We start from the raw sequence: 55221 nt of genomic DNA on the forward strand, positions 1-55221 counted from the left end.
AGGAGCACCTGGCGGAGGAGCACCAGGCCACGGTGGATCCGTCCGGCGGCTGACCGGGGAGCGATGAGTTCGCGCGGCGGGGAGAGTCGTATCCGGTGAAGCCGATGCGACTCCTCCGACCGGAAGGCCGACCGATGAGCTCTCTCCACGACACCCTGCGGCGACGCGTCGACGACGGCACCGTGCCGGGGGCGGTGGGCCTGGTGGCCCGTGGCGACGACGTCGAGGTGGTGGCCGTCGGCGCCGTCGACGTCGAGGGCACCGCCCCGATGGCCCGCGACTCGATCTTCCGGATCGCGTCGATCACCAAGCCGATCACGGCGGCGGCGCTGCTGACGCTGGTGGACGAGGGCCGGATCGGGCTCGACGACCCGGTGGCGGAGTGGCTCCCGGAGCTGGCGAAGCCGATGGTGGTCCGCACCCCCACGAGCCCCGTCGACGACGTCGTGGCGGCCGAACGCCCGGTCACCGTCGAGGACTTGCTCAGCTTCCGCACCGGCTGGGGACTCCCCTCCGACTTCGCGCTGCCCGCCGCGCGGTCCCTGTTCACGATCCAGGACCACAGCCGCCCCTTCGGGGACTGGCCGGACCCGGACACCTGGCTGGGCCTGCTCGCCCAGGTGCCGATGCTGCACCAGCCGGGCGAGGCCTGGCTCTACGGCACCTCGTCCGCCCTCCAGGGCATCCTGGCCGCCCGGGTGTCGGGCCGCGCTTTCCCCGACTTCCTGGCGGAGCGGATCTTCGAACCGCTGGGCATGCGGGACACCGGCTTCGAGGTACCGGAGTCGAAACGCGACCGCTTCACCTCGTCCTACGCCCCGGCCGAGGACGGCACCCTGCGCCTCACGGACACCCCGGACGGCGACTACAGCCGCGTCCCGCGCTTCCCCTCGGGCGGCGGGGCCCTGGTCTCCACGGCCGACGACTGGCTGGCGTTCGCCCGCATGCTGCTGGCCGGCGGTCAGGGAATCCTCACCCCCACCTCGGTGAGCCGCATGACCACGAACCACCTCACGGCCGCCCAGCGCGAGGCCGCGACCCTGTTCCTGGAGGGCCAGGGCTGGGGTTACGGCGGCCAGGTCGACGTGGACCCGATCGACCCGTGGAACGTCCCCGGCCGCTACGGCTGGATCGGCGGCACCGGCACCACGGCCCACATCGTCCCGCCGACGGACACGGTCACGATCCTGCTGACCCAGGTGGCGATGACGGGCCCGACGCCGATGCGGCTGATGCGGGAGTTCTGGGAGTGCGCGGCGGGGCGCTGACGCTCCCGAGTCGCCGTCGCGGCCGACCGGCGTGAGCATGGACGGGCGTGATCAGCCGAACGAGAGGAGTCCCCCGTGCACGTCTCACTCCACGGTCGCGGCACCCGTACGATCGCCGCCGGTGCCCTGAGTCTCGCCCTGCTGTCGGCCGGGACGGCGGGCGCCTTCGCCGCGTCCCCGAGCCCGAAGACGAGTTCGAAAGCGAGCCCCAAAGCGAGCCCGAGCGCGATGGGCTCGATCACCGTCAAGGCCGACAAGAACACGGTCAAGGCCGGTGACAAGGTGACCTTCAGCGGCCGTACGAAAGGCCTGAAGGTCGGCACCAAGCTGGTTCTCCAGCACGAGAAGGCCGGAAAGTGGAACGCGCTGAACGGGAGCACCACGGTCAAGAACGGCAGCAGCTACTCGCTCACCGCGAAGCTCAACACCAAGGGCCAGGAACATCTGCGGATCGCGGCCGGTACGACGTACTCCCCGACCGTGACCGTCAAGGTGACGTGACCGGAGCCCGCCGTCAGCCGCGCAGCCCGCGCAGCAGCAGCTCCACCATCGCCTCGAACTCCGCCTCCACGCCCGGCTTCAGCCACTCCCGGGCGTAGGACGGATCGTGGAAGCGGCCGGTGGCCTGGAAGACCGTGCGGGCGGCGACGGCCGGGTCGGAGACCGTGAAGACACCGTCGTCGACGCCCGCCCGGACGATCTCGGTGAGCTGGCCGGTCAGCTCGTCGATGTGCGCGCCGACCACCTCGCCCGCTTCCTCGGCGAGCACCGAGTACGTGGCGAACAGCTCGGGATCGCCGCCCGCCTTCTTCCGCTTGGCCTCGAACAGCCCCGTGAGCCAGTTCCGCAACCGGTCCTCCGGGCCGCGGTCCTCCGTCACGAAGCACGCCAGCGTCAGCGCCGTACGGTCCAGCCAGCGCTTGGTGACCGCCTCGCGCAGCGCGGCCTTCGTCCCGAAGTGCCGGTAGACGGTGCCATGGCTGACGCCGAGCGCGCGGGCCACGTCCACCACGGTCGCCTTCGCGGGGCCGTGGCGGCGCAGCACCTCCTCGGTCGCTTCGAGGATGCGCTCGGCGGTCAGGGTCTCACTCGCTGCCATGGTGAAGACCGTACCCGCAGGCCGGATCCGGATCGGGATCAGTGCTCGCTGTCGAGGTGCACCATCGCCGCGGCCGGGTAGCGCTCGCCGAGCGCCGAGTCCGCCGGTACGGCCGCCTCGATCGCGGCCAGGTCCGCCGCGTCGAGTACGACGTCCAGCGCGCCCAGCGACTCCGTCAGGCGCTCCGGGGTCCGCGCGCCGATCAGCGGCACGATGTCCTCGCCCCGGGACAGCACCCAGGCGGTGGCGAGCTGCGCGACGGTGACGCCCTTCTGCTCGGCGAGCTTCCGCAACTGCTCGACCAGGCCGAGGTTGTGCTGGAGGTTGTCGCCCTGGAAGCGCGGCGAGTACGTCCGGTAGTCGCTCGCGCCGAGCTGCCGGTCGGCGGCGAAGTGCCCGGAGATCAGACCGCGGGACAGCACGCCGTACGCGGTGACGGAGATGCCCAGTTCACGGGTGGCCGGCAGGATACGGTCCTCGATGCCCCGGGTGATCAGCGAGTACTCCAGCTGCACGTCCGCGATGGGCGCTACGGCGGCGGCCCGGCGGATCGTGTCGGCGCCCGCCTCGCTGAGGCCGATGTGCCGGACGTAGCCCGCCTCGACCAGTTCGGCGATCGCGCCGACCGTCTCCTCGATCGGTACGTCGGGGTCGACCCGGGCGATCCGGTACACGTCGATGTGGTCGACGCCGAGGCGTTGCAGCGAGTAGGCGGCGAAGTTCTTCACGGCGGCGGGCCGCCCGTCGTAACCGCTCCAGGCACCGTCCGGACCGCGCAGGGCCCCGAACTTCACGCTGGTGAGCGCCTGTTCGCGGCGGGCGGCGGGGGCGGCGCGCAGGGCCTCGCCAATCAGCATCTCATTGTGGCCCATGGTGTAGAAGTCGCCGGTGTCGAGCAGGGTGACGCCCGCTTCGAGGGCGGCGTGGATGGTCGCGATGGCCTCGGTCCGGTCGGCCTCGGCGTAGGCGGAGGACATGGCCATGCAGCCGAGGCCGAGGGCGGAGACGCGGGGGCCGGTGGTGCCGAGCGAGCGCGTGGGGATCGGGGGGGTCGTGGGGATCGTCATGTGGACCACCTTGGCATGACAGCTGACAGATTTCAATATCTGTCATTCCAAATATGTCACTCCAACCCTCCCCCGTGCGGCCCAGACCTCTTGACGAAAGGTCTGGACCACGCGCACTGTCATGGATACGACACCTCACCGCACCCCCACCGGGAGGCCCGTATGCTCCGTCGCGCCCTGCACCTGCTCGCCACCGCCCTGACGGCGGCCTGTCTCGCCCAACTCCCCGTCGCCGGGGCCGCGTCCGCGGCCGACACCTGCGCGGTCAAGTCCCGCCCGGCCGGCAAGGTCCTCCAGGGCTACTGGGAGAACTGGGACGGCTCGTCCAACGGCGTCCACCCGCCCTTCGGCTGGACCCCGATCACCAACTCCGCGATCGCCACGCATGGTTACAACGTGCTCAACGCGGCCTTCCCGGTCATCCGCTCCGACGGAACGGCCCTCTGGGAGGACGGCATGGACGCCGGAGTGAAGGTGGCCACGCCCGCCGAGATGTGCGCGGCGAAAGCGTCGGGCCAGACGATCCTGATGTCGATCGGCGGCGCGGCGGCGGGCATCGACCTCAGCTCGACCACCGTGGCGAACAAGTTCGTCTCGACGATCGTGCCGATCCTGAAGAAGTACAACTTCGACGGCATCGACATCGACATCGAGACGGGCCTGGTGGGCAGCGGAAACATCGGCCAACTCTCCACGTCCCAGGCCAACTTGATCCGCATCGTCGACGGCATCCTGGCCCAGATGCCGTCCAACTTCGGCCTGACGATGGCCCCGGAGACCGCGTACGTCACCGGCGGCAGCATCACCTACGGCTCGATCTGGGGCGCGTACCTGCCGATCGTCAAGAAGTACGCGGACAACGGCCGCCTGTGGTGGCTCAACATGCAGTACTACAACGGCAGCATGTACGGCTGCTCCGGCGACTCGTACTCGGCGGGCACGGTCGCGGGCTTCACCGCCCAGACCGACTGCCTCAACAAGGGCCTGGTCGTCCAGGGCACGACGATCAAGGTCCCCTACGACAGGCAGGTCCCGGGCCTGCCCGCCCAATCGGGCGCGGGCGGCGGCTACATGACCCCGTCCCTGGTCTCCCAGGCCTGGCGGCACTACGGCACGTCCCTCAAGGGCCTGATGACCTGGTCGATCAACTGGGACGGCTCGAAGAACTGGACGTTCGGCGACAACGTGAAGGCGCTGCAAGGGCGTTGACGTCTAGCGGGCAGTGAACGCCAGCTTCGCGCCCAGTGCCACGAACGACCCCGCGAAACTCCGCCGCAGCCAGGTCATCACCCTCGGCCGTGAGGTGACGTGGCCGCGGACGGAGGCGGCGAGGACGCCGTACGCGGTGAAGACGACGAACGTCGCCAGCATGAAGACGCCGCTGAGCGCCAACATCCGTACAGCGGAGTGGGGTTCGTCGGGGCTCACGAACTGGGGCAGGAACGCGAAGAAGAAGATCGTCAGCTTCGGGTTGAGGATGTTGATCAGCACACCCCGGACGATCACACGGCCGGAGGACAGGGGCGCGCTGTCCTGGTCGACATCGATCGCCGCCCTGTCCTTCACCGTCGCCCACGCCATGTGGAGCAGATAGGCGACACCGGCGTACTTGAGGATCTGGAAGGCGGCGGCACTGGCGTTCAGCAGCGCGGCCAGCCCGATGACGGTGGCCAGCACGTGCGGCACGATCCCGAGCGTGCAGGCGAAGGCCGCGAGGACGCTCGCGCGGCGCCCGCGGGAGAGACCGGCGGCGAGGGTGTAGACGACACCGGTGCCGGGGGTGGCGACCACGACGAGCGTGGTGAGGAGAAAGGCGAGGCTCATGGGTTCAGCGTGGCGGGGCCGCTGTCCCGGCAGCAGGGCCAATGGGACGCCTGTATCGAGGACCAATGGCCAACGCCGGACGAGCACACTCAGCCCGTCCGGCGTTCGAGGACCAGGCCCCTTCAGGGCCGATGGGGGTCTGGGGGTGCTGCCCCAAGGGACAGCACCCCCACTGGCCTAGGCGCCGACGAGACGCCCGGCGAGGTAGCCCTCGATCTGGTCCAGCGACACGCGCTCCTGCTTCATGGAGTCGCGCTCGCGGACCGTCACCGCGTTGTCCTCAAGAGTGTCGAAGTCGACCGTCACGCAGTACGGCGTGCCGATCTCGTCCTGGCGGCGGTAGCGGCGGCCGATGGCACCGGCGTCGTCGAACTCGATGTTCCAGTTCTGCCGCAGCGCCTGGGCGAGGCCCTTGGCCTTCGGGGACAGCTCGGGGTTGCGGGACAGCGGGAGCACCGCGACCTTCACCGGGGCGAGGCGGTGGTCGAGGCGCAGCACCGTGCGCTTCTCCAACTTGCCCTTGGCGTTGGGGGCTTCGTCCTCGACGTACGCGTCGAGCAGGAACGCCAGCATCGCGCGGCCGACACCGGCGGCGGGCTCGATGACGTACGGCGTCCAGCGCTCCTGGGCCTCCTGGTCGAAGAAGAAGAGATCCTGGCCGGAGGCCTTGGAGTGGGCGTTCAGGTCGTAGTCGGTGCGGTTGGCGACGCCCTCCAGCTCACCCCACTCGTTGCCGCCGAACTGGAAGCGGTACTCGATGTCGGCGGTGCGCTTGGAGTAGTGGGAGAGCTTCTCCTTGGGGTGGTCGTACCACCGCATGTTCTCCTCGCGCAGGCCCAGGCCGGTGTACCAGTTCCAGCGCTCCTGCATCCAGTACTCCTGCCACTTCTCGTCCTCGCCCGGCTTGACGAAGAACTCCATCTCCATCTGCTCGAACTCGCGGGTGCGGAAGATGAAGTTGCCGGGCGTGATCTCGTTGCGGAAGGACTTGCCCATCTGCGCGATGCCGAACGGCGGCTTCTTGCGCGAAGTGGTCTGCACCTGGCCGAAGTTGGTGAAGATGCCCTGGGCGGTCTCGGGGCGCAGATAGGCGACGGAGCCGGTGTCCTGCGTCGGGCCCAGGTGGGTGGAGAGCAGGCCCGAGAACTCCTTGGGCTCGGTGAACTGGCCCTTGTTGCCGCAGTTGGGGCAGTTGATGTCGGCGAGGCCGTTCTGGGGGGCGCGGCCGTGCTTGGCCTCGTACGCCTCCTCCAGGTGGTCCGCGCGGAACCGCTTGTGACAGGAGGTGCACTCGGTCAGCGGGTCCGAGAAGGTGGCGACATGGCCCGAGGCGACCCACACCTCGGGGGCCAGGATCACGGACGAGTCGATACCGACCACGTCCTCGCGCGACGTCACCATGTAGCGCCACCACTGGCGCTTCAGGTTCTCCTTGAGCTCGACACCCAGCGGCCCGTAGTCCCAAGCGGCGCGCTGGCCGCCGTAGATCTCACTGCTGGGGAATACGAAGCCACGGCGCTTGCTCAGGCTGACGATGGTGTCGATCTTGTCGGCGGCCACGATGCTCTCTTCATGACGAATGGACGGTAATAAGGGGCGGCGCGAAGCGCCTCGGTGGGGGGTGGTGGTCGGGAGACGGGCGGGCGAATGACTTAGGTTACCGGCGCCTCCTACCCCTGTATCAAATCGGTTCCCTGACCGCAGCTTGTTGACAACGGTTTCCATCTCAGTTGAAAATGACTGTCATGAACGTACGACGACGCCACATATCCGGGATCGCGATAGCCGCGGCCACCGCCCTCGGCCTCGGGACCCTCTCCGCGTGCTCCGACAGCGCGGCGGCCGCCAACACCGACAAGTTCGACGTCGTCGCGTCGTTCTACCCGCTCCAGTACCTCGCCGAGCAGATCGGCGGGAGTCACGTCCACGTCACCAGCCTCACCAAGCCCGGCCAGGAACCGCACGACCTGGAGATCAGCGCGCAGCAGATCGTCGCGCTCCAGGAGTCCGACGCGGTGCTCTACCTCAAGAACCTCCAGCCCGCCGTCGACAAGGCGGTCGACCAGTCCGAGATCAAGACGAAGATCGACGCCGCCGCCATGACCACACTGGAGAAGCACGGCAACGAGGTCGGCGGCCACGCGGCCTCCCACGACACCTCCGAGAACGACGAACTGGCCGGCCTCGACCCGCACATCTGGCTCGACCCGGTGCGCTACGCCCAGGTCGCCGAGGGAGTCGGCAAGACCTTCGAGAAGGCCGACCCGAAGAACGCGGCCGACTACCGGACGCGCACCGCCGCCCTGGTCAAGCAACTGGGCGCGCTCGACAACGAGTTCAAGACCGGCCTCGCCGACACCAAGACCAAGGTGTTCATCACCACCCACGCCGCCTTCGGCTACCTCGCCGAGCGCTACGGCCTCACCGAGGAGGCCATCAACGGCCTCGACCCCGAGTCGGAGCCCAGTGCCGAGCGCGTGAAGGACCTTGAGAAGATGGCGAAGGCCGACGGCGTCACCACCGTGTTCTACGAGACGCTCGTCAGCGACAAGACCGCGAAGACCGTCGCCGCCGACGCGCACCTGAAGACCGACGTCCTCGACCCCATCGAGGGCATCACGAAGAAGTCCCGCGGCACGGACTACTTCTCGGTCCAGCGGGCCAACCTCAAGGCGCTGCGGACCGCGCTGGGAACCAAGTGACCGTTACGGAGGACGTCATGGGCGAGCCCGTCATATCGCTGCGCGGAGTCCGCGCCGAGCTGGGCTCGCGCCCCGTCCTGCGGGGTATCGACCTCACCGTGCACCGCGGTGAGGTCGTCGCGCTGCTCGGCGCCAACGGCTCCGGCAAGTCGACCGCGATCCGCACGATCATCGGCCAAGTCCCGGTCAGCGAGGGCGAGATCGAGCTGTTCGGCACCGACCGGGCCCGCTTCCGGGACTGGCGGCGCGTGGGGTACGTACCGCAGCGCACCACGGCCGCGGGCGGGGTGCCCGCCACGGTCACCGAGATCGTCGCCTCCGGCCGCCTCTCCCGCACCCGCTTCGGCCTGCTGCGCAAGACGGACCACGCGGCCGTACGGCACGCCCTGGAGCTGGTCGGCATGGCGGACCGCGCCAAGGACTCGGTGAACGCGCTCTCGGGCGGCCAGCACCAACGCGTGCTGATCGCCCGCGCGTTGGCCGCCGAACCTGAACTCCTCATCATGGACGAGCCGATGGCGGGCGTCGACCTGGCCAGCCAGCAGGTCCTCGCGGACACCCTGTCCCGCCAAGTCGCCGAGGGCACAACGGTGTTGCTCGTGCTGCACGAACTCGGCCCGCTGGAGCCCCTGATCGACCGCGCGGTCGTCCTGCGCGACGGTTGCGTCCAGCACGACGGCCCGCCCCCGCGCGCCCTCGGCCAGCACGCGCTGCCCGGCCACGACCACGTCCACCCGCACGAGCCGCTTCACACAGGACTGCTGAGCTGATGGACTTCCTGAACTACGCCTTCATGCAGCGGGCCCTGCTCGCCGCCGTCCTGGTCGGCATCACCGCCCCCGCCGTCGGCATCTACCTCGTCATGCGCCGCCAGGCCCTCATGGGCGACGGCATCGGCCACGTCGCCATGACGGGCGTGGGCCTCGGCTTCCTCCTGAACACCTCCCCGGTCTGGATGGCCACCGGAGTCTCCGTCCTCGGCGCGATCCTCATGGAACTGATCCGCTGGTACGGCAAGACCCGCGGCGACATCGCCCTCGCGATGCTCTTCTACGGCGGTATGGCCGGCGGCGTGATGTTCATCAACCTCGCGCCCACGGGCTCCAACGCGAACCTCACGTCGTACCTCTTCGGATCGCTCTCGACGGTCTCCCAGTCCGACGTGACCGCGATCTGTCTGCTCGCGGCCTTCGTGGTGGCGGTCACGCTGGGGCTGCGCAGGCAGCTGTTCGCGGTCAGCCAGGACGAGGAGTTCGCGCGGGTCACCGGGCTGCCGGTGCGCGCGCTGAACCTGCTGACGGCGGTCACGGCGGCCGTCACGGTGACCGTAGCGATGCGGGTCGTGGGGCTGCTGCTGGTGTCGGCGCTGATGGTGGTCCCGGTGGCCGCCGCCCAGCAGCTGAGCCGGAGCTTCGCCGCGACCTTCGTGATCGCGGTGGCGATCGGCGTGAGCGTGACCATCGGCGGCACGGTCACCTCGTACTACCAGAACGTCCCGCCCGGTGCGACGATCGTGCTCCTGACCATCGGCGCGTTCATCGCGCTCACCGCACTCGCGGCCCCGCTGGCCCGCCGCCGGGCCAGGGCGGCGGCCGCCGCGCGACCCGCCGGGGACCCGGTGGAGTGCGTGATTCCAGCCACCCGGGGGGCCGCCGACGAGATCGGCGTCTGACCAAGCACAGTCCGGGCTGGCACAATGGCCCGGCAAAGTGCAGACGTGAGGAGGCAACGGTGACGACGGCCGGCCCGCCCGTGAAGGGACGATCCACCCGCCAGCGTGCCGCCGTGTCGGCGGCGCTCAACGAGGTGGACGAGTTCCGCAGCGCCCAGGAACTGCACGACATGCTCAAGCACAAGGGCGACTCGGTCGGCCTGACCACGGTCTACCGCACCCTCCAGTCCCTCGCCGACGCCGGCGAGGTGGACGTCCTGCGCACCGACGAAGGCGAGTCCGTCTACCGCCGCTGCTCCAGCGGCGATCACCACCACCACCTCGTCTGCCGCGTCTGCGGCAAGGCGGTCGAGGTCGAGGGCCCGGCCGTCGAGAAGTGGGCGGAGGCGATCGCGGCGGAACACGGCTATGTGAACGTGGCGCACACGGTGGAGATCTTCGGCACGTGCGCGGAGTGCGCGGCGGCGGCCGGTTAGGCCCTGGGCCGGGCCTAGACCCGGCTGAGGTGGGCGTCGAGGATCTCCCGCAGCCGGTCCGCGTCGGCGGGGTCCCGCAGGCCGCGCTTGGGCAGCAGGGTGAAGTTGGCGGCGTTCTTCTCGGGGCTGAACATGTAGAAGCCGTCCGCCGTCTCCCGGTAGCGGGGCTGCGCGGTCCAGTTCAGCGACGTGGACGTGCTGTCGGTGGCCACCGTCACCCCGGCGTCCGTCACGGTCACCCGGAACTCGCCCCGGCGCTCCGCGACGCGCTGGATCGTGCGGGCCATGAGCTGGGGTTGGAACACCAGCAGGAGCACGGCGACGACCACGAGGACGGTCATCGGGACCGGCAGCGGGTCGCCCGAGGACAGTTTGGTGGCGATCACCAGAGCACCGAAGCCGAGCGCCAGGCCGACCATCCAGTTCTGTCTTCGCGCGGACCTGCTGACCCGCTTACGCGCTCTCAGCACCGCCACGAAGTCCTCGACCGTCGGCCGGAACTCCAGCTCGACCACTCGCCCTGTCACGTCTTCCCGCCCCATGTCCATGAGGCGGGATCGTAGCCGTAGCGTCTAGCCCTCCTCGGGCCGACCCCGCATCGCCGCTTCCATCGCGAGCAGCTTCTCGTTCGGTACCGCGCCGCCGAACCGCCGGTCCCGCTGGGCGAATTCGACGCAGGCGCGCCACAGGTCACGGCGGTCGAAGTCCGGCCACAGCACGTCCTGGAAGACCATCTCGGCGTAGGCGCTCTGCCAGATCAGGTAGTTGGAGGTGCGCTGCTCCCCGCTGGGCCGGAGGAACAGGTCCACCTCGGGCATGTCCGGGTAGTACATGTACTTGGCGAAGGTCTTCTCGTCGACCTTGGCCGGGTCGAGCCGGCCCGCCTTCACGTCCTCGGCCAACGCCCTTGCCGCGTCGGCGATTTCGGCCCGCCCGCCGTAGTTCATGCAGAAGTACAGCGTGAGCGCGTCGTTGTTCTTGGTCTGCTCCTGGGCGATCTGCAACTCCTTGGCGACCGACCGCCACAGCTTGGGCATCCGGCCCACCCACCGCACCCGGATGCCGAGTTCGTCGAGGGTGTCGCGGGTCTTGCGGATGAAGTCGCGGTTGAAGTTCATCAGGAAGCGCACCTCGTCGGGCGAGCGCTTCCAGTTCTCGGTGGAGAAGGCGTACAGCGAGATCGCGCCGACCCCCATCTCGACGCCGCCCTGCAACACGTCCAACACCCGCTCGGCGCCGACCTTGTGGCCCTCGGTGCGCGGCAGCCCGCGCTCCTTCGCCCACCGCCCGTTCCCGTCCATGACGATCGCCACGTGCTTCGGGATCAGCTCACCCGGCAGCTTCGGCGCGGTGGCCCCCGACGGGTGCGGCTCCGGCGCCCTGTACTCGCGCCGCTGGCGCCCCAGGATCCCGCGTACAACCATGACGTTCCCGTCTCCCTCTACGACCTCTATGACTTACGACGACCTACGACGACCTACGACTTTTCCACGTACCGCAGCGAGCGCAGCCCGCGTTCCAGATGCCAGTGCAGATAGGCGGAGACCAGCCCGCTCCCCTCCCGCACATGGCGCGCCTCGCACGCGTCCGCCGTCTCCCAGTCTCCCGTGAGCAGCGCACCGAGCAGTTCGAGGGCCTGCGGTGAGGGTACGACGCTCCCGGCCGGCCGGCAGTCCGCGCAGACGACGCCGCCGGACGCCACGGAGAAGAACCGGTTGGGTCCCGCCATCCCGCACTTCGCACAGTCCCCGAAGCTCGGGGCGTACCCGTTGACGGCGAGCGACCGCAGCAGGAACGCGTCGAGAATCAGATGCGGCGCGTGCTCCCCGCCGGCGAGCGTGCGCAACCCGCCCACCAGCAGCAGATACTGCTGTACGGCCGGTTCGCCCTCGTGGTCGGCGAACCGCTCCGCCGTCTCCAGCATGGCCGTACCGGCGGTGTACCGCGCGTAATCGGCGACAATCCCGCCACCGTACGGAGCGATCGTCTCACTCTGGGTGCACAACGGCAGCCCGCGGCCGATCAGTTCGCTCCCCCGCGCGAAGAACTGGACGTCCACATGCGAGAAGGGCTCCAGCCTGGCCCCGAACTTCGACTTGGTCCGCCGCACCCCGCGCGCCACCGCGCGTACCCGCCCATGACCCCGCGTGAGCAGCGTGATGATCCGGTCCGCCTCACCCAGCTTCTGGGTGCGCAGCACGATGCCGTCGTCGCGGAACAGGCTCATGTCGCCCATTGTCCCCTACGGCCCAGTGGCCCTGTGCCGTTCCCGGGCACCGGCGGCTCAAGGCACCTCGCCGCGGCTGCGGGCGTTCGCGTACGCGGTCGCCGCGCTCAGCCGCTCGGCCGGGGTCGCGTCGCGCACGGCGGCCGGTTCGACGTCCCACTCCCGTCCGCCGCCGTACGGCCGCAGCTGGACGTAGGGTCCCTCGTGTCCCATCACGATGCCCACTCTCCCGGTCCGGGTGTCCACGGCGACCGATCCGACAGTCGGCTTCATCGCACTCCTCGCACCCGAACAACTCCGGCGACCAACGGCACCGTCCACCATTCCCTCAAGGTGTCCTCCGCCTCCCGAGCAGTGTGCCCACACGTGGCTCCCCTCCCCTCCCGGGTTTCACGCTTCTCGTCTCCGGGGCAGGCCGCTCCGCCTACACTCGGCAGGAGTCTGTCGACGGGGAGTCACCTAGTTCACGGACACAAGTCCCGCCTCATAGGCGAGGATCACCAGCTGGACCCGGTCCCGCGCGTCCAGCTTGGTGAAGAGGCGGGTCAGGTAGGTCTTCACCGTGGCGACGGAGATGCACAGCCCGGCCGCGATCTCCGTGTTGGACAGCCCCGAGCCGACCAGGGTCAGCACCTCGCGTTCCCGCTCGGTGATGCCCTTCAACTCGCGGCGGGCGGTGGCCTGTTCGGGGCGGGACGAGGCGAAGTGCCGGATCAGGCGCCGGGTCACGCTCGGGGCGATCAGGGCGTCCCCGGCGGCCACCACGCGGACCGCGGCGATGATGTCGTCCAGGGCCATGTCCTTGACCAGGAACCCGGACGCGCCGGCGCGCAGCGCGCCGTAGACGTAATCGTCGTCGTCGAAGGTGGTGAGGACGAGGACCCGGGCCGCCGCCGAGTTCTCCGACGGATCGGTGGTGATGCCGCGGGTGGCCTCGATGCCGTCCGTCCCGGGCATGCGGATGTCCATCACCACGACGTCCGGGGCGAGTTCGGCCGTCAGCCGTACCGCCTCGGCGCCGGTGCCCGCCTCCCCGACGACCTCCATGTCGTCGAGGTCGGCCATCACCATCCGCAGTGCCGTACGGATGAGTTGCTGGTCGTCTGCGAGGAGCACGCGGACGGGGCCGCTCATCGGGTCGCCGTCGCCGGTGCGGGCAGGCGGACCGCGACCCGGAAGCCGCCCTCGGGACGCGGGGCGGCCGTGAACTCCCCGTGCAGCAGCGCCACTCGCTCCCGCATACCGGCCAGCCCGAAGCCCGTGCCGGTGCCGTTCTCGTGGCCTCGTCCGTCGTCCGTGACCTCCAGGGCCAGTTCGTCGGCGCGGTAGTCGAGGGTGACCCGGCAGGCGCGGGTGCCCGCGTGCCGTACGACGTTGGTGACGGACTCCTGGACGATGCGGAACGCCGACAGGTCGATGTCGGGCGGGAGTTGACGCGGTTCGCCGTGGCGGTGGACCTCGACCCGTACCCCGGCGGCCGTGGTCGTGGCGGCGAGCCGGTCGATGTCGCCGAGGCCCGCGGCCACGACGGGGGCCTCGCTGTCGGCCGCCCGCAGCGCGACCAGCATGCGGCGCAGCCCGGCCAGCGTCTCCCGGCCCTCGTGCTCCACGGCTCGCATCGCCTCCCGGGCGGCCTCCGGCTGGGTGGTGGTGACCCGGGCCGCCGCGCCCGCCTGGAGGGCGATGATGCCGATGCTGTGGGCCACGGTGTCGTGCATCTCCCGGGCGATCCGCAGGCGTTCGGCGGTGACGGCCTGGGTCGCGGCCTGGGTGGTGAGCCGCTCGGTGTACGCGCGGTTCTGCCGCACGGAGTTGCCGATCAGCCAGGCGACGACGGCCATGAGGGCGAGCGCCGACCAGCTCTGCCAGTCGCCGCGGCCGGTGTCGTGGAGCGCGAGGAGGGGGCGGCCGAGGCCGGTGCGGGTGAGTTGGTAGGCGGGGAGCACGGCGACCGCGAGGGTGAGGGCGAGGAGGCTGCGCCGGGGGTCGGCGGTCGCGGCGAGCCGACCCACGGCGACGGCGAGCGCCGTGTAGTGGAACAGGCCCAGGGTCAGCCCGTTCAGCCCCAGCGTCACGGCGTACGTCCCGGCCAGGAGCAGCCCGAATCCGGACAGCGGACGCGGGCGCAGCAGCAGGCAGCCGGACAGGGCGAGGGCGCCGCCCGACACGATGAGCGCCCAGCCGTAGGCCGTGGGCGGGAACAACTCGACCGGCATGTAGGGCAGTTGGAAGAAGCCCCGGATCGAGAACAGTGTGCCGTAGGTCCAGGGCACGCCCGTCCAGACGCCCGGCGGTACGCGCTTGAGCAGGGGCAGTGGCGGGGAGGCGGGCATACCGCGATCGTAGGAGCGCGGGACCGCCGTGGTCATCGGCCCGGAGACGTACGACCACGGTCGACATCGCGCGCGTCCGGGTCCGGATCCGGGTCGCTGTCGGGGGTCGGTGCCGACGCCTCCCACAGGACGTCGAAGCGGTTGACGCGTTCCTCCACGTGTTCGCGGGTCATCTTCAGGGTCGTCCTGGCGGGCATGATGTGGATGTCGGGCTCGGTCTCGTAGGAGAGTTCGCCGTCGAAGATGATGAAGTCGTTCAGCGAGTTCATCTGGGCGGTGGGTTCCAGCAGGGTCCGGACCGCGATCCGCGCGTCGATCCCGAACTTGCGGTGCCGCTCGCAGAGTTGGCGGAGGCTGCCGGTGACCTCCGACTCCTCGTCGACGAGGAACACCCGCCGGATCTGCACCCGCCGTGACTTGATGGCCGCCTCCTGGGCGGCCAGATAGCGCCGCGCGGGCTCGCTCGACCAGAAGTCGCGGTCCACGGACGTGCTGGTGGCGTAGAGCGTTCGTTTGACGCACCTGGTGAGATCGATCAGCCACTCGTGGTTCTCGCCGGGGCAGTCCGCCGTGCGGTTGCCGAGGTTCTCCATCAGCAGCGCGAGCCGGCCCAACTCCTCCTCGGCGAAGGCCTTCACGATGTCCGCGCCCTGCTCGCCGACCTTGGTGTAGCCGAGCACCAGCCGGGTCACCTCGTCCGAGCGCAGCACGGAGCCGTCGACCTTGCTGTACAGCTCCGTCGCGGCGTTGATCTTCGCGAAGCTCTCGTCGACCGCCGCCCGCATCTCCACATGGTGGGCGGACAGGCTGTCCCGCATGTCCCGGATGCGGCGCTTCTGGCTCTCCTGGACGGCCTCAAGACGCTCGCCGAAGTCCACCAGGAGTTGCACGATCAGCGTCGCGCTGCCGAGGACGATGGACATCGTCCACTGCCACAGGGCGCCGTTGTTCTCGTTCAGGACGTTGGTCACGAAGAAGGCGGCGCCTCCCGCCAGTATCGCGAACAGTGTCTTGAGGAACAGTTTCGATCTGCGCTGGTCCTGGCCCTGTTGCGGTACGGACCGAAGCCCGCCTGCTCCTGTTGTCGTCGCTCCGTTCATGTCGAGCCTCCCCCGTCGGAAATGCGGTACGTGCCGCCCCGTCAGCTTGTGCTCAGTGCCTGGTGCAGCAACGGAATGGCCTGTATGGCCAGTTGGTCCCGGATACGCTGGCGAAGGTTCTCCCACTGGCGGCTGAAGCCCGGTTCCCGCTCCAGTACGTCCCAGAGGTGACCCAGCGTGCGGTCCACGTGCGCGCGCGGCATCCACAGATGCAGCAGGTGATCGACGGCCGGGCGCAGGGCCAGGACCGCCGCGGGCCCGTCCGCCGCTCCGAGCCTGCTGTGCTCCAGCATGTGGACGACGGTCGTCAGAAGCCAGTCGTGCAGTGCGAGGTCTTCGCACAGTCCGGCGACGGCGGCGGCCGGTACGTTCTCCGGCACGCGCAGTTCGACGGTCCGCAGTCCGTCCTCGGCGAGCGTGAAGCGGTCCAGCGAGGGGCCGCCGTTCTCGGGTGCCTGCCGCGCGGCCCAACGCAGGTGTGTGCGGCGGGACTTGAAGGGTGCCTTGTGGTCGAGGAGCGGATGCCGCACGAGCTGCGCGAGCAGTTCCTCGGCGATCATCCCGAGGTCCAGTTCGCCGCGTCCGGCACCCCGGAGCACACCGTCGGCGGTGGCCTGTACGGGCAGTTTCCCGAACGGTTCGACCACTCCGGGCCGCACCAGGTAGTGCCCCCAGGGACGGCGGACGTCGGGGCCCTCGGCGGGGGCGCCGAAGTAGGCGGTGGCCTGTAGGACGCGGCCCTCGGTGAGCGCCGCGCGGGCGGTGACCGTACCGACGGCCCGGACCTTGGCGCCGTTCGCGGTGGGCAGCCGGCAGTCCACTCCGGTCAGGACCTCGGGCGAGAGGGCGTACAGGTTGGGCCGCTCGGAGACCCGGACGTGTTCGTCGGCGCGCAGCCGCAGCAGTTGGGCGGCGGCCCGGCCGTCGAGGGACTGGAAGGACGGCAGCAGACAGGTGCGCACCTCGCCGCAGGCGAGGACCGGACGCGTCGGCCCGCCGAGTGCCGTCATGTCACGTCCCTTCGGGTGAGGGAGAGTTGGTGGGCTCCTCGTAGAAGACGTAGGTCGCGCGCTGTGCGACCGCCGCCGGTACCGCGATGCCCTCGCTCCTGGACCGCTCGGCGACCTGTTCGAGCGCGCCGGAGTCGACGTCGACCTGGTCGAGGATGAGCCGTACGGCGTCCTCCACGGCGAGGAACCGGTTCGGCATCAGCGTGCAGGTGCGGTAGGCGCTGAACGCGACCCGGGAGTCGCTGAGTTTGAGCAGCGGCGGCAGCTGGTCCCAGTCGCGCGGGAAGTCCCCGCCGGTCCAGGGGCGCGGGGTCAGCACGGGCTCGCCCAGGTGCCGTAGCAGACCCAGGCGGGCCAACTGCCATACGGCGGCCAGGAACGGGCAGGACCACAGGCGGCCCTGGTCCGTCTTGGACCACAGTTCGACGTCCATGAAGACCGAGTGGTTGCGGGCCGCGGTCTCCTGCGGCGGCTGCCAGGCGGTGATCTCGGCGAGGGCGCTGCGGGTGGGGGCGGTGCGCCGGCCGTTGGCGAGCCAGCCGGTCTCGCCGACGGGCGGCCGGGAGCCGTGGCTGCCCGGCGGCGGCGACTCCACCAGGCGGTGCATCACGGACTCGGCCGGTTCGATCCGGTCGGCGACCGCGCACCCCGACTCGCGGGCTAGATAGTCGATGACCAGCCCGGCCTTCGCGGCCTCTTCGAGGACCAGCGGGATGAGTTCGGCGGGGGTGGAGAAGCGGGTGAAGTAGTCGTCGATCAGGAAACAGGTGCTGACGCGGGGGCGTTTGCCGCCGATCCGGCGGGCCGCGGAGGCGCGGGCGGCGTCCACCCAGATCCGTACCTCGGCGAAGTGCTCGCGCAGCCGCTCGGGGCCCGCCTCGAAGTCCTCCATGTAGAGGTGGCCCAGCTCCAGTGAGAGATGGGCCAGGGGCACGGACTGGGTACGCGGGTCCGCGGTGGTCTCCCGGAACACGGCCTCGGTCACACCTGCTCCCAGTACTTGTCGTCGGTGAGCCGCCCGGCCAGGTCGCTCAGCGCCTGCCAGGTCTCCATGGTGGCGATCTGGCTGTCCAGCACGTCCTCGTCGGTGATCAGCTGCTCGCGCCATTGCAGGACCGGTTCCAGCGGGATGGAGCCGAGGACCTGGCTGTAGCCGATGCCGTGGTGCGAGGCCAGCTGCTTCAGTTCGAGGTCGCACTGCTCCATCCACGCCGACTGGGTGGGTGTGGCCTGCGACCACAGCGCCGACTCGGGATCGGGTACGGCGGCCCGGACGAAGCGGATGGCGCCGCGCAGCGTGTCCTCGTCGTGCCCGCGGGCGACCCCGCCGGCGACGATGCCGCGCTTGCCGAAGACCAGGTTCGCCGCGGCCTCCACATGCTGGCGGGTCCAGCGGTGGAAGACCAGCCAGCGGGCCTCGACACCGCTCAACTCCCGCTGTGCGGTGGCCGCGAGCACCATGTCGACGGCGTAGCTGCGGCCGGCGCTGAGGTCGACGACGATCAGGTCGAACTCGCCGTTGAGGCGCAGCAGCAGGTCCACGCAGCGGCGCAGGTTGTCCCCGGTGGTGGCGAACTCGCCGCCGCTGAGGTCACCGGGCATCAGGATCAACCGGCCTGCTCCGGGCGGCTGGTTGCGCAGCACCCGGTGTTCGGTGTCGGCCCAGACGTCGATCCTGACCGGTTCGCCGATCTCGCCTATCAGATACGAGTGCAGCCCGCGGTCCTCGGCGGCCTGGCGGGCGTCGGGCACGTCGAAGACCGCCGAGGCGGTGGGCGAGCCGAAGTCGAAGTCCAGGTAGCAGACGTCGTCGCCGGTCAGCGCCCGCTGGTAGGCGAGGTTGGCGCTGGTCACGGAGCGGCCGGTGCCGCCCTTGTCGGAGGCCGCGAAGATCAGCACGGTTCACACTCCCTGGACCGCGGCGGCGCGGGCCCGGGCGAGTGCGTCGAGCTGGCCGAGCACTTCGAGCGTCAACGCGTAGGCGGTGCCCGGCTGTTCGTCGATCAGCTCGCGGGCGCGGCGTAACTTGACCTCGATTCCCCTGAGTTGCATACCGCGCTTCCCGTCGGAGTTCGGCGCGGGAGCCATCTGCTCGTTGCCCAGGAGATGGGTGGACTCGGAGAGCAACGCCTTTGCCAGTTCGGAGAGTTCGAGGCTGCGGATCGGGGGCTGCGCGTACAGGCTGTGGACCTGGACCATCACCTCGGTGACCCGCTCGGTGATGCTCCAGGACACCGGCCCCTCGGTGAGGGAGGTCCCCGGGTAGGCGGCGTGCACGTTGTCCCAGAGTCCGGAGCCCTCGCCCTCGCCCATACGGCGCCGCCACACATGGCCGAAGATGTCCTCGGCCAGCCTCAACAGCCGGTCGTGCGCGGAGAGGTTGCGGGAGAGCGTGCACAACTGGACGGTCCGCTTGAGGAGTTGGGCCGAGAAGTCGCTCATCGTCCAGTTCATCGGCGGGCCGATGGTGCCACCGCCCTGCAACGGCAGGGTCACTCCCGGGCTGTGCAGCTGGATCATGGGGTCGTCGCGGGTCATCCGGCTGGTGATACGGCCGCGTTCGGCGAGGCGCTCCATGACGGTGACCGTGCGGGTCAGGTCGTCGTCGGTGGCCCGGCGGCGCATCAGGTCGTGCACGAGGATGGCCGCGACGGAGAGGGAGAAGTACTCGGACTCCAGCCGCTGTCCCGTCGTACGCCAGGGAATGTCCTCCAGCGGCCAGCGCTCGCGGTCGAAGCGGGCGATGCGGGACCAGTACTGCTGGGTGATCTCCCAGCGCAGCCGCAGCGCCTCGGCGAGTTTCTGCTGTTCGGCGTTGAGGAGGCCGAGGGTGAGGGTGCGGTCGGAGAACAGGTCCTGGATGCCGTCGAGGGCGACCACGGTGAAGTACAGGTACGGCACCGGGTTGGCGACGCCGACGGGCTGGGCCCCGATGTCCTCGTCGGTCTCCACCTCGGGCGCGTCCCGCACCAGGCTCCAGGCCCAGCCGCACTCGAAGAGCTGGCTCTCGTCCTTGAGGGCCTCCTGCACGTCGACGCCGAGGATGAAGCTCTCGATGACGGCGGCGCGCAGCGGCCTGAACCGCTTCTGGAAGTTCTCCAGCACCTGGCGCTGCGACAGCCGCCCCTGGCCGAGGAGTTCGCAGAGTGTCTGGCCCTGGGAGGACTCGGTGTCGTAGATGTTGACCGTGAACGAGCGCAGCAGGCTCACCATGGCGGCGGTGAGCCGGTTGCTGGTGGCGACCTTCAGCTCCCTGATCGTCTCCAGCATGTCGGAGCGGCGGGTCTTGGACTCGTAGACCTTGAGGAAGCCGAGCAGTGCCAGGCAGAGCGTGATGGACATGGAGAACGAGTCGGTGACGCCGAGTTGGCGCTGTTCCTCGGTGAGGTCCTTCTCCGTGTCCCGGGACTGGAAGTAGTAACCGCCCGCGAACGTGGGCCGCTTGTCGTCCCTGTGGGTGTGCATGAACTCGGCAGCGGCCGTCACGAGGTTGGCCGGGATGTCCTGCCGTCCGCCCGCCTTCTTCAGCGACTGCTGGACGTCGGTCTGGGTGGTGTCGGGGTCGTCCAGCCGGAACGACGGCAGCTCGGTCGCCGGGTACAGCAGACAGAGCAGGCGCTCGGCGTCGGCGACGCTGCTCTCCCCGCCCCATTTGCCCCACGCCCACGCGCCGTCCTCGAAGGAGTGGCGGGCGACCGCCTGCCAGATGTCCAGCAGATGCTGGCGCGGCTTGATCTGCATTCCATGCCCCTCACACAGACCGCACTGCCATCAGTCGAGGAATGTCCCTCTTCTGTTGTGAAGACTCACCGATCATTTTCGACCGGCCCGATCGGACCGATCAGTCGACCGATCCGATCAGCCGACCGGAACATCCGCGTCCGAATTCCCGCGCCAGCCGTAGGAGAGGATCATTCCGGAATATCCGTCACGTACCCGGTCCTTGGCTTCGAGCCGGTGCACCTCAAAGTCATCCGCGAATGGTTCGAGGCTCGCACGCACCTCCGATTCTCCCACGTCGCACGCCGGAAAGAACTTCTTTCCCGTGTAATAACCCTTTGAATGTTCCATGAAAGCTGCGGCGAAGGGTGCCCTTGGGGCCAGTGCGCGCATGAAGCAGGCGACGCCCAGGGTGAACTCCTTGTAGGAGGTGGTCATCGACTCGGCGACGAAGAACATCGTCCCCGCGGACCGCGGGGGCCCGAACCGCCCAAGATCGAAGATGTTGCCCTGCTCGACCTTGACGACCTTGCGGAACTGCTGACGTGGGTCGATGGAGAAAGCCTCGTACGCCTCGTGCTCGCCCAAGACGTTCCAGAACTGGTCCCAGTTCGGGCGGTAGTTGTCGAGCTGGCCCCGGAGGTACTTCACGTTCGCGGGTGAGCGCTCGACGAGCGTGACCTCGTCGCACCACGGCATCAGGGCGAGCGCGGGGTAGAGATTGGCACCCGCGCCCACGTCGATACCCGAAACCGGGCCGAAGTCCTGGTTCCAGAAATGACCGCCGAAATGATCCCGGATGATGTGCAGGATCTCCGCGTCCTCCGGCTGCAAGTAGCGGTAGTTGTGCTCGACGTAGGCCGTCGAGTCGAATGCTTCCCAGGAGACGTCCGCATTCATCACCTGGGTGCCCCCCAAAGATCTCGCGCTCATTTACTCACGGTACCAACATCCGAGGTACGACGGATACTTCTCGTCAATGTTGCGGCGATATCGCGCCACCACATGTCGGCCACCGGGGGCGCACAGGGGGCGCATCGTCGCGAATGTATTCTTGCGACCAGAATCGGCCTTGAACTGCCGGATTACCCCGCCCAAGATGTTCGGAAACCAGTCGAAGATGCCGGAAATATAGAGAGATCAAACCCGCGCCACTCGTACGAGTGGCGCGGACCCCGTGACCCGCTCTCCCCAGGAGGCAGCATGACGGCTTTTCCGGAGGAACGTTCCTCTTCCCTGGGCCGCCGCGCTGACCAGGCGTTCCTGGCCGACCGCGGCGACCGGCACCTGACCCTCAGAGGCATCACCGAGGCCGATCTCCCCGAACTCCTCCGCGTCGACAGGGAGGCCTTCCCCGAGGAGCCGTACCCCGTCTTCGTGGTCCGCCAGCTCTACGACATCCACGGCGACCGCGTCCTCGTCCTCGACGACGGCGAGGAGCTGCTCGGCTACATCCTGTTCGTCAACACCTCGGACGGCTATGTGAGTTGGATCATGAGCCTGGCCGTCACACCGCACCAGCAGGGCCACGGGCTGGGCCGGCGCCTGATGGTCGAGGCCCTGCGCCGACTGCGCGCGGAACGCGTCCACCAGGTGCGCCTGACGGTGGAACCGACCAACGCGGCGGCCATCATGCTGTACCGCTCACTCGGGTTCTCCTCCGAAGAGGGCGTACAGCGCGACTACTTCGGGCCGGACGAACACCGCCTCCTCATGACCCTCGCCCTGTGACCGCGGCGCCGCACCGACGAGGCGCCGCGCTCACGTAGCCCCGGTCCGGGACCAGAACCAGCTCCTGACGGTTCACGGTGGGCATGGTAGGGACGGAGAGATCGTCGACACACCGGCGCCGCTTCCGCGCAGGCGTCCACCGGCACCGGCGTCTCCGCGCGGCCGGCCGCCCTCGAAGAGCAACACACCGCCCGTGTCGGCGTGTTCGCGCACCACCTCGGTACGCGGAAGACCGTCGTGCACCGCGCCGACGAACTCTTCCCGATGTACTCGGTGTTCAAGACCCTCGCCGCGGCGGCCGTCCTGCGCGACCTGGACCGGCACGGCGAGGTCCTCGACAAGGTCGTGCACTGCACGGAGGCCGATCTCGTCGACGGTTCGGACCGGACGCGGGCGCACCTCGCCGACGGCATGACGGTCGAGCAGCTCGCCGACGTGGCGATCCGCTACAGCGACAACACCGCCGGCAATCTGCTCCTGCGCGAACTCGGCGGCCCCACCGCCATCACCCGCTTCGCCCGTTCCCTCGGCGACCCGGTCACCCGCCTCGACCGCCGGGAGACCGAACTCAACTCGGCCGAGCCGGACCGGATCACCGACACCACCAGTCCGCGCGCGATCGCCGGACTGTACGGCGGGCTGGCCCTCGGCGACGCCCTGCGCCGCCCCGACCGCGACCGGCTCACCGTCTGGCTGCTCAACAACACGGCGAGCGCCGCCCGTTTCCGCGCCGGACTCCCCGCGACCTGGACGATCGCCGACGCGCCGTACGACAACCAACTGGTGGCCGAGACCGCCGAGTTGGTGGCAGCGGCGGTCGGCTAGCGCGGGAAGTACTGCCGCGGTGTCACCCCCACCACCCGGTGGAACGCCGCCGTGAAGGAGCTGGCCGACGCGTATCCCACCCGCCGCGCCACGGACTCCACCGACAGCCCCTCGACCAGGTACGGCAACGCGGCCTGCATCCGCAGCCGTTCCCGCCACTGGCCGAAGGCGAGGCCGGTCTCCGCTACGAAGAGCCGCGCCAACGTCCTTGCGCTGGCGCCGACTTGACCGCCGTACGCGGCGAGGGCCCGTCCGTCCGCCGGGCGGGCCCGCAGCGCCTCGGCCACCGCGCGCGCCCGTGGATCGCGCGGTTCGGGCACGGCCACACTGGTCACCGGCACCGGACGCAACTCGTCGAGCAGCACCAGCTCGGCGCGTGAACGGGCCTCCGGATCCAGGTCGGTTCGGTCCAGGTGTACGACGAGCGCGTGGAGAAGAGGGGTGACCGCGACGACCGTCGGGTCCCGCCAGCCGATGTGCGGACAGCTCCCCGGGTTGACGAACACGCCTCGCATGACGGCGTCGCCCTCGGACTCCGTGGCGTGCGGAACGTGCGCGGGGATCCACAGGGCCAGCGACGGCGGCAGCAGCCACGTCCCGTGCTCGCTGCGGATGCGCAGCAATCCCCGTTCGGAACACAGGAGTTGATGGTCGGGATGCCAGTGCTCGGCGAAGGCGGTGCCACGCGGCATGACGAACTGGCCGACGAGGATGGCCGCACCGAACGGGCGCCTCCGCTCCTGTCCGTTCCGCGACATGACACGGCAGCCTAGCCCGTGGCGGACAACCATCCGCCCCGCCTAGCGTCGACGCATGCCGATGAACCGAGCCCACCGCAAGCTGTGCAGCTCCGAGGGTTGGGCGCAGACGACACAGGAACGCATCCTGCCCTGGGCCCTGGAACACGTCGAACTCGGCGCGGACGTACTGGAGATCGGGCCCGGCTACGGCGCGAACCTCCGCGTTCTCGTCGAGCGGGTCGCCCACCTCACCGCCGCCGAGATCGACGCCGACAGCGCCCGCCTGCTCCAGTCCAAGTGGGGCGACCGGGCCACCGTGCTCCACGCGGACGGCGCCGAACTGCCGTTGCCCGACGGGTCGTTCGACTCCGTCGTCTGCTTCACGATGCTGCACCACGTGCCCACCGCCGCCCACCAGGACCGTATCTTCGCCGAGGCGTTCCGCGTGCTGCGCCCCGGCGGTACCTTCGCGGGCAGCGACAGTCAACCGGGCTTCCGTTTCCGGGTGTTGCACTTCCGGGACACCATGAACACCCTCGATCCGGCGACCCTTCCGGCCCGGCTGGAGCGGGCCGGATTCACGGACGTGGCGGTGGACCTGGAACCGGAGAGCCGCCGCCTACGCTTCCGGGCCCGCCGCACCTGACGGCGCCCCGAACCGCCGTACGTACCGCCGCTGCCACGGTGTCTCCACCGCGTGCCGGTCGTAGTGGGCACGGACGTAGGAGACCGCCTCCCCCGGCGGTACCCCGTCCAGGACCGCCAGACAGGCGAGCGCCGTGCCGGTGCGGCCCCGGCCGCCGCCGCAGGCCAGCTCGACGCGCTCGGTGAGCGAGCGGTGCCAGGCCTCGGCGAGGACCGCGCGCGCCTCGCCACGGTCGGCGGGCAGCCGGAAGTCAGGCCAGCGCAACCACCGTGCCTGCCAAGGGACTTCGGGCGGCGGCTTGCCGAGCAGATAGACGCCGTACGTCGGGACCGGGCCGTCGGCCGGGAGCGGCCGGCGCAGGCCTCGCCCCCGGATCAAACGGCCGGACGGCAGCCGTAGGACACCCGCGTCCCTCTCGTCCCACGCCGCTGTCATCCCACTCACCTCTCACGCGTCCGGTGCCTCGCGCACCGCCTTCTCCAGCAGGGCGCTCGCCGCCCAGCGCATCACGTCCCGCGCCTCCTCGGGGTCGAGTCCGCAGGCGTCGCGGCTCGCGATCAGCGCCTCCGCGCCGTACACGAGGGTGACGGCCATGGTCAGGCGGCGGTGGAGTTCGGGCGGGAGGGTGTCGGCGAGGGGTTCGAGGGCGGTGCGGGTGTAGCCGAGGCGGGTCTGGTTGCGGGTGGGAATCTCCGGCTCGCCGCCCTCGTGCCCGTGGCCGTGCTCGTGCTCGTGCTGGGTGGACCAGCGTTCGAGGCTGGCCCGCACCAGCGCCCGCCACATGGCCTCGTCGCCGAGCTGGAACTCGGCGACGCGGGAGATCAGCGTGTCGAGGCGCTCGGCCGGGTCGGCGGGCAGGTCGGCGGTGAAGTCGGGGGTGCGGACCAGGAGTTGGGTCTCCTGGAGCAGTTCCTGGGGGCTGGAGAAGTAGCGATACGCCGTGGCCAGGGACACGTCGGCCGCCTCCGCCGCCTCCGCGATCGTGACCGTTCGGCCCTCGCGGATCAGGGCGACCGCGGCCTCGGTCAGGGCGCGGCGGGTGCGCAACTTCTGTCTGCTGCGGCCTTCCGACATGCGAATACCTTCTTGTCGTGAGAAACTTTTCTCATTACAGTATATCCGTCTCACCAAACGGGGGTCGCGGCCCGACCGGCACGCGGCACGACGAGAGGAGGAGCTCCATGGGCTCCATCACACCGGCGGAAATGGAAGTACTGATCGGCACGCACATGCTCGCCGAGGAGCACGGGGACCCGGCGGCGGCGGTGTCCGTCTACACCGAGGACATCGAGCACGACGCCGTCGGCTGGCCGGGCGGCACCGCGGTCGGCATCGCCGCCGCGCAGGCGCGCTACGAGGAGTTGGTGCAGGACATCCGCACCGAGAAGTCCGAGCGCACCCACACCTACTACTCGGAGAACGCGGCGACCGTCGAGGACCTGATCACCTGCACGGTCCCCGGCTCACTGCTGGGCGTGCCCGGCAACAACCGCCGGATCACCTTCCGGATGCTGCACGTCTTCGAGTTCACGGACGGCAGGATCTCCCGTGAGAACGTGTGGCTGGACGGCGCGTCGATCGTGGCCCAACTCACCGCTCCCTGACCGCGGTTCAGCCCACTCCGCGGGACTCCTGTGCCGCGCGCGCCTCGATGCCGCGGAAGTGGTCGGCCATCGCGCGCTGCGCGCCCTCGACATCGTGGGCGCGCAGCGCCGTGACGATGTCGCGGTGGCGGGCGACGGTGACGGCGGGTGCCGGGTCGTCGGTCCAGCCGCGGGCTCCGGCGACCCGGTGGAACACCGTCCAGAAGGCGCCGAGGAGTTGCGGGACGAGTTCGTTGCCGAGCGAGGCGTAGAGCAACTCGTGGAACTCACGGTCGAGTTCGGGGAAGGGCCGGCGGGCCCGGCCCGCCTCCTCCATCCGGTTCACCACCGCTTCCAGGCGGTCCAGTTCCGGTTCGGTGAGGATGGCGGAGACCCGATGAATCAGGCCCTCCTCCAGCACCTCGCGCACCTGGAGGATCTCGGCCAGCGCGTCCGCGTCGTCCTCGTGGCGGGCGAGGGTGCGGAAGGTGAGGCCGTCGGCGAGCGGGGTCAGCGAGGCCCGGCCGACGTAGGTGCCGTAGCCGTGCCGGATCTCCACGATGTCGAGGGCCTGGAGCGCCTTGAGGGCCTCGCGGACGGAGTTTCTGCTGATCCCGAGGTCTTCCATCAGCTCGGCCTCGGTGGGCAGCGGCGCACCGGGCTGGAGCTTGCGGTCGAGGATCAGCTGGACGACCTCGCGCTGTATCCGACTGTTCCTCGGCTCCCCGGACATGCGCCGCATCGTAGCCCCACCGGACGTCCCACGTCCCATGTCTGACCCCGGCCCATCCTGACGAGGGGTCAACTCGCGCCATTTCAAACCGCCATTGGTCCGACCTCTGACGGCTACGCCATTCGTGTGTGATGCCTTGACCACCCCCACGGGCGCTCTTATGGTCGCGCTGACCGCAGGACGTAGGACGTCGTACCTCCTGGAGGAACCGTGCGCGACGACGTGAACCGGAACGTGCCCGCGCTGCACCGCCGGGCGTTCCTGAAGTACTCCGGCGCGCTGGGCGCGGCGGCGGCGATCTCCTCGTCCCTGACGGCCTGTTCTTCGGGGCCGCAGTCGACGAACGACACCGGCGGCGGGGGCACCGGCAAGAACCGCACCCTGACCGCGGTGATCGGCTACGGCAACGACGGCAGCTGGGACCCGACGCAGACGGCGTCCGCGTTCGCGATGGCCGGCAACAACCACATCTACGAGGGTCTGATCGACACCGACCCGATCACCCGCGCGCCCTACCCGGCGCTGGCGACCGCCGTGCCGCAGGACACCAGCGGCACCTCGTGGAAGTTCACCCTGCGTGCGGGCGCGAAGTTCCACGACGGGCAGCCGGTCACCGCCGACGACGTCGTGTTCGTCTTCGACCGCATCCTCGACCCGAAGACGGCGACGCTCGCGCAGGGCTTCTTCGTGAGCTGGCTGAAGGAGGCCCGGAAGATCGACGCGCGGAACGTCGAGCTGGTCCTCAAGTTCCCCTTCCCGGAAGGGATTTCACGCCTCACCCTCGCGAAGATCATGCCGAAGCACGTCTTCTCGCAGCCGGGCGCCTGGGACGACGCGATCAAGGGCAAGGCGGTCGGCTCGGGGCCGTACCGGCAGACCGCGCACCACCCGAAGTCCAACACCACCTTCGCCGCGTTCACCGGCTACAACGGCCCGCGCCCGCCCGCCTTCAAGACGATGAACTGGCTGACGATCGTCGACGCGGCACCCCGGGTCGCCAAGATCTCCGGCTCCAGCGCGGGCGCGCAGATCGCCGACAACATCCCCTACGCCAACATCCAGCGGTTGCAGAGCGGCGGGCTGACGGTCGCGGGCGGGGCCGGGATGAACAACCTGTTCCTGATGTTCAACACCCAGCACAAGCCCTTCGACGACGTACGCGTACGCCAGGCACTCCACTACGCCATCGACACCGGCAAGATGGTCCAACTCGCCCTGCGCGGGCACGGAAAGCCGTCCTCGTCGTTCCTCAACGAGGGCAACCCGGCCTACCGGCGGGCGAAGACGGTCTACGACTACGACCCCGACAGGGCGAAGGCGCTGCTGAAGGCGGCCGGGGTCAGCGGACTGAGCGTCAACCTCATGTCGGTGAACGTGAGTTGGATCGTCGACTGCCTGCCCACCATCAAGGCGTCCTGGGACGCGATCGGCGTGAAGACCACCCTCTCCCCGCAGGAGACCACGGCCGTCTTCACCAAGATGGACCAGAAGCAGGACTACCAGATCGTCGCCGCAGCCTCCAACCCCAACCAGTTCGGCCTCGACGCCGACCTGATCATGCACTACAACTACGGCCCGCAGAACCTCTGGATGGGCTACGCCCGTTGGGCCGGGAACTCCACCGCCAAGCAGCTCTTCAAGGACATGGACCGGGCGACCCAGGAGCCGGACGCGGCGAAGAAGAAGACGATGATCCAGGACTACATCGACATCGTCGCCGAACAGGCCGTGCTCTACCCGGTCGTCCACAACGAGCTGATGACCGCCTGGGATCCGAGGAAGCTGACCGGGATAAGGGCACAGCCCTACCCCGGCATAAACGTCCTTCAGGCCAAGTGGGTCTAGCCGTACAGGAGTTGACCAGTACAGGAGTTGTTGACCCATGGTCACCGTCGTCAGGATTCTGGCCCGCCGTGTCGTCCTGCTCGTGCCGCTGATGCTCGGCATCGTGCTGTTCGTGTTCGTGGTGATGCGCTTCTCGGACGTCGACCCGGCGTCCGCGTTCTTCCAGGGCGCCAACCCGACCGCGCAACAACTGCACGACTTCCGCGAGCGGAACGGCCTGCTGGATCCGCTCCCCCTCCGCTACGTCCATTTCGTGGGCGCGCTCCTCCACGGTGACCTGGGCACCAGCGCGCTGACCCGGGCGCCGGTCGTGCAGCAGGTCACCACCGCGCTGCCGCTCACCCTGCAACTCACCTTCCTGGGGCTGGCGGTCGCGATAGTGCTGTCGCTGCTCGGCGGGGTGACGGCGGCCATCTACCGGGACCGGCTGCCCGACCAGATCATCCGGGTCGTGTCGCTCACCGGGGTCGCCGCGCCCGGCTTCTGGCTGGCGCTGCTGATGATCCAGTACCTGGCCGTGGACCGGGGCTGGTTCCCGACCGGCGGCTACATCAACCCGGCGGACTCCCTCACCGGCTGGCTCAAGACGATGGCGCTCCCGGCACTCGCGCTGTCGCTGCCGGTGGCGGCCCAACTCACGCGCATCGTACGGACGTCGGTGGTCGAGGAGCTGGACAAGGACTACGTCAGGACCGCGATCGGCAGCGGCCTCCCGCCGCATGTCGTGGTCGGCCGGAACGTCCTCCGCAACGCCCTCATGAACCCACTGACCGTACTGGGCCTGCGCGTTGGATACCTGCTCGGCGGTGCGGTCGTCATCGAGACCATCTTCTCCCTCCCCGGGATGGGCAAGCTGATGATCGACGCCGTGCAGAACGGCGACCCGGCCGTCGTCCAGGGCGTGGTGCTCACGACGGCGACCGGGTTCGTCGTGGTGAACCTCGTCATCGACATCCTCTATCTGCTGGTCAACCCGCGCCTGAGAGATGCCTCCTGATGTTCACTCAGTTCCCCCAGTTCTCCCGCAAGGGCCTCGCCGAGACCCTGTCCCGGCCCGGCATCAGACTGCGCGGCTGGCGCCGGCTGCCGCTCGCGTCGAAGATCGCGGTGTGCTTCCTGGCGGTCGTGGTCCTGGTGGCACTGTTCGCACCGCTCCTCGCGCCCCACGACCCGCTCGACCAGCAACTCCCCGTCGACGGCACCGGGCACCCCTCCGCCGACCACTGGATGGGCCAGGACAGCCTGGGCCGGGACATCCTCAGCAGGCTGATGTACGGCGCCCGTTGGTCGCTGGCGATCGGGCTCGGGGCGACCGCGCTGGCGCTCGTGGTCGGCGCGCTGATCGGCGCGGTCGCGGCGACCGCCCGCAAGGGTGTCGACGAGACGCTGATGCGCTGCCTGGACGTGGTGATGGCGTTCCCCGGCATCGCGCTGGCGGCCGTCCTGGTCGCGGTGTTCGGCGGCGGGATCACCGTACTGATCTGCGCGATCGCGTTCCTGTTCACCCCGCCGGTGGCAAGGGTCGTACGGGCCAACGTACTTGACCAGTACGGCGAGGACTACGTCACCGCCGAGCGGGTGATCGGCGCCCGCACCCCGCACATCGTCATCAAGCACGTGGCCGTCAACTGCGCCGCCCCGATCCTGGTGTTCTGCACCGTGCAGGTCGCCGAGGCGATCGTCTTCGAGGCGTCGCTGTCGTTCATCGGCGCGGGCGTACGGCCCCCGGACCCGTCGTGGGGCAGTGTCATCGCGGACGGCAAGAACATGGTGCTGACCGGGGGCTGGTGGGCGACGGTCTTCCCCGGCCTGCTGATGCTGGTCACCGTACTGTCCCTGAACATACTGTCCGAGGGAGTCTCGGACGCGTGGGCGGCCCCGGCCGCGCGCGAGGTGGACGTACGGCAGGCCACCGACGACGACCCGCTCGACGCGCCGGAGCCCGGCACCGGCGAGGTCCTCCCGCTCCCCGGCCTGACGGAGGCGGCGCTCCGACTCCGGTCCCGGGCAAGGCCGTTGCCCGACCAGGACGGTCAACCGGTCCTGGCGGTCGAGAACTTGGCGATCGGCTTCGAGGGCCGCCATCACGGCGTGGACATCGTCGACGGCATCAGCTTCGAGGTGCGGGCGGGCGAGGTCCTGGGCCTGGTGGGCGAGTCGGGCTGCGGGAAGTCGCTGACGGCGCTCGCGGTGATGGGCCTGGAGCCGAAGGGTGCCCGGGTGCGCGGCCATGTCCGTTTCAACCAGCGCCAGTTGGTGGGCGAACCGATGCGGGTCCGCCGCAAACTGCTGGGACACGAGATGGCGATGGTCTACCAGGACGCCCTGTCGTCCCTGAACCCCGCGATGACGATCCGCGCCCAGCTCAAGCAGGTGATACGGCGCGGAGGCCGCCGTGGGGCAGGCGAGTTGCTGACCATGGTCGGCCTCGACCCGGAGCGCACCCTGCGCAGCTACCCGCACGAACTCTCCGGCGGCCAGCGCCAACGCGTCCTGATCGCCATGGCGTTGTCCCGCGACCCCAAGCTGATCGTCGCCGACGAACCGACCACCGCCCTCGACGTCACCGTGCAGGCGCAGGTCATAGAGCTACTGCTGCGCCTGCGCGAGGAGTTGGGCTTCGCGCTGGTCCTCGTCTCGCACGACCTCGCGCTGATCGCCGACGTCACCGACCGGGTGGTGGTGATGTACGGCGGACAGATCGTGGAGACGGGCGTGACCGCCGACCTGGTGGAGTCACCGGCCCACCACTACACGCGCGGACTGCTCGGCAGCGTGCTGTCGTTGGAGTCGGCGGCCGAACGCATGACCCAGATCAAGGGAGTCGTCCCCTCCCCCGCCGACTTCCCGGCCGGCTGCCGCTTCGCCGACCGCTGCCCGCTGGCGAGCGACCTCTGCCGTACGACCGCGCCGGACCTGGTCGGCCCGCGCACGCACACGGCGGCCTGCCACCACCCGGCGATCGACCTGGTGACGACGGAGAGCGAGACGGTGTCATGAGCGGCGCGGAGATCGAACCGGAGGCGGCCCACAGTCAACTGGGCGGCGGTGCGCTGGTCGATCTGTCCGACGCCCATGTCGTCCACAAGGCGCGCAGCGGCGGTCTGTTCAGCCGCGACCGGGTCTACGCCCTGACCGGCGCCGACCTCACCATCGCGCCCGGCGAGACGGTCGGCGTGGTCGGTGAGTCCGGCTGCGGCAAGTCGACGCTGGCGAAGGTGCTGGTGGGCGTCCAGCGGCCGACGTCCGGCACGGTGTCGTTCCGGGGCCGGGACCTGTGGTCGATGCCGGACGGCGAACGCCGGGCCGCCGTGGGCACGGGCATCGGCATGATCTTCCAGGACCCGTCGACCGCGCTGAACCGCCGCCTGACGATCCGCCAGATACTGCGGGACCCGCTGGATGTGCACGGTCGGGGGACGAGGGCCGAACGGGAGGAACGGGTACGGGAGTTGATGTCACTGGTCGGCCTCCCGCGTGCTCTCGCGGACGGCCTCCCGGGCCAGCTCTCGGGCGGCCAGCGCCAACGGGTCGCGATCGCGCGGGCGTTGGCGCTGGACCCCGGCCTGGTGGTGGCCGACGAACCGACCAGCGCCCTGGACGTCTCGGTCCGCGCCCAGATCCTGAACCTCCTGCTGGACCTGAAGGAACGGCTGGGCCTGGCCCTGGTGTTCGTGTCCCACGACATCCAGACGGTACGGCGGATGAGCGACCGCGTGATCACCATGTACCTGGGCCGGATCGTCGAGGAGACCCCGGCCGACCAGGTCACCGACCGGGCGAGACACCCGTACACCCGGGCCCTGTTCTCGGCGACGCCGGGCCTTCTCCACCCCATCGACCCGATCCCGCTGATCGGTCCGGTGCCATCGGCGACGCGTCCGCCGAGCGGGTGCCCGTTCCGTACCCGCTGCTGGAAGGCGGACGAGGTGTGCGCGTCCGTCATGCCGGACTTTTCACCCGCGTCGACGCCGGGACATCGCTACCGCTGCCACCATCCTGTTGAGGAGGACTTGACCACCCGCGATCTCGTTCGCCAGAACCGCCCCATGGAGCCCTCATGACCTTCCCCGCCCCGCTCACCGGTGTCGTACCGCCCGTCTGCACGCCCCTGACACCGGACCGCGAGGTGGACGTCCGTTCACTGCTCAGGCTCGTCGACCATCTGGTCGGGGCCGGGGTGCACGGGCTGTTCCTGCTCGGCTCGACCTCGGAGGCGGCGTATCTGACGGACCGGCAGCGCAGGTATGTGGTCGAGGCGGTGGTGGCGCATGTGGGTGGCCAACTCCCGGTACTGGCAGGGGCGATCGACATGACGACCCCGCGAGTCCTGGACCACGTGGCGGCGGTGGCGGACGCGGGGGCGGAGGCGGTCGTGGTGACCGCGCCGTTCTACACGCGCACCCACCCGGCGGAGATCGCCCGCCACTACCGCCTTGTCGCCGCCGCGTCACCGGTCCCCGTCGTGGCCTACGACCTCCCCGCCTCCGTCCACACCAAGCTGCCCGCCGACCTCGTCCTCGAACTCGCCGCGGAGGGTGTTCTGGCCGGCCTCAAGGACTCCAGCGGTGACCTCGGCGGCTTCCGTACGGTCGTGATGGGCACCCGTACCCGTCCCGACATCACCGGTTTCAGCGTGCTGACCGGTTCGGAACTGTTCGTCGACTCTGCACTGGCGCTGGGCGCGGACGGCGCGGTGCCGGGACTCGCCAATGTCGACCCGCACGGGTACGTCCGCTTGGACGCGCTGTGCCGGGCCGGGGACTGGTCGCGTGCACGGGCCGAACAGGAGCGGCTGTGCGGGTTGTTCGGGCTGGTGGGTGTCGGCGACCCGGCCCGAATGGGCGGCAGCTCGTCGGCCCTCGGGGCGTTCAAGGCGGCACTGCACCTGCGGGGCGTGATCGAGTGCGCGGCGACGGCGGAGCCGCAGGTTGCTTTGTCGGCGGACGAGGTGGGCCAGGTGGAGAAGTTCCTGGCGGCGGCGGGCTTGCTGTAACCACACTTTTCCCACCCGCCCGCCCGTTTGCTGTCTCTTAAAAGGTGAACCTCAAAACGCCCGGGACAGGTGGGTGAGTCCCCAGCCGCGGGACGGATGACCATGGCACGCACCGAGTACTACGACGACCCGGCCGCACCCGAGCCGAACAGCCTGGTGGTGGCACGGCGGTCCGCGAGGTGAGGGAGGAGACGCGCGGTCGGCGGTCGGCTCGCGATCTCTGACGAGTCCACGGAGCTGCGGTTCGTCCAGGCGGGAGAGATCGATCTGTGATCGGCCCCATCTCGGCTGAGCCGGCGACCCTCGCCGGGGCGTCCTGGCCGCGGGAGTTGAGGTCAGCGGTCGGCGCCCGCCGCGTCGGGAATGTGGATGTGCTGCGTGAGGAACAGAGCCGCGCGGTCCAGTGCCCGGTCGGCCTCGGTCAGGGTGCCGGCGAAGGCCTGGAACACGTGCGGTACGTCGGCGGTGATGTCCAGGATGACGTCCACTCCGGCCGCCCTCGCCCGCGTGGCCAGGCGGGTGGAGTCGTCCAGCATGATCTCGTTGGTGCCCACCTGGACGAGCATCGGGGGGAAGCCGGTCAGGTCGGCGAGGACGGCCGGGCTGAGCAGGGGCTGGTGCGGGTCCTGCCCGGCGAGGTACATGGCTCCGGTGTGTTCCACGGACTCGCGGGTGAGGATCGGGTCGGTGCCTTCCTTCGTGTCCATGCTCTCGCCCGTGCGGGTGGCGTCGAGGCCCGGTGAGAACATCACGACGGCGGCGGGCAGCGGGAGGCCCGCGTCGCGGGCGGCCAGACAGGTCGTGACGGTGAGGCCGCCACCGGCCGAGTCCCCGGCGAACACGATGGCCGAAGGGTCCTGACCGCTGTCGAGGAGGGCGCGGTAGGCACTCAGCGTGTCTTCGATCGCGGCGGGGAACGGGTGCTCGGGGGCAAGCCGGTAGTCCACCGAGTACGCCCCGAAGCCGGTCCTGGCGACGAGGTGTCCCGTCACCGACAGCACGCTTTCCGGGGAGCCGTACACCCAGCCACCGCCGTGGAAGTACAGGATCGTCCCGGCGCGCGGCCCGCTGTCCGGCTCGACACGCAGTGCGGGGCGGTTACCGAGAGCCGTCCGCTCGGTGCGGATGCCGTCGGGCACGATCATCCGGGCCATCAGCGCCTCGAATCCGGCTCGGATCGCCTCGACCGTCCGGGGACCCTCGGGTCGCGGCTGCCGCAGCATGGCGTCGATCCGCGCGCGCTGTTCCTTGCTCATCGGCCTTCTCCCGCCCAGTTAACTGCCATGGAACTATATGCCACGGCATCTAAAGTAGACTATATGCCGTGGCATCCAAAGCGAGCAGTGAGACGGTCGACCTCCCGGGCTTCTTCGCCGACCTGGTCCGCTGCGAGACGCGTCTGTACAACGCCCTCAACGACCGGCTCCGTGAGCGGCACGGGATCGTCACCTCGCAGTTCGAGGCCCTGCGCTACCTGCGCGACCACCCCGAGTCCCGTGTGGCGGACCTCGCCGCCGAATTCGCCATCGGCATCGGGGCGACCAGCAAGACCGTCGACCGTCTGGAGAAGCAGGGCTGGGCCGTCCGGCACCCGAATCCGTCCGATCGCCGGTCCTCACTGCTGGCCCTGACCGACGACGGCCTGCGGTTGGCCGACGCGGCGGAAGAGACCTTCGCCGAGCGGCTGGCCGAGTTGACCGCGGACGCGCTGAAGGCGTCCTCCATGACGGCCGCCGCGCAGGCCCTCTCGGAACTGCGTTCCGTCCTGGAGCGCGACCGGATCGGTACGCCCACCGGCTGACGCGTCGCGTCGCCACAGCCCGGCCGAAGCGGCGACGGCCAGGCATGGTCGGCCCAGTTCCTACCCGCCGACCTCACACACCGTCACCCGCCGCTCAGCGCGGCCACGCCCACCCGCCGGAACTCGATCGTGTCGTACGTCCCCGTCACCCCCGTCTCGTACAACACCCCCACCACATCCGAACCCACCTGCACCAGATCGGAGTACCCCGCCCGCTGCCCCGACAGCACGACCGCCTTCGTGAAGGTCCCGCCACCGTCACCGCTCCGCCAGATCGCCATCCCCTGGCGGACGTTGGGGACGGACGGCGCCGAGAACAGCAACGGGGCCCCGGCGCCCGCCAGTTGCAGCACGCTCCCCTCCACCACCGCCACATCGTCCAGCGTGTGCTGGACCGCGTACGGCCGGTCGAGGCTCTCTCCCCCGTCGCTGGAGTACGTGTCGAGTCGGTTGCCCGGGCTCGTGCCCAGCTGGTCGCGTGAGCTGAAGTACAGGCGCCCGTCGGGGAGTTCGGCGGCCGAGGACTCGTTGGCGTTGTTGGCCCCGGTGTATGTGGAGTCCACGAAACCCAGGTGCCAGGTCTCGCCGCCGTCGTCGCTGTACAGGTCGTGGCCGCCGTAGTACCTCGCCTCCTGGCCGGTGTCGGTCGAGCCGGTGGGTGGCGCGGCGGAGTGGTTCGCCGGGATCACGAGGCGGCCCGCGTGCACGCCCCGGGTGAGTGCGACCGCGTGGCCGGGGCCCGTCGCGTACCAGCGCCAGGTCGGGAGCTTCACCTCCGCCGTGATGTCCCGAGGAGTCGTGAAGTTCCGGCCGTCGTCCCAGCTGCGCTGTACGAAGACGCGGCGGCTCTGTTCGGGCGTGACCTCGCCGCGCATGATCTGGCCCTCGGTCACGGTCCCGCTGTTGTAGGAGGTGACCAGCACGATCGCACCGGTACGGGGGTCGACCACGGGGGCCGGGTTGCCCCGGGTGTCCCCGTCCCCGGCGGCCACCACGGACAGCGGGCCCCAGGTGCAGCCGCCGTCGGTGGAGCGCCGTAGGACGACGTCGATGTTGCCGGTGTCGCCCGCGTCGTTGTGCCGCCCTTCGGCGAAGGCGAGGACGGTGCCCTCGTCGGTGGTGACGGTCGCGGGGATGCGGTAGGTGTCGTAGCCGCCGTCTCCGGAGACGTAGGGCACGGAGGACGTACAGCCGGAGCGCGCGGAGGCGTGGCCGGCGAACGTGATGGGGGCGGTCAGTACTGCTGCTACGAGAAGCGTGCGGCTCAGGATGGTCATCGCGCTCCCTTGCGGAGGTCGCCCCTCGCGGAACGACGCCGACCTGTCCGTCACAGCCTCCCTGGTGTCACCATCCCGGACTCGTACGCCACGATCACCAGCTGGGCCCGGTCCCGCGCCCCGAGTTTGCCCATGATGCGGCTGACGTGCGTCTTCGCGGTCAGCGGACTCAGGCCCAACGCTTCGGCCACCTCGGTGTTGTTGAGGCCGCGGGCGACCAGGGCGAGCACTCCGCGTTCCCGTGCGGAGAGGCATTCGGGGCCGCCGGTGGCGGGCACGACGGGGCTGCGCAGGAAGCGGGAGATGAGCCGGGCCGTCGGACCCGGCGACAGAAGCGCCTCTCCGGCCGCCACGGTGCGGATCGCGTCGAGGAGTTCGGCCGGACGGGTGTCCTTGACCAGGAATCCGGAGGCGCCGGCGCGCAGCGCCTCCACGACGTTCTCGTCGGTGTCGTAGGTGGTGAGGACGAGGACCCTGACCCCGGCGAGGTCCTCGTCGGCGGCGATGAGGCGGGTGGCCTCGATGCCGTCGAGGTCGGGCATGCGGATGTCCATCAGGACGAGGTCGGCGCGTGACGTGCGGGCCAGCGCCACGGCCTCACGGCCGGTGGCGGCCTGTCCTACGACCTCCATGTCCCGCGCCGACTCGACGAGCATGGCGAACGCGGCCCGTACGAGGGTCTGGTCGTCGGCGAGGAGTACGCGGATGGCGGTCACCGTGCTCCCTCGCTGTGCGCCCGCAGGGGCAGTACGGCGTTCACGGCGAAGCCCGCCCCGTCCAGCGGCCCGGCGGTCAGCGTGCCGCCGACGCTGCGGACCCGTTCGCGCATGCCGACCAGCCCGAAGCCGGGCGGGGCGGCACCGCTGCCGAGTCCGTCGTCGGTGACGTCCACGCGCAGGGCGCCGTCGCGCTCGTGGACGCCGACCCGCACGGTGAGGTCGGCGCGCCCGCCGTGCCGTACCGCGTTGGTGAGCGCCTCCTGGACTATCCGGTAGGCGGCGGCGCCGACGGCGGCCGGGACGGTGTCGGCGCGCACCGCGAGTTCGACCTTCGCGCCCGCGCCCCGGGCCGTGGCGGCGAGGTCGGGCAGTGCGCCGAGGCCGGGGAGCGGGCCGCGTTCGTCGGGCGGGCCGTCGTCCCGGAGCACCTCCAGGGTGGTGCGGAGTTCGCCGCGTGCCGCCCGGCAGGTGTCCGCGATGTCGTCGAGGGCCTCGGCCACGGCGGCCCGGTCGAGGCGGTCGGGGTCCTCGGTGAGCACATGCGCGGCCACCGCGGTCCGCACGCCGATGAGGGTGATGCTGTGCGCGAGCAGGTCGTGCAGGTCGCGGGCGATGCGCAGGCGTTCCTCGGCGACGCGGCGGCGGGCCTCCTCCTCGCGGGTGCGTTCGGCGCGTTCGGCACGTTCGAGGGCGGTCGCGGTGAGCTGGCGGTGGACGCGGAGGTAGCCGCCGAGCACGAGCATGGACACGATCCAGCCGGTGATCTGGAAGCTCTCGGCAACCCCGGCCATGCCGTGATCGGCCTTGAGCACCAGCATCAGCCCGACCACCGAACAGCCGATGGTCACCGTGCGCCGGGTGCTGCCGGTGACGGCCACCGTGTAGAGGAGAACCATCGAGGCGGCGGTCGGCGCCGAGTGGTCGTAGTCCTGCCCGTGGTAGACCGCGATCAGCGGGATCATCACGCACAACACCGTCAGCGGCGCCCGTCGCCGCCAGGCCAACGGGACATGCAGGGCGAGCAGCAACGCCCAGCCGAGCGCGTCCGGCCGCCGTCCGCTGCCGAAGCTGACGGCGACGATCGACGCGAGCACGGCGAGACCGGCGGCGAGGAGCGCGTCCTGCCGCCGGACGCTGATCGTGGTGGCCCGCACGGGGTTCATCTTCCGTCAGCCGGACGTGTGGGCCTCACACCGGCTCCGGCTGCCGCTCCGGGCGTGCGGTCTCCGGCGCCCGGGACAGCCGCCCGGGCCACCACACCTTGCGCCCCAGCAGCACGCTCGCGCTGGTCACCAGGTAGGTCCGCACGAGGAAGGTGTCCAGCAGCACGCCCACCGCGATCACGAAGCCCAGCTCGACGAGTTGCACCAACCCCATGTTCGTCAGCACCGCGAAGGTCGCCGCGAGAACGAGCCCGGCGGAGGCGATGACCCCGCCCGTCGTCCGCAGGGCGGTCAGCGCGGCGGCGACCGGTTCGGCGCCCCCTGTCGACTCCTCGCGCATCCGGTGCATGAGGAAGATGCCGTAGTCGACGCCCAACGCGACCAGGAAGACGAAGGAGAGGAGTCCCAGTCCCGGGTCGGTGCCCTGGAATCCGAACAGCGGGCCGAACACCAGCCCGCCGATGCCGAGCGCCGCGCCCCACACCGCGATCACGGCGCCCACCAGCATCAGCGGCGCGACCAGCGACCGCAGCAGGACGATCAGGATCAGCAGCACGGACGCGAGGACGATCGGCACGACGACCAGCCGGTCCCGCGCGCTGGTGTCCCGCAGGTCGATCTGCTGGGCGCTCGGCCCGCCGACGTAGGAGCCCTTGAGCGTGTGCCGCAGGTCCTCGATGGTGCGGGTCTCGGCCGCCGACTGGGGCGCGCCGACGGCGGTCACGGATATCTCCGTCCAGCCGTGTCCGCTACGGCCCTGCTGGGCACCCGCGACACCCTGAGTGCCCCGGATCGCGGCCAGGGTCGCGTCGGCGCGGGCGGCCGGGGTGACGACGTCGATGGGCTGCGCGGAGCGTTCGGGGTAGGCCTCGGCGAGGGTGCGCATCGCGGTGACGGAGTCGGGGCGGTCGACGAAGGTGTCGTCCTGCTTGAGGGAGCCGGGCAGGTTCAGGGTGCCCAGGGCGAGGGCGCCGAGCAGGAGGGCACCGCCGGTGAGGACGAGCAGGGGCCGGCGTCCGGCGGAGCTGCCCATCGCGGTGAACAGCGAGCGGCGGTCCTTGGGCGTGGAGCCGAACGCGGGGACCAGCGGCCAGAACACGCGGCGGCCGAGGAGGACGAGGAGCGCGGGCAGCAGGGTGAGCATCGCGACGAGTGCGGACAGGACGCCGACCGTGCCCAACGGGCCCATTCCGCGGCTGGAGTTGAGGTCGGCGGCGAGCAGGCACAGCAGTCCGGCGGCGACCGTGCCGGAGGAGGCGAGTACGGCGGGCCCGCAGCCGCGCAGGGCGGCGCGCATCGCGTCGTAGGGGCGCTCGACGCGGCGTAGTTCCTCGCGGTAGCGGGAGACGAGGAGCAGGGCGTAGTCGGTGCCCGCGCCGAAGGCGAGGATCGTCATGATGCCCGTGCTCTGGCCCGAAATGGTCGTCCCGAAGGCCTGGTTGAGACCGTAGGCGATCCCTGTGGCCAGGAAGTCGCCGACTCCGGCGACCGCGAGCGGGACCAGCCACAGGACCGGGCTGCGGTAGATCAGGATCAGCAGGAGGGCGACCACCGCGACGGTCGTGTAGAGCAGGGGTCCGCCGAGCGAGTCGAAGACCTTGCCCGCGTCGGTGGCCAGCGCGCCGGAGCCGCCGACCTCGACCGTCAACCCGCCCTTGTCCTGGGCGACTTGGCGGATGTCGTCGACGAGGGCGGTGCGCTTCTTCTCGTCGGTGCCGGGCCAGTTGCTGGTGACCGGGTACATGAGGGTGGTGCCGTCGGCGGACGGGACGCCGTGGGGTGTGGCGGCGAGCGGGTGCAATGTGCGGATCCGCGCGAGCTGTTGGGCGGCCGTGGTCCTGTCGGCGGCCGTGAGTCCGCCGGTGCGGTGGTAGACGAGGACCAGTTCGGTGGTCTGGCCGCCGGGCAACTGCTCCTGGATCTTGGCGACTTGGGTGGAGTCGGCGCTCGCGGGCAGATAGTCGGTCACCCGGTCGTGCTGCACGTCGCCGAGCTTCGACGCGAACGGCGAGGCCAGCGCGAGCACGCCGATCCAGAGCGCGAGCACCACCCACGGGATGGCTCGTCGCCTTGTGCTGTTCCTCTGTTCGGCCCCCATGGAACGGGTCCCCTCCCGGCGCGGCGCGGATGTCTGGTTGCGATCTCCAGACTTCCGGCCCGGGAGGGCCGAGTCGTCGCACGGGAGGGCGAGTTCCGGCGTACTGCCGGGGGCGGCCGGGGTGGCCGTATTACTCCCTGGGGAGTAGTGGCGGGGTCGGGGTCACGACGGCGTCCGCGCCGCCGCCAGTAGCCGTGTCACGTCGTCCGCGCAGATCGTCAGGGCCGCGCCCACCGTCGCGAGGGCGTCTCGTTCCGCCGGGGTGTAGGGGCCATCGGCCAGTGCGATGCGGGCGCCCTGGAGCAGGATCGACTCACGGCCCGCCGCGGCGAGGTGGGGGGCGAGCGGGTCGAGGGCCTCGTGCAGCTCTATGGCGAGACCCGCGCCGCTGGGTTCGCCGAAGACGCGGCCGGTGTCGGCCGCCAGGGCCTCCACGAGCGCGCCGAGCTGGTCCTCGGTGCAGTCCTGGAAGCCGGCGGCGCGCACGGAGCCCGCGGCGGCCTCCAGGGACGTACGGGCGCAGGTGCCGCCCGCCGCGAGGACGGCGAGGGCGACCGTGTGGACGGCGTCGCGGAGCATCGCGGAGAAGCGGCTCGTGGTGGGGTGGTCGAGGACGTCGGTGCCGTAGTGGCCCTGGCAGGCGGCGCACTCGACGACCGGGCCGGTGTCGCCGCGCGGCAGCACCGGCATGCCGAGCAGGGTGAAGCGGCGGCGCCCGGTGAGCCGCTGGTAGTTGCGGTCGCCCCCGCAGCCGGGGCAGAAGAACTCGCCGTCTCCGACGCTGGTCCACGCGGTACGGATGCCCAGCACGCGCGCCGCACGGCCCTCATGGACAACTCGGCCGTTTCGTCCCCGTTCAGGCAGCACGTCGCACCTCCGTAACGCCGCGGCAACATCGCCGCGCTGGCGTGATGTTAGCCACATTGTTGAGCTGGAGTCAGTACCCAGGACGAGACCTGCTCGTGACCTGCACATCGATTGGCCGGGAAACGACGGGGCCCCGCCCGCCGGAGAGCGGCGTGCGGGGCCCTTGAGCGACGGGTAAACCGCCGGTCAGGATGGTTCAGCGGGTAGCGCGGTTGACGGCCGAGACGACCGCCTTCAGTGAGGCACGTGTCGTATTCGCGTCGATCCCGATTCCCCAGAGGATCTTGTCGTCGATCGCGCATTCGATGTAGGAGGCGGCCTGCGCGGAGGCGCCCTCGCTCATCGTGTGCTCCTGGTAGTCCAGGAGCCGTACGTCGATGCCGACGGAGCCCAGGGCGTCGAAGAACGCGGAGATCGGGCCGTTGCCGGAGCCGGTCAGGACGGTGTCGACGCCGTCGACGCTCGCCTCGACCTTGAGCGTGTCCACGCCGTCGGTGTCGGTGGTCGACTGGCCGGTCTTGACCTGGATACGGCCCCAGGGGTTGTCCGGGTTCGGCAGGTACTCGTCCTCGAAGGTCGCCCAGATCTCCTTCGGGGTGACCTCGCCGCCCTCGGCGTCCGTCTTGGCCTGGATCAGCTTGGAGAACTCGATCTGCATCCGGCGCGGCAGGTCCAGCTTGTGGTCGTTCTTCAGGACGTACGCGATACCGCCCTTGCCGGACTGCGAGTTGACCCGGATGACGGCCTCGTACGACCGGCCCACGTCCTTCGGGTCGATCGGCAGGTACGGGACCGCCCACTCGATGTCGTCGACCGTCACGCCCTTGGTCTTGGCGTCGGCCTCCATCGCGTCGAAGCCCTTCTTGATGGCGTCCTGGTGGGAGCCGGAGAAGGACGTGTAGACCAGGTCGCCCACATACGGGTGGCGCGGGTGGACCTCCATCTGGTTGCAGTACTCCCACGTACGACGGATCTCGTCGATGTCGGAGAAGTCGATCTGCGGGTCGACGCCCTGGGAGAAGAGGTTCATGCCCAGCGTGACCAGGTCGACGTTGCCAGTGCGCTCGCCCTGGCCGAACAGGCAGCCCTCGACGCGGTCGGCGCCGGCCATCAGCGCCAGCTCGGCGGCGGCGACGGCCGTACCGCGGTCGTTGTGCGGGTGGATGGAGAGGACGACGTGCTCGCGGCGGGACAGGTGGCGGCCCATCCACTCGAAGCGGTCCGCGTGCGTGGACGGGGTCGAACGCTCAACGGTGGCAGGCAGGTTGAGGATGATCTCGCGGCCCGGGCCGGGCTGCCAGACGTCCATGACCGCCTCGCAGACCTCCAGCGCGAAGTCCAGCTCGGTGTCCGTGAAGATCTCCGGGCTGTACTGGTAGCCGAACTCGGTCTCGGGGCCCAGCAGTACGTCGGCGTACTTCATCACCAGACGCGTGCCGTCGACGGCGATCTGCTTGATGTCGTCCTTGGAGCCGCGGAAGACCACGCGGCGGAAGACGGGCGCGGTCGCGTTGTACAGGTGCAGGGTGGCCCGCTTGGCGCCCTTCAGGGACTCCACGGTCCGCTCGATCAGGTCCTCGCGGGCCTGCGTCAGCACGGAGATCGTGACGTCGTCCGGGATCGCGCCCTCTTCCTCGATGATCGAGCGCACGAAGTCGAAGTCGGTCTGGCCGGAGGCCGGGAAGCCGACCTCGATCTCCTTGTAGCCCATCTTGACCAGCAGGTCGAACATCGCGCGCTTGCGCACGGGCGACATGGGGTCGATCAGGGCCTGGTTGCCGTCACGCAGGTCCGTGGAGAGCCAGCGGGGGGCGACGGTGATCCGCTGCTGGGGCCAGGTGCGGTCGGGGATGTCGACCTGCTCGTACTGGCCGTACTTGTGGATCGGCATGGAACTGGGCTGCTGGCGATTGGCACGGCTGTGGCTGGTTGCCATGATGCGGGGGCTCCTCGTGGTGTCCTGAAGGACGGCCGACGCGCAACGCGAAGCTCCGCGGGGAGGGAGTCGACCTGGACTACAGGCCCTCGCCGCGGCAGCTAAGGAGAAGCAGCCCGTAACGCATGATGTCCAGAAGACTAGCCGAGACGCGTTCCGTGCGGGGGGCCGTATCACTATGCGGGACATTCGCCGTCGTATACCACTCTCCGCTACGAGACTGTGATGAATGTCCGCGTTTTTCACCAATCATGGTTGCCGGTAGTGACAGCGGCATGACTCGGTGCCAAGGTGCCGGGCATGACGACACACGGGGGCTTCGAGCCCGTCTTCTGCACGATCGTCCCGCCGCATGTCCTCGACAAGCTCGCCCAGCACGAGGACCCCGCGCTCGCCGGTCCCGCCCGCGAGACCCTCCAGCGCGACGCCTACGAGCGCACCCACCGCCGGCTCACCACCGTGCTCGGCGCACCGACCGTCGCCGCGCCCACCGAGACGGACAAGCCGCGGCGCACGATCTACGACGCCAAGCACAAGCAGGACCTGCCCGGAAAGAAGGTCCGCGCCGAGGGCTCCGAACCCGGCAAGGACGCGACCGTCAACCGCGCCTACGCGGGCCTCGGCGCCACCTTCGAGCTCTACCTCAACGCCTTCAACCGGCACTCCATCGACGGCGAGGGCCTGCCGCTCAACGCGTCCGTCCACTTCGACGTGAACTACGACAACGCGTTCTGGAACGGCGAACAGATGGTGTTCGGCGACGGCGACGGCGAGCTGTTCCTCGACTTCACCATCCCGGTCGACGTCATCGGCCACGAACTCACCCACGGCGTCACGCAGTACACCGCGAACCTGACGTACTTCGGCCAGTCCGGCGCCCTGAACGAGTCGATCTCCGACGTCTTCGGCTCGCTCATCAAGCAGTACTCGCTCGGCCAGACCGCCGCCGAGGCCGACTGGCTGATCGGCGCCGGTCTCCTCGCCCCGCGCGTCACGGGCGTCGCCCTGCGCTCCATGAAGGCCCCGGGCACGGCCTACGACGACGACGCACTCGGCAAGGACCCGCAGCCCGCCACGATGGACGGCTACATCAAGACCGGGCGCGACAACGGCGGTGTGCACCTCAACTCCGGCATCCCCAACCACGCCTTCTACCTGGTCGCCGACGCGCTCGGCGGACACGCCTGGGAGAAGGCCGGACAGATCTGGTACGACGTCCTGACCGGCGGCGTACTCAAGAAGGACGCCCTGTTCACCGACTTCGCGACCCTCACCGTGGCCGCCGCCAAGACCCGGTTCGGGGACGGCGGCGAGGAGTTGCAGGCGGTCCAGAAGGCGTGGGAGCAGGTCGGGGTGCCCACCTCGTCGTAGTCGCGCCGGAGCGGTATCCGTACTAGACAGGACTCATGCGTATTCAGGTACGGCGTACGGGTGGGTTCGGTGGCATCGAGCGCCGCGGCGAGGTCGACACCTCGGCGCGGCCCGACGCACACGAGTGGCACGCGCTGGCCGAACGGGTGGTCGCCGACGGCCAGCGCACGCCCAAGTCCGGTGTCCCGGACGGCTTCCACTACGAGATCACGGTGGACGGGAAGACCGTGTACACGGCCGACCCCAGGCTTACGGAGGAGCAACGGACGCTGATCCAAAGGGTGTTGAAGGAAGGTGCGTAACTGCTTGTTCACGCCCGCCCGTTGACACCCGTTACCACCGGTACGGATGATCCGGCGCATGGCGACTGATGCAGGCAATCCGATACCCCGGTTCCCGGCCGATTTCCTCTGGGGTGTCTCGACCTCGGCCCACCAGATCGAGGGCGCGGCCGACGAGCGCGAGCCCTCCGTCTGGGACGTGTTCGAGGCCGAGCCGGGCCGGATCAAGGACGGCTCCACGGCGGCGGTGGCCTGCGACCACTTCCACCGCCACCGCGAGGACGTGGCCCTCCTGGCCGACCTGGGCGTGGACGCGTACCGCTTCTCGATCTCCTGGCCGCGGGTGAACTCCCCCGGCGGCCTCGACTTCTACGACCGTCTCGTCGACGACCTGCTCACGGCGGGCGTCCGTCCGGTCCCGACCCTGTTCCACTGGGACCTGCCGGTCGGTCTTGACTGGCTGGAGCGGGACACGGCCTCGCGGTTCGCCGAGTACGTGTCGGTGGTGGCCGACCGCCTCGGCGACCGGGTGAAGAAGTGGATCACCCTCAACGAGCCCGCGGAACACACCCTGTTGGGGCACGCGCTGGGCGCCCACGCCCCGGGGAAGACGCTGCTCTTCGACGCGCTGCCGGTCGCCCACCACCAACTCCTCGCCCACGGCCTGGCGGTACGGGCCCTGCGCGCCGCCGGTGCCACCGACATCGGGATCGCCAACTCCCACGGCCCGACCTGGCCGGCCTCCCAGGAACCCGAGGACATCGAGGCCGCGAACTTCTACGACCTGCTCCTGAACCGCCTCTTCGCCGACCCGCTGCTGCTGGGCGAATACCCCTCCGGACTCGGCGAGTTGATGCCGGGCGACGTCGAATCCGACCTGAAGGTGATCGCCGAGCCGATCGACTGGTACGGCATCAACTACTACGCGCCGAGCCGGGTCGGCGCACCCCAGGGCGCCGAGATCGAGTTCGGCGGCCTGACCCTCCCCGCCGAACTCCCCTTCTCGGTAAGGGAGATCGAGGGAGTCCCGGTCACGGACTTCGGCTGGCCGGTGGTCCCCGAGGGCCTCACCGAACTCCTCACCACCTTCCACGACCGCTACGCCGACCGCCTCCCGCCCGTCGTCATCACCGAGAACGGCTGCTCCTACGACGGCCTCGACGACCAGGACCGGATCGCCTACCTCGACGGCCATGTCCGGGCGCTGCACGGGGCGTTGGAGGCGGGCGTGGACGTCCGCGGCTACTTCGTGTGGTCGCTCCTCGACAACTTCGAGTGGGCGGAGGGCTACGAGCGCCGCTTCGGTCTCGTCCACGTCGACTACGAGACGCTGACGCGCACCCCGAAGGCGTCGTACGGCTGGTTCCAGGGCCTGCTGCGGGCCCAGAGAGAGCGGGTGCAGGGATGACCACGGCCGACGCGGCGGACGCGGTCTCCGCGCCGAGCGCCCTCACCGAGCCCGTCGAGCGCGTCGGCCGGGGCTGGACCTCCGCGCTCTCGCTCGCCAACGGGGCGATCTGGGTGGGCTGGTACGGCCCGTTGCAGATCCTGCTGGCCTCCCAGGCCAAGGACTTCGCGCCCGGCACCGGCATGTCCAAGGAGACGATGCTGGCGTGGGTGACCGGCGCGGGCGCGCTGGTGTCCCTGGTCGCCAATCCGCTCTTCGGCGCGCTGTCCGACCGTACGACGTCGCGGTGGGGCCGCCGTACGCCGTGGATCGTGGCCGGGTCGGCGGGCGGGGCGCTGTCGTTGCTGCTGCTCGCGGGCGCGGGCGGGGTGTGGACGATGGCGGCCGGCTGGTGTCTGGTCCAACTCACCCTGAACGCGGCCTTCGCGGCGGTCACGGCGGCCGTGCCGGACCGCGTGCCGCGCCTCCAACGGGGCTCTGTGGGCGGCTGGTTGGGCGCCGCGCAGATCCTGGGCGTGGTCGGCGGCACGGGCCTGGCGACGGCGGCCGGGGGCATCGGGGCGGGCTATGTGGCGTGCGCGGTGTTCACGGCAGTGGGCGTGCTGCCGTACGTGCTGCGCCACAAGGACCTGCAACTCCGCCCGGCGGACCGGCCGTTGTGGTCCTGGCGGGGTTTTGTGAAGGGCTTCTGGCTGAGCCCGCGCCGCTATCCCGACCTCGGCTGGGCATGGCTGACCCGCTTCCTGATCAACCTGAGCAATGCCCTGGTCCTCCTCTACCTCCTGTACTACCTGCGCGACCGCCTGCACTACCACGACCCGGACCAGGGCGTCCTGATCCTCACGGCGGTGAACGGGCTGACACTCCTCGCCACGGTGGTGGTCGGCGGGGTCTGGTCCGACCGGGTCGGCCGCCGCAAGCCGTTCGTGATCTGGTCCGGCGTCCTGATGGCGGTGGCGACGGCGGTCCTCGCGGGCTGGCAGACCTGGCCCGGCGCGGTGGCCTCGGCGGCCCTCCTCGGCATCGGCTTCGGCGTCTTCACCTCGGTCGACTTCGCCCTGATGACGGACGTCCTCCCGAAGGCCGTGGACCGCGGCAAGGACCTCGGCGTCATCAACGTCGCCAACGCCCTTCCCCAGGTCGCGGCCCCCGCCCTGGCCGCGCCGATCGTGACGTATCTGGGCGGGTACCGGGTGCTGTATCTGGTGTCGGCGGTGATCGGGATGGCGGGGGCGTTGCTGGTGCGGCGGATTCGGGGGGTGGACTGAAACGCCGGGCGAAAGAACCCTTCGTCACGGTACGGTCCGGCATGGCCGACAAGAAGATCACCTTCGTGGTACCGGAAGAGCTGGCCGAGGCGGCACGGCAGTTCGCGGACGACCTCCCCGGCTACGCGGCGGAAGCGTTCGCACGCAGGGTCCGCAACGAGTTGTTGGCCGAGGAGGTGCGCCGCTACGAGGAGGAACACGGCGCCTTCACCGCCGAGGAGATGGCCGAGGCCGACGCCCGGCTTCGCGGTGAGCCGCTGTCGGAGGACCGGGCCACGTGACCTGATTCGCCGGCCTGGTCCTGAATCCCGGAGTCCCGCCCTGGGCAAGTAGACGGTTCAACCTGGGTCGTGTTCGTACGATGTCCGAGCTGAGGACAACGACGAGGCCAGGCTGGTTGAGCGCGGTGACGGTGGCGTCCGTGTGGCCGTGCAACTCGGCGTCCTTGCGGAGATTCGCGTCGGTCTTGGCGAGCCGTGCGCTGTGTCGGCCTAGGTCTCTGTCCGTCGACGACCTGACCAAGCTGTGCGGCGGGCAGCGGGTCAGGGTCATCCCCCTGTGAGGCTTCGCTAGAGCACCCCCGCGTCCCGCGCCGACCACACCGTCGGATACAGCGGCCGGTAGCCCAACTCCCGGCGGATCCGCTCCGTCGACATGATGCCGAACCAGGGGTCGGGGTCCGTGCGGGTGTGCATGTCCGCGGGGATCTCCACGCCGTTCAGCAGGTGGAGTTCGACCGCGGTGACCGGGGCGTCGTCGGCGATGTTGTAGACGCGGCCGGCGAATCCCGGAGCGTGCAGGACGCGGAGCAGGCCCTGGGCCACGTCCGCGTGGTGGCCCATGTGGAGGCGTTGGTTCGAGGCCCAACCCTTCGCCCAGTGCAGGGAGTTGGCGAGGTGGGGATCGCCCTCGCCGTAGACGAAGGGGAGGCGGGCGACGCGGACGTCCATGGTGTCGAGGGCGAGGAGTTCGCGTTCGGCGGCCACCTTGGACTCCGGGTAGGCGCCCCACGTCCTGCCGCCGGGCCGGACCTCGTCGTCCTCGGTCATCGGACGGCCCCGCCCGGCGCCGTACACGAGCCCGGTACTGACCTGGACGAAGCGCCGTACACCGGAGGCCATCGCGACCTTCCCGAGGGCCACCGCCGCGTCCCGGTTGACGGCCCAGGCCTCCTCGTCCGGGACCCCGCGGAAGGACGCGGCGACGTTCACGACCGCGTCGGCTCCGGACACCGCCTTGCCGAGCGCGTCCTCGTCCCGCAGGTCGGCGAGTACGACCTCGGCGCCCAGCTCCGCGAAAGGTTCCCCGCGTGCCTCGTCGCGCACCAGGACCCGTACCCGCTCCCCCGCCCTGGCCTGCGCCAGCAGCCTCGGTACGAAACGCCGGCCGACCTGTCCCGTCGCACCTGTCACCAGTGTCAACATCATCTGCTCCTCACGGTCTGGTGCCACCAGCCTCGGACGGCACCGGCGCGACCGGGAGAGACCTTCCGATCAGGGGATCGGCAGTCCCTGGATAAGCCGGGCGGACTGCCGCACGCTGGAAGCGTGAACCGAGCCGAACTCGCCGACTTCCTGCGCCGGGGCCGGGCCCGCCTGGACCCCTCCGACGTGGGCCTCACGGCGGGCGCCCGGCGCCGTACACCGGGCCTGCGCCGCGAGGAGGTGGCGCAGCTCGCCGGGATGTCCGTGGACTACTACACACGCCTCGAACAGTCCCGGGGCCCGCACCCCTCCCGCCAGATGCTCACGGCGCTGGCGCGGGCACTCCGCCTCACCGACGACGAACGCGACCACCTCTTCCATCTGACCGGCGAGGAGCCCCCGCGCCGGGGAGGCGGGACCGCACACCTGCGGCCGGGCCTCCTCCTCGTCCTGGACCGGCTGCACGACACCCCTGCGCATGTGTCCAGCGACTGCGGTGAGGTGATCGCGCAGAACGCGATGGCACGGGCGCTGTCGGGCGACGCGTTCGCCCGCCCGCCCCGCGAACGCAACCTGCTCCGCCGCTTCTTCCTGGACCCCGCCTCGCGCGAACTGTTCCCGCCGGAGGACATCCCGGAGCACGCGCGCGCCCACGTGGCGAACCTCCGCGCGGTGGCCGCCGCCCGCCCCGACGACCCGGAACCGGCCGCGCTGGTGGCCGAACTACGGGCGGGCAGCGAGGAGTTCGCGCGACTGTGGGACGAACACGAGGTCGCCGTACGCCGACAGTCCACGAAGCGCTTCCGCCACCCGCTGGTAGGCCTCCTGGAACTGGACTGCGAGGTCCTCCTGAACCAGGACGACCACTACCTCCTGGTCATCCACACGGCGCGCCCCGGCACGGAGTCCTACGAACGGCTCCAACTGCTGCGGGTGATAGGCGTGCAGGACATGTCGGAAATCAGCCCCTCCGGCATCTGAGGAGCGGGGTCTGGGGCGGAGCCCCAGAGGGATGGGACGGGTAGGGGCGGCGGGGGCGAGGAAACTCCTCGGAACCCCCAACTCCCCCTCTAGAACCCCAACTTCCGCAACTGCCGAGGATCCCGCTGCCAGTCCTTCGCGACCTTCACATGCAGGTCCAGGAAGACCGGAGTCCCCAGCAACGCCTCGATCTGCTTGCGCGACTTGATCCCGACCTGCTTCAGCCGCGCGCCCTTCGGGCCGATGATGATGCCCTTCTGGCTCGGCCGCTCGATGTAGACGAAGGCGTGGATGTCGAGGAGCGGCTTGTCGGCGGGCCGGTCCTCGCGCGGGAGCATCTCCTCCACCACGACGGCGATGGAGTGCGGCAGCTCGTCCCGCACACCCTCCAGCGCGGCCTCGCGGATCAGTTCCGCGATCATGACCTGCTCGGGCTCGTCGGTGAGGTCGCCCTCGGGGTAGAGCGCCGGGCCCTCCGGGAGAAGGGGGATCAGAAGATCCGCCAGCAGGTCCACCTGCTGGCCCGCCACCGCCGACACCGGCACGATCTCCGCCCACTCGAAGCCCAGCTCCTTGCCGAGCTGGTCGATGGCGATGAGCTGCTCGGCGAGGGTCTTGGAGTCGACCAGGTCGGTCTTCGTGACGATCGCGATCTTCGGCGTCTTCTTGATCGACGCCAGTTCCTTCGCGATGAAACGGTCACCCGGGCCCAGCTTCTCGTTCGCCGGGAGGCAGAAGCCGATGATGTCGACCTCGGCCCATGTCGTGCGGACGATGTCGTTGAGCCGCTGCCCGAGCAGTGTGCGCGGCTTGTGCAGGCCAGGCGTGTCGACCAGGATCAGCTGCGCGTCCGGCCGGTGGACGATGCCGCGGACCGTGTGCCGCGTGGTCTGCGGCTGGTTGGCGGTGATCGCCACCTTCTGGCCGACCAGAGCATTCGTAAGGGTGGACTTGCCCGCGTTGGGGCGGCCCACGAAGCAGGCGAAGCCGGCGCGGTGGGGAGCCTCCGACGAGTCAGACGGCTTGGATGACGGGGTACGAACGCTCATGGCGCCCATTGTCCCTGATCCACAGGCCCCCGCCGCACAACAGTCCGCACCACCACCCCCTCCGTCATCCACTCCGCTCAGATCGGAGATCTGATCACGATCCGCTCCCGATCAGGTCACGTCCCAGCCTTGGCTTCCTCTTCCCTCCCGAAGGAGGGAGATTCCTACGGCTCGCGCCGTGGGGTTTTCTGCTTCGTCGCCGACCGCCCGCCCGGAGAACTCCGTTGAGGTCTTACACCGGCTCCACAGACTGTCACCGCCAGCCCGGCGGCCTTCAGATTGATCGCCGCGTTCACGTCCCGGTCATGGGTCGTGCCGCAGCCACACGTCCAGGTTCGGACGTTCAGCGGCATCCTCTCGGCGAGGGCGCCGCAGGCCGAGCACAGCCTGGACGAGGGAAAGAAGCGGTCCACGACCACCACGTCCCTCCCGTACCAGGCCGCCTTGTACTCCAGCATCGTCCGGAATTCCCGCCACGCCGCGTCACTGATGGCGCGGGCCAGAGCGTGGTTCTTGACCATGTTCCGGACGGTCAGGTCCTCAATCACGAGCGTTTGGTTCTCACGCACGAGCCGAGTGGTGACCTTGTGCAGGTGGTCCCGACGACGGTCAGCGATCCTCGCGTGGATCCGGGCCACCTTCCGCCGGGCCTTGGCCCGGTTGTTGGATCCCTCGGATTTCTTCGCCAGCCGGCACTGGGCCTTCGCGAGCCGGGCCCGGTCCTTGCGCTCGTGGCGCGGGTTGGAGATCTTCTCCCCTGTGGACAGGGCCAGGAGGTGATCGAGGCCGGCGTCGATCCCGACGGCCTGATCCGTGGCGGGGAGCGGTTCGATGCTCGGGTCCTCGCACAACATCGACACGAACCAGCGTCCTGCCGCGTCCTTCGACACCGTCACCGTCGATGGCACCGCATCTTCGGGCAACGGACGCGACCACACGATGTCCAGCGGGTCACTCATCTTCGCCAACATCAGGCACCCGTCGCGGAACCGGAACGCGGAGGAGGTGTACTCCGCGCTCGCGCGTGACTTCTTCCGCGACTTGAAACGCGGGTACTGCGCCCGCTTGCCGAAGAAATTGGTGAACGCGCCCTGGAGATGCCGGAGCGCCTGCTGCAAGGGAACCGAAGACACCTCGTTGAGGTAGGCGAGTTCCTCGGTCTTCTTCCAGACCGTCAACATCGCCGACGTCTGGTTGTAGTTGATCCGCTCCTGACGCGCCCACGCCTCGGTACGCGCGGCGAGCGCCATGTTGTAGACCTTGCGCACACACCCGAAGGTGCGCGACAGCTCCACCGCCTGCGCGTCCGTCGGGTAGAAGCGGTATTTGAACGCCCGCTTCACGTGAGTGATCACGCCTCACAAACTATCACGCTAGATTGTGAGATATGCGTCGATCGATGGCGGACGACAATCCGCCCGGCGTCGAACCGTCTGTCCCTGCCCTGCTCCGCAGGAGCTTCGCCCCTCCCCCACACTGAAGGTGGGGGTATCCACGAAGGAGCCGCCATGAAGCTCATCACCGCGATCGTCAAGCCGTACCGCCTCGACGAGGTCAAGACGGCGCTCCAGGAGCTCGGCGTGCACGGCCTGACCGTCACCGAGGCCAGCGGCTACGGTCGGCAGCGCGGCCACACCGAGGTGTACCGGGGCGCCGAGTACCGCGTCGACCTCGTGCCGAAGGTGCGGATCGAGGTCGTCGTCGACGACGCGGACTCGGAGGCCGTGATCGACGCGGTCGTCAAGGCCGCGCAGACGGGGAAGATCGGGGACGGGAAGGTGTGGTCGATCCCGGTCGAGACGGTCGTACGGGTACGGACGGGCGAGCGCGGCCCCGACGCGCTCTGACCGCCAGCACTCCCCCGGCGAAACCGACCGCGAGCAGCAGCGCCGCCGCGAGCCAGGGCAGCGCGAAGAACGACGCGCTCGCCGACTGCTTGGTGCCCGGCGCGCTCGCGGTCAACGTGATGTCGCCCCAGTCGAGTTGGGGCGCGCCCTTCCATGACTCGGTCAGCTTCACGCTCTGCCCGGGCAGCAACTCGGCCGGGATACGGGTGAGTCCGCGCGAGAGCAGTGTCCGGCCGAACAGGCCCTGTGCCTTCAGGGTCACCTTCGGGTCGAGGGTGACGTTGCCGGTGTTGTGCAGCGTGTAGGAGATCGTCGCGTCGCTGCTCCCCAACCCCGGTACCAGCGGCTGGTGATGGGCGATGTGGACGTGCTCGACGGCGAGCGCGGGGAGCGTCGGTCCGCTCACCCGGAGGTACACGCGTGCGCCTACGGCCCGCTGCACACCGAGCGCGAGTGAGCCGTCGCCCTTGTCCACGCGTTCGTCGAGGGCGACCAACGCGCCCGGGTGGTCGCCCGGTTCGGCCCCTTCGGGCACATGCAGGGTGAACGGCACGGTGACCGACTTGTGGGCGGGGACGGTGACTTGGGACTTGGTCGGCTTCGCCCACGCGCCGACGCCCCGCATCTTCTCCGTCACCGTCCGGACGGCGAACCCGCCGTCGCGCGCGGTGTTGTAGGCGTCGGCCGCGTACAGCCGGAAGGTGAGCGGCTTCGCCGTCTTGTTGGCGACGACCACCTTGTCCTGGATGGTCTGGCCCGGATCGGCGGAGAGATAGAAATACGGCCGCGCGGCGATCTGCGAGGCGGCCGGGTACACGGACCAACTGCCGTTGTCGGCGGCATGGGAGGACGGCGCGGCCAGCGCGCCGAAACAGAGGCTCAGGAGGAGGACGTACAGCTTTCGCATGGGTGCGGACCCCCACGGACGTGGTGTGCGGCGGTCGGGCGGGTGCGGGCGCCCGGCCACCGGAGGTGAGTTCGGACGGTCAGGTGAGCGTGAGCGTCAGAACGCCGGAGTACGAGCCCGGAGGCGTGAACGCCGGTACGTTCAGGGAGAGTCCGGCATCGGCGGTGAACTCGCCGCCGGTGACCGTACCGTCGGGCGTGGACGCGAGCGTCGCTCCCGAACTGCCCACCGTGCCCGCCGAACCGGCGACACAGGTGCTCGGGCTGCCCGCCTTGGTGGCGCAGGCGGGAGTCCAACTCAGCGCCCCGGCATCGATCTTGGCGCCGGGACCGGTGAAGTCGGTGACCTTGCCGGTCAGGGACCAGCCCGCGGGTCCGCCGCGGAAGTCCTGGACCGTCACCGTGTTGAGGGCGCCCGTGGAGGCACCGCCCTTGCCGAAGTCGACGGCGGAGAGGCCCACGGCGTCCCCGGCCTGCGACATCGACAGACTGCCCGCCTTGACGGTGGTCGTCAGCTTCTGACTCCCCGGCGGAACGGGCGTGGTGTCGTTGACGACATACGCGGCCGGACCGGCACCCAGATCGGCACTCCACGCACTGCCCTCGTACGCCACGATCCCGGTCGTCGTCTTGTCGTTGACGGTGAGCGAGCCGCTGATGGTGCCGGCGCTGGTGGCCGTGACGGTCGCCGTGTCCGCGGTCTGCGCGCTGCCGGACCGCCCGGCCAGCGTCACGGTGGCACCCGGGGTGAAGTTGCTGCCGGTGACGGTGACACTGTCACCGGCGTTGCCGGAGGCCGAACCCAGGCTGATCGCACGGGTGTTGACCGGAACGGTGGCGGTCGCGGTGACGGTCTCGGAGACCGGCGCCGGCGGGTTCGTCACCGTGCAGGGGGTGTCCAGCTCCAGGATGTAGCTGGTGTGGATGTTGTAGTCGCCGGGCGAGAGGGTGATCGCGCCCGGAGTGGTGACCGTGAAGGTGCCGGTCATGGAGAACGACGGGAAGGCGCCGTTGCCCGGCACCGGGTCGTTCTTCTTGGGCCCGGTGACCGTGACGTTGCCGGTCTGGGCACCGCCGAGGGCGACGTTCCCGGTGGGCGTCATGATGTCGGCCGGCAGGGCGATCGCGGTCGGGTTGCTGGCGGCGGGCTTGACCACCGTGTACGTCACGGTGACGGTGTCGCCGACCTTCGGCGCGGTGTTGTTCACCGTGATCGCGGCGGTCGTGG

Annotated in this window: 56 protein-coding genes and 1 pseudogene (2 of these 57 cut by a window edge); 25 read left to right on the forward strand and 32 right to left on the reverse strand. The window is 70.0% G+C overall.

Translation table 11 applies throughout. The annotated features are described in order from the left end of the window. From ACWIHT_RS38110 to ACWIHT_RS38120, 3 genes are all read left to right on the forward strand, one after another. On the forward strand, positions 1-53 hold the 3' portion of the coding sequence (locus ACWIHT_RS38110) for a hypothetical protein (protein ID WP_456173069.1). Its footprint begins 154 nt before the window's first position; the window shows 53 of its 207 coding nt (coding positions 155-207); its start codon lies off the left edge, out of view; it ends in the stop codon at positions 51-53. Between the two features lie 81 nt (positions 54-134). Further along, positions 135-1268 (forward strand): serine hydrolase domain-containing protein, encoded by a 1134-nt coding sequence (locus ACWIHT_RS38115; RefSeq protein ID WP_456173070.1) that lies wholly within the window; start codon positions 135-137, stop codon positions 1266-1268. Between the two features lie 75 nt (positions 1269-1343). Further along, complete coding sequence (locus ACWIHT_RS38120) at positions 1344-1769, forward strand: hypothetical protein (RefSeq protein ID WP_456173071.1); 426 nt, start codon at positions 1344-1346, stop codon at positions 1767-1769. A gap of 13 nt (positions 1770-1782) precedes the next feature. Here ACWIHT_RS38120 and ACWIHT_RS38125 read toward each other — a convergent pair whose 3' ends face one another. Together ACWIHT_RS38125 and ACWIHT_RS38130 are read right to left on the reverse strand one after the other, a co-directional pair. Then, entirely contained in the window at positions 1783-2367 is a 585-nt protein-coding gene (locus ACWIHT_RS38125) for a TetR family transcriptional regulator (RefSeq protein WP_456173073.1), read from the reverse strand. Positions 2368-2405: 38 nt separating this feature from the next. Further along, on the reverse strand, positions 2406-3434 hold the full coding sequence (locus ACWIHT_RS38130; RefSeq protein WP_456173074.1) for an aldo/keto reductase: 1029 nt from the start codon (positions 3432-3434) through the stop codon (positions 2406-2408). Between the two features lie 162 nt (positions 3435-3596). Between ACWIHT_RS38130 and ACWIHT_RS38135 the strand changes: the two genes are divergently transcribed. Next, positions 3597-4643, forward strand: coding sequence for a chitinase (locus ACWIHT_RS38135; protein ID WP_456173075.1), 1047 nt, complete (start codon positions 3597-3599; stop codon positions 4641-4643). Between the two features lie 3 nt (positions 4644-4646). On the opposite strand, the gene ACWIHT_RS38140 is transcribed toward ACWIHT_RS38135, so the two are convergent. Together ACWIHT_RS38140 and ACWIHT_RS38145 are read right to left on the reverse strand one after the other, a co-directional pair. Beyond that, entirely contained in the window at positions 4647-5258 is a 612-nt protein-coding gene (locus ACWIHT_RS38140) for a LysE family translocator (protein ID WP_456173076.1), read from the reverse strand. Between the two features lie 177 nt (positions 5259-5435). Further along, positions 5436-6818 carry a glycine--tRNA ligase gene (locus ACWIHT_RS38145; protein ID WP_456173077.1) on the reverse strand — a complete coding sequence of 461 codons (1383 nt, stop codon included), beginning with the start codon at positions 6816-6818 and terminating at the stop codon, positions 5436-5438. Positions 6819-7003: 185 nt separating this feature from the next. Between ACWIHT_RS38145 and ACWIHT_RS38150 the strand changes: the two genes are divergently transcribed. The 4 genes from ACWIHT_RS38150 to ACWIHT_RS38165 are packed head-to-tail and all read left to right on the forward strand — an operon-like array spanning position 7004 to position 10108. Beyond that, complete coding sequence (locus ACWIHT_RS38150; protein WP_456173078.1) at positions 7004-7960, forward strand: metal ABC transporter substrate-binding protein; 957 nt, start codon at positions 7004-7006, stop codon at positions 7958-7960. A gap of 17 nt (positions 7961-7977) precedes the next feature. Next, positions 7978-8730 (forward strand): metal ABC transporter ATP-binding protein, encoded by a 753-nt coding sequence (locus ACWIHT_RS38155; protein ID WP_456173079.1) that lies wholly within the window; start codon positions 7978-7980, stop codon positions 8728-8730. Next, on the forward strand, positions 8730-9632 hold the full coding sequence (locus ACWIHT_RS38160) for a metal ABC transporter permease (protein ID WP_456173080.1): 903 nt from the start codon (positions 8730-8732) through the stop codon (positions 9630-9632). The genes ACWIHT_RS38155 and ACWIHT_RS38160 overlap by 1 nt, the downstream gene beginning before the upstream one ends. Before the next feature lie 59 nt (positions 9633-9691). After that, the gene (locus ACWIHT_RS38165) at positions 9692-10108 is read left to right on the forward strand and encodes a Fur family transcriptional regulator (RefSeq protein ID WP_200710771.1); all 417 of its coding nucleotides are present in this window, start codon (positions 9692-9694) and stop codon (positions 10106-10108) included. 14 nt (positions 10109-10122) lie between these two features. Here ACWIHT_RS38165 and ACWIHT_RS38170 read toward each other — a convergent pair whose 3' ends face one another. From ACWIHT_RS38170 to ACWIHT_RS38225, 12 genes are all read right to left on the reverse strand, one after another. Next, complete coding sequence (locus tag ACWIHT_RS38170) at positions 10123-10635, reverse strand: YcxB family protein (protein WP_456173081.1); 513 nt, start codon at positions 10633-10635, stop codon at positions 10123-10125. A gap of 45 nt (positions 10636-10680) precedes the next feature. After that, positions 10681-11532, reverse strand: a complete 852-nt coding sequence (locus tag ACWIHT_RS38175; protein WP_456173083.1) for an isoprenyl transferase — start codon at positions 11530-11532, stop codon at positions 10681-10683. A 53-nt stretch (positions 11533-11585) separates the two neighbouring features. Beyond that, complete coding sequence (gene recO, locus ACWIHT_RS38180) at positions 11586-12335, reverse strand: DNA repair protein RecO (protein ID WP_456173084.1); 750 nt, start codon at positions 12333-12335, stop codon at positions 11586-11588. A gap of 57 nt (positions 12336-12392) precedes the next feature. Next, positions 12393-12608 carry a hypothetical protein gene (locus ACWIHT_RS38185; RefSeq protein WP_093626497.1) on the reverse strand — a complete coding sequence of 72 codons (216 nt, stop codon included), beginning with the start codon at positions 12606-12608 and terminating at the stop codon, positions 12393-12395. A 186-nt stretch (positions 12609-12794) separates the two neighbouring features. Continuing rightward, positions 12795-13469: a response regulator gene (locus ACWIHT_RS38190; protein ID WP_456173086.1), complete on the reverse strand. Its 675-nt coding sequence runs from the start codon at positions 13467-13469 to the stop codon at positions 12795-12797. Beyond that, the gene (locus ACWIHT_RS38195; RefSeq protein WP_456173088.1) at positions 13466-14668 is read right to left on the reverse strand and encodes a sensor histidine kinase; all 1203 of its coding nucleotides are present in this window, start codon (positions 14666-14668) and stop codon (positions 13466-13468) included. The genes ACWIHT_RS38190 and ACWIHT_RS38195 overlap by 4 nt, the downstream gene beginning before the upstream one ends. Positions 14669-14700: 32 nt before the next feature. After that, positions 14701-15768, reverse strand: a complete 1068-nt coding sequence (locus tag ACWIHT_RS38200) for a hypothetical protein (RefSeq protein ID WP_456173089.1) — start codon at positions 15766-15768, stop codon at positions 14701-14703. A 41-nt stretch (positions 15769-15809) separates the two neighbouring features. Beyond that, positions 15810-16778 carry an SCO2521 family protein gene (locus ACWIHT_RS38205; RefSeq protein ID WP_456173090.1) on the reverse strand — a complete coding sequence of 323 codons (969 nt, stop codon included), beginning with the start codon at positions 16776-16778 and terminating at the stop codon, positions 15810-15812. A gap of 1 nt (position 16779) precedes the next feature. Further along, positions 16780-17763, reverse strand: a complete 984-nt coding sequence (locus ACWIHT_RS38210) for an SCO2522 family protein (protein ID WP_456173091.1) — start codon at positions 17761-17763, stop codon at positions 16780-16782. After that, positions 17760-18677 carry an SCO2523 family variant P-loop protein gene (locus ACWIHT_RS38215; protein ID WP_456173092.1) on the reverse strand — a complete coding sequence of 306 codons (918 nt, stop codon included), beginning with the start codon at positions 18675-18677 and terminating at the stop codon, positions 17760-17762. The genes ACWIHT_RS38210 and ACWIHT_RS38215 overlap by 4 nt, the downstream gene beginning before the upstream one ends. A gap of 3 nt (positions 18678-18680) precedes the next feature. Further along, a complete protein-coding gene (locus ACWIHT_RS38220) occupies positions 18681-20519 on the reverse strand; it encodes an SCO2524 family protein (RefSeq protein WP_456173093.1) in 1839 nt (612 codons plus the stop codon). Positions 20520-20636: 117 nt separating this feature from the next. Then, positions 20637-21416 (reverse strand): SCO2525 family SAM-dependent methyltransferase, encoded by a 780-nt coding sequence (locus ACWIHT_RS38225; protein WP_456173094.1) that lies wholly within the window; start codon positions 21414-21416, stop codon positions 20637-20639. A 285-nt stretch (positions 21417-21701) separates the two neighbouring features. Between ACWIHT_RS38225 and ACWIHT_RS38230 the strand changes: the two genes are divergently transcribed. Both ACWIHT_RS38230 and bla read left to right on the forward strand, forming a co-directional pair. Continuing rightward, the gene (locus tag ACWIHT_RS38230; protein ID WP_456173095.1) at positions 21702-22229 is read left to right on the forward strand and encodes a GNAT family N-acetyltransferase; all 528 of its coding nucleotides are present in this window, start codon (positions 21702-21704) and stop codon (positions 22227-22229) included. Between the two features lie 114 nt (positions 22230-22343). Continuing rightward, a pseudogene (gene bla, locus ACWIHT_RS38235) lies at positions 22344-23054 on the forward strand (class A beta-lactamase); the annotation flags it as partial. Here bla and ACWIHT_RS38240 read toward each other — a convergent pair. Next, entirely contained in the window at positions 23051-23812 is a 762-nt protein-coding gene (locus ACWIHT_RS38240) for an AraC family transcriptional regulator (RefSeq protein WP_456173097.1), read from the reverse strand. The pseudogene bla and the gene ACWIHT_RS38240 overlap by 4 nt on opposite strands. A 55-nt stretch (positions 23813-23867) precedes the next feature. On the opposite strand from ACWIHT_RS38240, the gene ACWIHT_RS38245 reads away from it, so the two are divergent. Next, the gene (locus ACWIHT_RS38245) at positions 23868-24440 is read left to right on the forward strand and encodes a class I SAM-dependent methyltransferase (protein ID WP_456173099.1); all 573 of its coding nucleotides are present in this window, start codon (positions 23868-23870) and stop codon (positions 24438-24440) included. Here ACWIHT_RS38245 and ACWIHT_RS38250 read toward each other — a convergent pair. Then, a complete protein-coding gene (locus ACWIHT_RS38250; RefSeq protein WP_456173100.1) occupies positions 24414-24875 on the reverse strand; it encodes a phosphatase domain-containing protein in 462 nt (153 codons plus the stop codon). The genes ACWIHT_RS38245 and ACWIHT_RS38250 overlap by 27 nt on opposite strands. Before the next feature lie 12 nt (positions 24876-24887). Then, entirely contained in the window at positions 24888-25514 is a 627-nt protein-coding gene (locus ACWIHT_RS38255) for a TetR/AcrR family transcriptional regulator (protein WP_456173102.1), read from the reverse strand. A gap of 107 nt (positions 25515-25621) precedes the next feature. Between ACWIHT_RS38255 and ACWIHT_RS38260 the strand changes: the two genes are divergently transcribed. Continuing rightward, on the forward strand, positions 25622-26044 hold the full coding sequence (locus tag ACWIHT_RS38260) for an ester cyclase (protein ID WP_456173103.1): 423 nt from the start codon (positions 25622-25624) through the stop codon (positions 26042-26044). 7 nt (positions 26045-26051) lie between these two features. Here the strand turns inward: ACWIHT_RS38260 and ACWIHT_RS38265 are convergent, their stop codons facing one another. Beyond that, positions 26052-26765 (reverse strand): FadR/GntR family transcriptional regulator, encoded by a 714-nt coding sequence (locus tag ACWIHT_RS38265; protein ID WP_456173105.1) that lies wholly within the window; start codon positions 26763-26765, stop codon positions 26052-26054. 201 nt (positions 26766-26966) lie between these two features. Here ACWIHT_RS38265 and ACWIHT_RS38270 point away from each other — a divergent pair, with 201 nt between their 5' ends. The 5 genes from ACWIHT_RS38270 to ACWIHT_RS38290 are packed head-to-tail and all read left to right on the forward strand — an operon-like array spanning position 26967 to position 33597. Then, positions 26967-28601: an ABC transporter substrate-binding protein gene (locus ACWIHT_RS38270; RefSeq protein ID WP_456173106.1), complete on the forward strand. Its 1635-nt coding sequence runs from the start codon at positions 26967-26969 to the stop codon at positions 28599-28601. Between the two features lie 37 nt (positions 28602-28638). Then, entirely contained in the window at positions 28639-29598 is a 960-nt protein-coding gene (locus ACWIHT_RS38275; RefSeq protein WP_456173108.1) for an ABC transporter permease, read from the forward strand. Beyond that, a complete protein-coding gene (locus ACWIHT_RS38280) occupies positions 29598-31601 on the forward strand; it encodes a dipeptide/oligopeptide/nickel ABC transporter permease/ATP-binding protein (RefSeq protein WP_456173110.1) in 2004 nt (667 codons plus the stop codon). Before ACWIHT_RS38275 ends, ACWIHT_RS38280 begins: the two co-directional genes overlap by 1 nt. Further along, positions 31598-32665: an oligopeptide/dipeptide ABC transporter ATP-binding protein gene (locus ACWIHT_RS38285; protein ID WP_456173112.1), complete on the forward strand. Its 1068-nt coding sequence runs from the start codon at positions 31598-31600 to the stop codon at positions 32663-32665. Before ACWIHT_RS38280 ends, ACWIHT_RS38285 begins: the two co-directional genes overlap by 4 nt. Beyond that, the gene (locus ACWIHT_RS38290; RefSeq protein WP_456173114.1) at positions 32662-33597 is read left to right on the forward strand and encodes a dihydrodipicolinate synthase family protein; all 936 of its coding nucleotides are present in this window, start codon (positions 32662-32664) and stop codon (positions 33595-33597) included. Before ACWIHT_RS38285 ends, ACWIHT_RS38290 begins: the two co-directional genes overlap by 4 nt. 335 nt (positions 33598-33932) lie before the next feature. Here ACWIHT_RS38290 and ACWIHT_RS38295 read toward each other — a convergent pair whose 3' ends face one another. Further along, positions 33933-34853: an alpha/beta hydrolase gene (locus ACWIHT_RS38295; RefSeq protein WP_456173115.1), complete on the reverse strand. Its 921-nt coding sequence runs from the start codon at positions 34851-34853 to the stop codon at positions 33933-33935. Positions 34854-34921: 68 nt separating this feature from the next. Here ACWIHT_RS38295 and ACWIHT_RS38300 point away from each other — a divergent pair, with 68 nt between their 5' ends. Beyond that, a complete protein-coding gene (locus tag ACWIHT_RS38300; RefSeq protein WP_456173117.1) occupies positions 34922-35398 on the forward strand; it encodes a MarR family winged helix-turn-helix transcriptional regulator in 477 nt (158 codons plus the stop codon). Positions 35399-35481: 83 nt separating this feature from the next. On the opposite strand, the gene ACWIHT_RS38305 is transcribed toward ACWIHT_RS38300, so the two are convergent. The 6 genes from ACWIHT_RS38305 to leuA all read right to left on the reverse strand — a co-directional run bounded on the left by ACWIHT_RS38305 (position 35482) and on the right by leuA (position 43458). Continuing rightward, positions 35482-36675 carry a sialidase family protein gene (locus tag ACWIHT_RS38305; protein ID WP_456173119.1) on the reverse strand — a complete coding sequence of 398 codons (1194 nt, stop codon included), beginning with the start codon at positions 36673-36675 and terminating at the stop codon, positions 35482-35484. 50 nt (positions 36676-36725) lie between these two features. Next, the gene (locus ACWIHT_RS38310; protein ID WP_200717150.1) at positions 36726-37391 is read right to left on the reverse strand and encodes a response regulator; all 666 of its coding nucleotides are present in this window, start codon (positions 37389-37391) and stop codon (positions 36726-36728) included. Next, positions 37388-38548 carry a sensor histidine kinase gene (locus tag ACWIHT_RS38315; protein WP_456173122.1) on the reverse strand — a complete coding sequence of 387 codons (1161 nt, stop codon included), beginning with the start codon at positions 38546-38548 and terminating at the stop codon, positions 37388-37390. The genes ACWIHT_RS38310 and ACWIHT_RS38315 overlap by 4 nt, the downstream gene beginning before the upstream one ends. Positions 38549-38582: 34 nt before the next feature. Then, positions 38583-40655: an MMPL family transporter gene (locus ACWIHT_RS38320; RefSeq protein ID WP_456173124.1), complete on the reverse strand. Its 2073-nt coding sequence runs from the start codon at positions 40653-40655 to the stop codon at positions 38583-38585. 162 nt (positions 40656-40817) lie between these two features. Then, positions 40818-41522 carry a TerB family tellurite resistance protein gene (locus ACWIHT_RS38325; protein WP_456173126.1) on the reverse strand — a complete coding sequence of 235 codons (705 nt, stop codon included), beginning with the start codon at positions 41520-41522 and terminating at the stop codon, positions 40818-40820. A gap of 196 nt (positions 41523-41718) precedes the next feature. Then, positions 41719-43458, reverse strand: coding sequence for a 2-isopropylmalate synthase (gene leuA, locus ACWIHT_RS38330; protein WP_456173128.1), 1740 nt, complete (start codon positions 43456-43458; stop codon positions 41719-41721). Positions 43459-43758: 300 nt separating this feature from the next. On the opposite strand from leuA, the gene ACWIHT_RS38335 reads away from it, so the two are divergent. From ACWIHT_RS38335 to ACWIHT_RS38355, 5 genes are read left to right on the forward strand one after another with little or no spacing between them, the layout of a single operon-like run. Further along, the gene (locus ACWIHT_RS38335; protein ID WP_456173130.1) at positions 43759-44829 is read left to right on the forward strand and encodes a M4 family metallopeptidase; all 1071 of its coding nucleotides are present in this window, start codon (positions 43759-43761) and stop codon (positions 44827-44829) included. Positions 44830-44864: 35 nt separating this feature from the next. After that, on the forward strand, positions 44865-45131 hold the full coding sequence (locus ACWIHT_RS38340; protein ID WP_362970365.1) for a protealysin inhibitor emfourin: 267 nt from the start codon (positions 44865-44867) through the stop codon (positions 45129-45131). 46 nt (positions 45132-45177) lie between these two features. After that, entirely contained in the window at positions 45178-46518 is a 1341-nt protein-coding gene (locus ACWIHT_RS38345; protein WP_456173132.1) for a GH1 family beta-glucosidase, read from the forward strand. After that, the gene (locus tag ACWIHT_RS38350; RefSeq protein WP_456173133.1) at positions 46515-47786 is read left to right on the forward strand and encodes an MFS transporter; all 1272 of its coding nucleotides are present in this window, start codon (positions 46515-46517) and stop codon (positions 47784-47786) included. Before ACWIHT_RS38345 ends, ACWIHT_RS38350 begins: the two co-directional genes overlap by 4 nt. Positions 47787-47827: 41 nt before the next feature. Continuing rightward, positions 47828-48067 (forward strand): hypothetical protein, encoded by a 240-nt coding sequence (locus tag ACWIHT_RS38355; RefSeq protein WP_456173134.1) that lies wholly within the window; start codon positions 47828-47830, stop codon positions 48065-48067. Between the two features lie 288 nt (positions 48068-48355). Here the strand turns inward: ACWIHT_RS38355 and ACWIHT_RS38360 are convergent, their stop codons facing one another. Then, positions 48356-49210: an NAD-dependent epimerase/dehydratase family protein gene (locus ACWIHT_RS38360; protein ID WP_456173184.1), complete on the reverse strand. Its 855-nt coding sequence runs from the start codon at positions 49208-49210 to the stop codon at positions 48356-48358. A gap of 123 nt (positions 49211-49333) precedes the next feature. Between ACWIHT_RS38360 and ACWIHT_RS38365 the strand changes: the two genes are divergently transcribed. Beyond that, positions 49334-50191, forward strand: coding sequence for a helix-turn-helix transcriptional regulator (locus ACWIHT_RS38365; RefSeq protein WP_456173135.1), 858 nt, complete (start codon positions 49334-49336; stop codon positions 50189-50191). Positions 50192-50280: 89 nt separating this feature from the next. On the opposite strand, the gene era is transcribed toward ACWIHT_RS38365, so the two are convergent. Both era and ACWIHT_RS38375 read right to left on the reverse strand, forming a co-directional pair. Next, positions 50281-51249 carry a GTPase Era gene (era, locus tag ACWIHT_RS38370; RefSeq protein WP_456173137.1) on the reverse strand — a complete coding sequence of 323 codons (969 nt, stop codon included), beginning with the start codon at positions 51247-51249 and terminating at the stop codon, positions 50281-50283. Positions 51250-51404: 155 nt separating this feature from the next. Next, positions 51405-52595 (reverse strand): RNA-guided endonuclease InsQ/TnpB family protein, encoded by a 1191-nt coding sequence (locus tag ACWIHT_RS38375; protein ID WP_456173138.1) that lies wholly within the window; start codon positions 52593-52595, stop codon positions 51405-51407. A gap of 153 nt (positions 52596-52748) precedes the next feature. Between ACWIHT_RS38375 and ACWIHT_RS38380 the strand changes: the two genes are divergently transcribed. Next, a complete protein-coding gene (locus ACWIHT_RS38380; protein ID WP_019074107.1) occupies positions 52749-53087 on the forward strand; it encodes a P-II family nitrogen regulator in 339 nt (112 codons plus the stop codon). Here the strand turns inward: ACWIHT_RS38380 and ACWIHT_RS38385 are convergent. Both ACWIHT_RS38385 and ACWIHT_RS38390 read right to left on the reverse strand, forming a co-directional pair. Next, a complete protein-coding gene (locus ACWIHT_RS38385) occupies positions 52981-53994 on the reverse strand; it encodes a WxL protein peptidoglycan domain-containing protein (RefSeq protein ID WP_456173140.1) in 1014 nt (337 codons plus the stop codon). The genes ACWIHT_RS38380 and ACWIHT_RS38385 overlap by 107 nt on opposite strands. A 79-nt stretch (positions 53995-54073) precedes the next feature. After that, positions 54074-55221, reverse strand: partial view of a beta-xylosidase gene (locus ACWIHT_RS38390; protein WP_456173141.1) — the 3' portion only. 169 nt of this gene lie beyond the right edge of the window; the window shows 1148 of its 1317 coding nt (coding positions 170-1317); the start codon falls outside the window, past its right edge; it ends in the stop codon at positions 54074-54076.

It is taken from the genome of Streptomyces sp. NPDC002276, assembly GCF_053891435.1.

Excerpts from the sequence above, each read along its gene's own strand:
- ACWIHT_RS38340 (WP_362970365.1), top strand. The coding sequence starts at position 44,865 with ATGCGTATTCAGGTACGGCGTACGGGTGGGTTCGGTGGCATCGAGCGC.
- ACWIHT_RS38135 (WP_456173075.1), top strand. The coding sequence starts at position 3,597 with ATGCTCCGTCGCGCCCTGCACCTGCTCGCCACCGCCCTGACGGCGGCC.
- ACWIHT_RS38265 (WP_456173105.1), bottom strand. The coding sequence starts at position 26,765 with ATGCGGCGCATGTCCGGGGAGCCGAGGAACAGTCGGATACAGCGCGAG.
- ACWIHT_RS38250 (WP_456173100.1), bottom strand. The coding sequence starts at position 24,875 with ATGACAGCGGCGTGGGACGAGAGGGACGCGGGTGTCCTACGGCTGCCG.
- ACWIHT_RS38125 (WP_456173073.1), bottom strand. The coding sequence starts at position 2,367 with ATGGCAGCGAGTGAGACCCTGACCGCCGAGCGCATCCTCGAAGCGACC.
- ACWIHT_RS38295 (WP_456173115.1), bottom strand. The coding sequence starts at position 34,853 with ATGAGCAAGGAACAGCGCGCGCGGATCGACGCCATGCTGCGGCAGCCG.
- ACWIHT_RS38245 (WP_456173099.1), top strand. The coding sequence starts at position 23,868 with ATGCCGATGAACCGAGCCCACCGCAAGCTGTGCAGCTCCGAGGGTTGG.
- ACWIHT_RS38160 (WP_456173080.1), top strand. The coding sequence starts at position 8,730 with ATGGACTTCCTGAACTACGCCTTCATGCAGCGGGCCCTGCTCGCCGCC.
- ACWIHT_RS38195 (WP_456173088.1), bottom strand. The coding sequence starts at position 14,668 with ATGCCCGCCTCCCCGCCACTGCCCCTGCTCAAGCGCGTACCGCCGGGC.
- recO (WP_456173084.1), bottom strand. The coding sequence starts at position 12,335 with ATGAGCCTGTTCCGCGACGACGGCATCGTGCTGCGCACCCAGAAGCTG.
- ACWIHT_RS38140 (WP_456173076.1), bottom strand. The coding sequence starts at position 5,258 with ATGAGCCTCGCCTTTCTCCTCACCACGCTCGTCGTGGTCGCCACCCCC.
- ACWIHT_RS38255 (WP_456173102.1), bottom strand. The coding sequence starts at position 25,514 with ATGTCGGAAGGCCGCAGCAGACAGAAGTTGCGCACCCGCCGCGCCCTG.
- ACWIHT_RS38155 (WP_456173079.1), top strand. The coding sequence starts at position 7,978 with ATGGGCGAGCCCGTCATATCGCTGCGCGGAGTCCGCGCCGAGCTGGGC.
- ACWIHT_RS38205 (WP_456173090.1), bottom strand. The coding sequence starts at position 16,778 with ATGACGGCACTCGGCGGGCCGACGCGTCCGGTCCTCGCCTGCGGCGAG.
- ACWIHT_RS38275 (WP_456173108.1), top strand. The coding sequence starts at position 28,639 with ATGGTCACCGTCGTCAGGATTCTGGCCCGCCGTGTCGTCCTGCTCGTG.
- ACWIHT_RS38130 (WP_456173074.1), bottom strand. The coding sequence starts at position 3,434 with ATGACGATCCCCACGACCCCCCCGATCCCCACGCGCTCGCTCGGCACC.
- ACWIHT_RS38360 (WP_456173184.1), bottom strand. The coding sequence starts at position 49,210 with ATGTTGACACTGGTGACAGGTGCGACGGGACAGGTCGGCCGGCGTTTC.
- ACWIHT_RS38240 (WP_456173097.1), bottom strand. The coding sequence starts at position 23,812 with ATGTCGCGGAACGGACAGGAGCGGAGGCGCCCGTTCGGTGCGGCCATC.
- ACWIHT_RS38260 (WP_456173103.1), top strand. The coding sequence starts at position 25,622 with ATGGGCTCCATCACACCGGCGGAAATGGAAGTACTGATCGGCACGCAC.
- ACWIHT_RS38230 (WP_456173095.1), top strand. The coding sequence starts at position 21,702 with ATGACGGCTTTTCCGGAGGAACGTTCCTCTTCCCTGGGCCGCCGCGCT.
- ACWIHT_RS38355 (WP_456173134.1), top strand. The coding sequence starts at position 47,828 with ATGGCCGACAAGAAGATCACCTTCGTGGTACCGGAAGAGCTGGCCGAG.
- leuA (WP_456173128.1), bottom strand. The coding sequence starts at position 43,458 with ATGGCAACCAGCCACAGCCGTGCCAATCGCCAGCAGCCCAGTTCCATG.
- ACWIHT_RS38305 (WP_456173119.1), bottom strand. The coding sequence starts at position 36,675 with ATGACCATCCTGAGCCGCACGCTTCTCGTAGCAGCAGTACTGACCGCC.
- ACWIHT_RS38345 (WP_456173132.1), top strand. The coding sequence starts at position 45,178 with ATGATCCGGCGCATGGCGACTGATGCAGGCAATCCGATACCCCGGTTC.
- era (WP_456173137.1), bottom strand. The coding sequence starts at position 51,249 with ATGGGCGCCATGAGCGTTCGTACCCCGTCATCCAAGCCGTCTGACTCG.
- ACWIHT_RS38190 (WP_456173086.1), bottom strand. The coding sequence starts at position 13,469 with ATGAGCGGCCCCGTCCGCGTGCTCCTCGCAGACGACCAGCAACTCATC.
- ACWIHT_RS38380 (WP_019074107.1), top strand. The coding sequence starts at position 52,749 with ATGAAGCTCATCACCGCGATCGTCAAGCCGTACCGCCTCGACGAGGTC.
- ACWIHT_RS38115 (WP_456173070.1), top strand. The coding sequence starts at position 135 with ATGAGCTCTCTCCACGACACCCTGCGGCGACGCGTCGACGACGGCACC.
- ACWIHT_RS38285 (WP_456173112.1), top strand. The coding sequence starts at position 31,598 with ATGAGCGGCGCGGAGATCGAACCGGAGGCGGCCCACAGTCAACTGGGC.
- ACWIHT_RS38320 (WP_456173124.1), bottom strand. The coding sequence starts at position 40,655 with ATGGGGGCCGAACAGAGGAACAGCACAAGGCGACGAGCCATCCCGTGG.
- ACWIHT_RS38175 (WP_456173083.1), bottom strand. The coding sequence starts at position 11,532 with ATGGTTGTACGCGGGATCCTGGGGCGCCAGCGGCGCGAGTACAGGGCG.
- ACWIHT_RS38350 (WP_456173133.1), top strand. The coding sequence starts at position 46,515 with ATGACCACGGCCGACGCGGCGGACGCGGTCTCCGCGCCGAGCGCCCTC.
- ACWIHT_RS38290 (WP_456173114.1), top strand. The coding sequence starts at position 32,662 with ATGACCTTCCCCGCCCCGCTCACCGGTGTCGTACCGCCCGTCTGCACG.
- ACWIHT_RS38335 (WP_456173130.1), top strand. The coding sequence starts at position 43,759 with ATGACGACACACGGGGGCTTCGAGCCCGTCTTCTGCACGATCGTCCCG.
- ACWIHT_RS38200 (WP_456173089.1), bottom strand. The coding sequence starts at position 15,768 with ATGAACGGAGCGACGACAACAGGAGCAGGCGGGCTTCGGTCCGTACCG.
- ACWIHT_RS38220 (WP_456173093.1), bottom strand. The coding sequence starts at position 20,519 with ATGCAGATCAAGCCGCGCCAGCATCTGCTGGACATCTGGCAGGCGGTC.
- ACWIHT_RS38185 (WP_093626497.1), bottom strand. The coding sequence starts at position 12,608 with ATGAAGCCGACTGTCGGATCGGTCGCCGTGGACACCCGGACCGGGAGA.
- ACWIHT_RS38385 (WP_456173140.1), bottom strand. The coding sequence starts at position 53,994 with ATGCGAAAGCTGTACGTCCTCCTCCTGAGCCTCTGTTTCGGCGCGCTG.
- ACWIHT_RS38150 (WP_456173078.1), top strand. The coding sequence starts at position 7,004 with ATGAACGTACGACGACGCCACATATCCGGGATCGCGATAGCCGCGGCC.
- ACWIHT_RS38280 (WP_456173110.1), top strand. The coding sequence starts at position 29,598 with ATGTTCACTCAGTTCCCCCAGTTCTCCCGCAAGGGCCTCGCCGAGACC.